Here is a 57,187-nt window from a genome sequence, read left to right as displayed (position 1 = left end):
CGAGGGAACTATGGGACACAGCACGCTAGTCACGTGTCCGACGGAGGAGGACTCGTGACCTACTCGCCGGATATCCGGGAGCGTCTGGAACGAGACGCCAAGGAGATCATCGGGCGCTACCCGAAGACGCGGTCGGCGCTGCTGCCCCTGCTGCACCTGGTGCAGTCGGAGGACGGCTACGTCTCCGACGACGGCCAGGAGTTCTGTGCCGAGCTGCTGGGCCTGAGCAAGGCCGAGGTCACGGGCGTGGCGACGTTCTACACGATGTACAAGCGCAGGCCCGCGGGCGACTACCACGTGGGCGTCTGCATCAACGCGCTCTGCGCCGTCATGGGCGGCGACGAGATCTGGGACGAGCTGTCCGAGCACGTCGGCGTCGGCCACGAGGAGACCACCTCCGACGGCAAGGTCTCGCTGGAGCGCCTGGAGTGCAACGCGGCCTGCGACTTCGCCCCGGTCATGATGGTCAACTGGGAGTTCTTCGACAACCAGACGCCCGCCTCGGCCAAGCAGCTCGTGGACGACCTGCGTGACGGCAAGGACGTGCGGCCGACGCGCGGCCCGAAGAAGCTGTGCACCTTCAAGGAGGCCTCGCGCGTGCTCTCGGGGCTGCCCGACGACCTGGCGGGCGACGGTCCGTCGGCCGCCGGCCCCTCGCTGGAGGGCCTGAAGGTCGCCAAGGCGAACGGATGGAAGGCCCCCGAGGCATGAGCACCACTTTGACACCGGTCCTGACCGCGAACTGGGACCAGGCCAACTCCTTCACGCTCGACGGCTACGGCCCCTACGACGCGGCCAAGAAGGCGCTGGGCATGGACGCCGACGCGGTCATCCAGGCCGTCAAGGACTCCGGCCTGCGCGGCCGCGGCGGCGCGGGCTTCCCGACCGGCATGAAGTGGGGATTCATCCCCCAGGGTGACGGCAAGCCGCACTATCTCGTCGTCAACGCCGACGAGTCGGAGCCGGGCACCTGCAAGGACATCCCGCTCATGATGGCCAACCCGCACGCGCTGGTCGAGGGCATCATCATCACGGCCTACGCGATCCGGGCCAACCACGCCTTCATCTACGTGCGCGGCGAGGTGCTGCACGTGATCCGGCGGCTGCACGCGGCCGTGCGGGAGGCGTACGAGAAGGGTTATCTCGGCGCCGACATCTTCGGCTCCGGCTACGACCTTGAGCTGGTCGTGCACAGCGGCGCTGGCGCGTACATCTGCGGCGAGGAGACGGCGCTGCTCGACTCGCTGGAAGGCTTCAGAGGTCAACCGCGGCTCAAGCCTCCGTTCCCGGCCGTGGCGGGCCTGTACGCCTCGCCTACTGTCGTGAACAACGTGGAGTCCATCGCCAGTGTTCCCTCGATCATCGGGAACGGCGCCGAGTGGTTCGCCGGGATGGGCACCGAGAAGTCCAAGGGCTTCGGCATCTTCTCCCTGAGCGGCCACGTCACGAGGCCCGGCCAGTACGAGGCCCCGCTCGGCATCACGCTGCGCGAGCTGCTCGACATGGCGGGCGGGATCCGCGAAGGGCACCAGATCAAGTTCTGGACCCCCGGCGGCTCCTCCACGCCGATCTTCACCGACGAGCACCTCGACGTGCCGCTCGACTTCGAGGCGGTCGGCGCGAAGGGCTCGATGCTCGGCACCCGGGCGCTGCAGATCTTCGACGAGACCACCTGCGTGGTCCGCACGGTGCTGCGCTGGACCGAGTTCTACGCCCACGAGTCGTGCGGCAAGTGCACACCGTGCCGCGAGGGCACGTACTGGCTCAAGCAGGTGCTCAAGCGCCTGGAGAAGGGCCAGGGGAGCGAGGACGACCTGTCCACGATCACCGACATCGCGGACAACATCCTGGGCCGCTCGTTCTGCGCGCTGGGCGACGGTGCGACCAGCCCGATCCACTCCTCGGTGAAGTACTTCCGCGAGGAGTACCTCAAGCACTTCGAGATCGGCGGCTGCCCGTTCGACCCGAAGAAGTCCACTCTCTGGGGTGAGCAGTGACCGTCGTAGAGACAGAAACGAACCTGGTGACCCTCACGATCGACGGGTTCCAGGTCAGTGTCCCCAAGGGCACTCTGATCATCAGGGCCGCCGAGCTCCTGGGCATCCAGATCCCCAGGTTCTGCGACCATCCGCTGCTCGACCCGGCGGCCAACTGCCGCCAGTGCCTGGTCGACATCCCCGACGCGGGCAACGGCCGCGGCTTCCCCAAGCCGCAGCCGTCGTGCGCGATCGAGGTCGGCGAGGGCATGGTCGTGCAGACCCAGCTCACCTCGCCGGTCGCCGAGAAGGCGCAGCGCGGGGCCATGGAGCTGCTGCTGATGAACCACCCGCTGGACTGCCCGGTCTGCGACAAGGGCGGCGAGTGCCCCCTGCAGAACCAGGCCATGTCCAACGGCCAGGGCGAGTCCCGGTTCCAGGAGCAGAAGCGGACCTTCCCCAAGCCGCTGCCGCTGTCCACGGCGGTGCTGCTCGACCGTGAGCGTTGCGTCCAGTGCGCGCGCTGCATCCGCTTCTCCGACCAGATCGCCGGCGACCCGCTCATCGAGTTCTTCGAGCGCGGGGCCAAGGAGCAGGTGCGCACGGCCGACGGCAAGCCGTTCAACTCCTACTTCTCCGGCAACACGGTGCAGATCTGCCCGGTCGGCGCGCTCACCGGCGCCGCCTACCGGTTCCGGGCCCGCCCGTTCGACCTGGTCTCCACGCCCAGCTCGTGCGAGCACTGCGCCGGCGGCTGCGCCCTGCGCACCGACCACCGGCGTGGCCGGGTCACCCGCCGCCTGGCGGGCAACGACCCGCAGGTGAACGAGGAGTGGAACTGCGACAAGGGCCGCTGGGCGTTCGCCTACGCCACGCAGCCCGACCGCCTCAAGACGCCGCTGGTCCGCAACGAGGAGGGCGTGCTCGTGCCCGCCTCGTGGCCCGAGGCGCTGATGGCGGCCGCTGAAGGTCTCGCCAGGGCCCGCGGCAAGGCCGGCGTGCTGGTCGGCGGCCGGGCCACGGTCGAGGACTCCTACGCCTACGCCAAGTTCGCCAGGCTCGCGCTGGGCACCAACGACATCGACTTCCGCGCCAGGCCGCACTCCGCCGAGGAGGCGCAGTTCCTGGCGCACGCGGTGGCCGGCAAGGGCATCGAGATCAGCTACGCCGATCTTGAGAACGCCTCGCACGTGCTGCTCGTCGGGTTCGAGCCCGAGGAGGAGTCGCCGATCGTCTTCCTGCGTCTGCGCAAGGCGTGGATGAAGAAGGGGCTCAAGGTCACCGCGGTCGCGCCGTTCGCCTCTCCCGGGCAGGCCAAGATGGGCGCCACGCTCATCCGCACCGCTCCCGGGGCCGAGGCCGACGCGATAGGCGACCTGGTCGGAACGCTGGCCGAGGGCACGATCGTGCTCGCCGGCGAGCGCCTGGCCACCGTGCCCGGCGCTCTGTCCGCCCTCGTACGCCTCGCCGCCGCCTCGGACGCCAGGCTGGCCTGGATTCCCCGCAGGGCGGGCGAGCGCGGCGCGGTCGAGGCCGGCGCGCTGCCCAACCTGCTGCCGATCGGCCGACCGGTCGACGACGAGAGCGCCAGGGCCGAGGTCGCCAGGGTGTGGAACGTGGCCTCGCTGCCCGCCACGCCCGGCCGCGACACGGCGGGCATCCTCGCCGCCGCCCGCGACGGCGAGCTGGAGGCGCTGGTCGTGGCGGGTGTCGACCCCTACGACCTGGCCGACCCGGCGGCGGCGCTGGAGGCGCTGGAGCACACGCCGTTCATCGTCAGCCTGGAGATCCGCGCCAGCGCCGTCACCGACCGCGCCGACGTGGTCCTGCCCGTCGCCACCGTCCAGGAGAAGAGCGGCACGTTCGTCAACTGGGAGGGCCGGGGCCGCTCGTTCGAGGCCCCGCTCAAGGTGCCCGGCCTGCTCTCCGACCTGGCCGTGATCGGCAACCTGGCCGACCGGATGGACGTCCACCTGGGCCTGCCGGACGCGAAGTCCGCCCGGCGCGAGCTGTCCAGCATCGGCGCCTGGCGCGGCAGCCGCGTCACGGCTCCGCACACCGCCACCCGCGCCCAGGTCGCCCCGGCGACCGGCGAGGCGCTGCTGGCGACCTGGCACCTGCTGCTCGACGAGGGCAGGCTGCAGGACGGCGAGCCGTACCTCGCGGGCACCGCCCGCGACTCCGAAGCGCTGGTCTCCGAGAGCACGGCCGCCGAGCTGGGCGTCGCCGACGGTGACAAGCTCCTCGTCGGCGGCAATGTCACGCTGCCGGTGCGCGTCGCGGATCTGCCGGACCGCGTGGTCTGGGTGCCGTCGAACTCCGGCGGCTGCTCGGTCACGCGCGACCTGCGTGCGGTGGCCGGCGACATCGTCACGATCGGGAGCGCCTCATGATTCACGTTCTCGCGGCCGATCCGACCCTTGCCGACTTCGGCAAGGATCCGCTGTGGATCACCATCATCAAGGCCGTGCTGCTGTTCGTCTTCCTGATGCTGGGCGTGCTGTTCGGCGTCTGGTTCGAACGGAAGCTGATCTCGCGGATGCAGAACCGCTACGGGCCCAACAGGGCCGGTAAGTTCGGCCTGCTGCAGTCCGTGGCCGACGGCCTGAAGATGGGGCTGAAGGAGGACCTGTTCCCGCGGACCGTGGACAAGGTGCTCTACCTGATGGCACCGGTGATCATGGTGGTGCCGGCGTTCCTGGCCTTCTCCATCGTGCCGATCGGGCCGATGGTGAACATGTTCGGGGTGCAGACCCCGCTGCAGCTGGTGGACCTGCCGGTGGCCGTGCTGTTCATGCTGGCCATGGGCGCGGTCTCGGTCTACGGGGTCGTGCTGGCCGGGTGGTCGTCGCGGTCCCCGTACGCGTTGCTGGGTGGTCTGCGGTCGGCGGCTCAGGTGGTCTCGTACGAGATCGCGATGGGGTTGTCGTTCGTGGCGATATTCCTGTTCGCCGGGACGCTGTCCACGTCGGAGATCGTCAAGGCGCAGGAGCAGACCTGGTACGTGGTGCTGCTGATCCCGTCGTTCCTGATCTACGTGATCTGCATGTTCGGCGAGGCCGCGCGCATCCCGTTCGACCTGCCCGAGGGCGAGGGCGAGCTGGTCGGCGGCTTCCAGACCGAATACTCCTCCTCGCTGAAGTTCGCCCTGATCATGATGGGCGAGTACCTGCACACCTTCACCGCCTCGGGCATCGCCGTGACGTTGTTCCTGGGCGGCTGGCGGGCGCCGGTCCCGATCTCGTGGTGGGACGGCGCGAACCAGGGCTATTGGCCGGTCCTGTGGTTCTTCATCAAGTTCGTGCTGACCTTCTGCTTCATCGTGTGGGTGCGCGCGTCGCTGCCGCGAGTGCGCTACGACCAGCTCATGTCGCTGGGCTGGAAGGTCCTGATCCCGGTCAACCTGGCCTGGATCATGCTGGTGGCCGCGGTGCGCAACGTGGTGGTCAACGAGGGCAACAAGACGCTCGGCATCGGACTCGGCGCGGTGATCGTGGTCGGAGCGCTGGCCATCTGGATGCGGTTCGACACCGTCAACCAGCGGCGCAAGGAGGCCAAGAAGGCGCAGGTCGAGGCCGAGTTCGAGGAACTGTCAAACGAGCCGGCGGCCGGCGGCTTCCCTGTGCCGCCACTCGATCTGCCGCACTACCACGGGGTGCAGCACAAGGAGATTCCCAGTGGGACTAACTGATTGGCTGAACCCCGTCAAGGGCTTCGGGGTCACCTTCCACACGATGTTCAAGAAGCCCGTCACGACGAACTACCCGGAGGAGAAGAGGCCGACCGCGCCTCGATTCCACGGGCGTCACCAGCTCAACCGCTGGCCTGACGGGCTGGAGAAGTGCGTCGGGTGCGAGCTGTGCGCCTGGGCGTGTCCGGCCGACGCGATCTTCGTCGAGGGTGCGGACAACTCCGAGGGAGAGCGCTTCTCCCCGGGTGAGCGCTACGGGCGCACGTACCAGATCAACTATCTGCGGTGCATCCTCTGCGGCCTGTGCATCGAGGCCTGCCCGACTCGCGCGCTCACCATGACGAACGAGTACGAGCTCGCCGACACCAGCCGCGAGAGCCTCATCTACACCAAGGAGATGCTCCTCGCGCCCCTGACCCCGGGCATGGAGCAGCCGCCGCACCCCATGCGGCTCGGTGAGACCGAAGAGGACTACTACCGGCTGGGGCGGACCAATGGGTGAGACCATCACTTTCTGGGTGCTCGCCGTCGTGTCCGTCGGCGCCGCGCTCGGCATGGTCTTCAACAGGAAGGCCGTGTACTCGGCGCTGATGCTCGGCACCGTGATGCTCTGCCTGGCCGTCCTGTACGCCGTGCAGGACGCGCCCTTCCTGGCCGCGGTGCAGATCATCGTCTACACCGGCGCCATCATGATGCTGTTCCTGTTCGTGCTCATGCTGGTCGGCGTCGACTCCTCCGACTCCTTCGTCGAGACGCTCAAGGGCCAGCGCTTCTGGGCCACGATCGCCGGGCTCGGCTTCCTGGTGCTGATCGTCCTGGCCGTCGGCAACTCGATGTTCGCCAGTGAGGCGGGGCTCGCGCAGGCCACGGCGTCGGGCGGCTACATCCGCTCGATCGCGCTGCTGTTGTTCACCAAGTACGTCTTCGCGTTCGAGATCACCTCGGCGCTGCTGATCACGGCGGCGCTGGGCGCGATGGTGCTGGCGCACCGCGAGAAGCTGACCGAGAAGGTCACGCAGAAGGACCTGTCCCGCGCCAGGTTCCTCGGCGACCAGCCCTCGCCGCTGCCCGGCCCTGGCACGTACGCCAGGAACAACGCCATCGACATGCCGGCGCTGCTGCCGGACGGGTCGGTCGCTGAGCGCTCGGTCAACCGCTACATCGCGCGTTACGACGTCGAGCACGGTCACCTGCCCCAGGACCCCAAGCTCGCCGAGGCCATCAAGCACACGGCCGAAGAGGACGCGGAAGAGTCCACTAACGAGGTGACCAAATGACGACGCACTACCTCGTACTGTCCGGCCTGCTCTTCGCCATCGGCGCAATGGGCGTGCTGATCAGGCGTAACGCGATCGTGGTGTTCATGTGCGTGGAGCTGATGCTCAACGCCTGCAACCTCGCCTTCGTCACTTTCTCCAGGCAGGTCGGCAACCTGGAAGGCCAGATCATCGCGTTCTTCGTGATGGTGGTGGCCGCTGCCGAGGTCGTGGTCGGCCTGGCCATCATCGTGACGATTTTCCGAACCCGCAGGTCTGCGTCGGTCGACGACGCCAACCTGCTGAAGTACTAGAGGTGACTGGTGGAATCTCATATCGCTGAGATCGCCCAGCACACCGGTGGAGTGATCGGCAGCGCCTGGCTGATGATCGCGTTCCCGCTCGTGGGGGCGCTCATCCTGCTGGTGTCCGGCCGTCTCACCAACCGCTGGGGCCATCTGCTGGGCGTGGCCATGTCCCTCGCCTCGTTCGTCGTGGCGGTGCTGGCGTTCTTCGAGCTGATCGGGTTCGGAGAGGAGGAGCGCCGACGTGCCGTCCATCTTTATGAGTTCATTCCTGGCATGGTCGACATGGGGCTCCTCATCGACCCGCTGTCGATCAGTTTCGCGCTGCTGATCACGGGTGTCGGATCGCTGATCCACATCTACTCCGTCGGCTACATGGCCCATGACGAGCACCGGCGCAGGTTCTTCGCGTACCTGAACCTGTTCGTGGCCGCGATGCTCCTGCTGGTGCTGGCCGACAACTACGTGGGCCTGTTCATCGGCTGGGAGGGCGTCGGCCTGGCCTCGTACCTGCTGATCGGGTTCTGGCAGTTCAAGCCGTCGGCGGCGGTCGCGGCGAAGAAGGCGTTCGTCGTCAACCGCGTCGGCGACTTCGGCCTGCTGGTCGGCATGTTCGTCATCTGGACCTCGTTCGGCACCCTGGCCTTCAAGGACCTCGGCGCCCAGCTCAACGGCGCGGAGAGCGGCACCACGCTGGCCATCGGCCTGCTCCTGCTGCTCGGCGCCTGCGGCAAGTCGGCGCAGCTCCCGCTGCAGTCCTGGCTGCTCGACGCCATGGAGGGCCCGACCCCGGTCTCGGCCCTGATCCACGCGGCGACCATGGTCACCGCCGGCGTCTACCTGGTCGTCCGCTCGGGGGCGTTCTTCTTCCCCGAGGGCTCGGGGGCCGCGCTCGCCGTGACCATCGTCGGCACGGCCACGCTGCTCGCCGGTGCGATCATCGGTTGCGCGAAGGACGACATCAAGAAGGGCCTGGCAGGCTCGACGATGTCGCAGATCGGCTACATGATGCTCGGCGCGGGCCTCGGCCCGGCGGGCTACGCCTTCGCCATCGGCCACCTGATCACGCACGGCTTCTTCAAGGCCGACATGTTCCTCGGCGCCGGTTCCGTCATGCACGGCATGAACGACGAAGTCGACATGCGCAAGTACGGCGGGCTGCGCAAGTTCATGCCGGTCACCTTCGTCACGTTCTTCATCGGCTACCTGGCGATCATCGGGTTCCCGCTGCTGTCCGGCTACTTCACCAAGGACGGCATCATCGAGACCGCGGTGCACCACCAGCCGATCCTCGGCTGGCTGGCCGTGCTGGGCGCCGGCATCACCGGCTTCTACATGTCGCGGATGGTCTTCATGACCTTCTTCGGCGAGAAGCGCTGGGCCGACGACGCGCACCCGCACGAGTCGCCGCTGGTCATGACCATCCCGCTGATGATCCTCTCGCTCGGCGCGCTGGGCCTCGGCGCCTGGCTGGTCCTGGGCGGCACGCTGTACACCTTCCTGCGCCCCGCCGTGGGCGGCGAGGCGACCGCGCCGCACTTCGAGTTCGCCAGCACGCCAGGTCTGGCGACGCTCGCGCTCGTCGCGGTCGGCGTGGTCATCGCCTGGATGAGGTACGGCAGGGCCGAGGTGCCGTCGGTGCAGCCGCGCGGCTCCTTCCTCACCACGTTCGCCCGGCGTGACCTGTACGGTGACGCGCTCAACGAGTCGCTCTTCATGCGCCCCGGCCAGTGGCTGACCCGCCTCGCGGTGTTCTTCGACAACCGCGGCGTCGACGGTCTGGTCAACGGGCTGGCGGCGGGCATCGGCGGCAGCTCCGGGCGCCTGCGGCGGATCCAGACGGGCTTCGCCAGAACGTACGCGTTGTCCATCCTGATCGGTGCCGCCCTGCTGACCGGCGCCCTGCTCCTCGTTGGGAACATCTGATGTCACCCTGGCTTCCGATACTCATGGCGGTGCCCGTGGTGGGCGCCATCGTGGTGGCCCTGCTTCCCAAGGGCAGTGACAAGCTGGCCAAGCAGGTCACGCTGCTGGTCTCGCTGCTGGTGCTGGTCCTGACGGGCGTCATGGCCTCCGGGTTCGAGGCGAACGGCGAGCGCTTCCAGTTCATCGCCAAGTACGACTGGATCCCGAGCTTCGGCGTGAAGTTCGGGGTCGGCGTGGACGGCGTCGCCCTGGTGCTGATCGCGCTGTCGGTCGTGCTGGTGCCGATCGTGGTGCTGGCCTCCTGGCACGACGCCGACGGCGTCAAGACCGCGGACGGCACGCTCATCACGCCGAAGCGATCGGTGAAGACGTACTTCTCGCTGCTGCTGGTACTGGAGACGATGATGATCGGCGTCTTCGCGGCGACCGACATCTTCCTGTTCTACGTCTTCTTCGAAGCCATGCTGATCCCGATGTACTTCATGATCGGCTCGTACGGCGGCGCCCAGCGGTCCTACGCGGCCGTCAAGTTCCTGCTGTACTCGCTCTTCGGCGGCCTGCTCATGCTGGTCGCGGTCATCGGCCTCTACTTCGTGGCCAACAAGGGCTCGTTCATGTTCACCGATCTCATCGGTGCCGTCGACGACCCGGGCATGCAGAAGTGGCTGTTCGCCGGCTTCTTCATCGCCTTCGCCATCAAGGCCCCGCTCTGGCCGGTGCACACCTGGCTGCCGGACGCGGCCGCGCAGGCTCCGGCCGGCGCCGCCGTGCTGCTGGTCGGCGTGCTCGACAAGGTCGGCACGTTCGGGATGCTGCGCTTCTGCCTGGAGCTCTTCCCCGACGCGGCCAAGGCGTTCACCACGCCGATCGTCGTGCTGGCGGTCATCAGCATCATCTACGGCGCCATCGTGGCCATCGGGCAGACCGACATGAAGCGCCTCATCGCGTACACGTCGATCTCGCACTTCGGCTTCATCGTGCTCGGCGTGTTCGCCATGTCCTCGGTCGCCCAGTCCGGCGCGGCCCTCTACATGGTCAACCACGGCTTCGCGACCGGCGCGCTGTTCCTGGCCGCCGGGTTCCTGATCGCCAGGCGCGGCTCGCCGTTCCTCGGGGACTACGGAGGCGTCCAGAAGGTCGCCCCGGTGCTGGCCGGCTTCTTCCTGGTCGCCGGTCTGGCCGGTCTCTCGCTGCCGGGCCTGTCGTCCTTCGTCAGCGAGTTCATGGTCATGATCGGCACGTACTCGAGCACGGCGCACGGCGCGGGCGCGCTCTCCTGGGCCGCGATCGTCTCCGCGGTGGCCGTGATCCTGGCGGCCGTCTACATCCTGTGGATGATCCAGCGGGTCATGAACGGGCCGACGGCCGAGCCGGTCAAGGTCTTCAAGGACCTGAACGCCCGCGAGATCTGGGTGCTTGCCCCCCTGGTCGCTCTGATCATCGGGTTCGGCTTCTTCCCCAAGCCGCTGCTCGACGTCATCAACCCGGCGGTGCACGACACGCTGACCAATGTGAAGGTGCCCACCTCCACCATCGCTGAGAAGGGGACAGGCCAGTGAACGCCATCCCAGCGCCGAGCATCGAGTACGGCACGCTGGCGCCGTTGCTCGTGGTCTTCGGCGCGGCCATCATCGGCGTGCTCATCGAAGCATTCGCGCCGCGCTACCTGCGCAAGTCCATGCACGTACCGCTCACGCTCCTGAGCCTGTTCGGCGCGTTCGCGCTGGTCCTGGTGCAGGTGCTGCGCGGCCAGGTGTCCACGGCGGCCTCCGCCATGGGCGCGGTGGCCGTGGACGGGCCCGCGCTGTTCCTCTGGGGCGTCATCCTCGTCCTGTCGTTCGTCTGCGTGCTGCTCATCAACGACGAGGGTCACTTCGTCGCCTCGGCCGCGGCCGTGCCCGGCAGCGCCGACGAGGAGGAGGCCGAGTCGGAGGGCGGCGGCGGTCACACCGAGGTGTACCCGCTGGTGCTGTTCGCGGTCGGCGGCATGCTGCTGTTCCCGGCCTCGCACGACCTGCTGACGATGTTCGTGGCCCTTGAGGTCATGTCGCTGCCGCTGTACCTGCTGTGCGGCCTGGCCCGCCGGCGCCGCCTGCTGTCGCAGGAGGCGTCCATGAAGTACTTCCTGCTGGGCGCGTTCTCCTCGGCGTTCTTCCTGTACGGCATCGCGATGATCTACGGGTACGCGGGCACCGTCTCACTGCCGGGGATCAACGCCGCCATGGCGAAGAACACGGGGCTCGACCCGCTGCTGATGATCGGCCTCGCCCTGCTCGGCGTGGGCCTGCTGTTCAAGATCGGCGCGGCGCCGTTCCACGCCTGGAAGCCGGACGTCTACCAGGGCGCCCCGACCCCCATCACCGCTCTCATGGCCTCCGGCACGCTCGTCGCGGCCGTGGGCGCCGTGCTGCGGGTGTTCTGGGTGGGCCTGGGCAACCTCGACTGGAACTGGCGGCCGATCATCTGGGGCGTCGCCGCGCTCACGATGATCGTCGGCTCGATCCTGGCGATCACGCAGACCGAGATCAAGCGGATGCTGGCGTACTCGTCCATCGCGCACGCGGGCTTCCTGCTCGTCGGTGTGATGGCCACGTTCGGCTCCGCCGAGCAGAACGTCGTCTCACTCAAGGCGATCCTGTTCTACCTCGCGGTCTACGGCATCGCCACGGTCGGCGCGTTCGCGGTGGTCACGCTCATCCGCGACCCGGGCGGCGAGGCGGGGCACCTGTCGCGCTGGGCCGGTCTGGGCAAGCGGGCGCCGATCCTGGCCGGCGTGTTCGCGTTCTTCCTGCTGGCCTTCGCCGGCATCCCGCTGACCAGCGGCTTCATGGGCAAGTACGCCGTGTTCGCGGCGGCCCTGAACAGCGGCACGCAGGCCGGCGACTCGATGGGCGGCTGGATGGCCGGCCTGGTGGTCGTGGGCGTCGTCGCCTCCGCGGTCGCCGCGTTCTTCTACGTCCGCGTGATCGTGCTGATGTTCTTCAGCGAGCCGGCGGCCGACGGACCTGCGATCGCGGCGCCGAGTATGGGGACCGTGGCCGTCATCGCCGTTTCGTTGCTGGTTACGGTAGGAGTGGGGCTCTACCCGGAGTCCGTGCTCGGTGTCGCCAACGACGCTGCTAGCAGCCTGTTCATTAGATAAGGGGATCTCGTATGTCTGCGCCTCCCGTGGTTGACCTTCCCATAGAGGACGAACGGTTGGCGCAGGACGTGGCCAACGGATTGGCCGCGGTCGAGAAGCTCCTGCGCTCGTCGGTGGAGAGCGAGGACGCCTTCGTCACGGAGGCGTCCAAGCACCTCATCGAGGCCGGCGGCAAGCGGTTCCGCACGCTGATGGTGCTGCTGGCCGCGCAGTTCGGTGACCCGTCCGCGCCGGGTGTGGTGCCCGGCGCGGTGGTCATCGAGCTGACCCACCTGGGCTCGCTCTACCACGACGACGTCATGGACGAGGCGCCCGTGCGCCGGGGCTCTCCGTCGGCCAACGCCCGGTGGGACAACACCGTGGCGATCCTCACCGGCGACTACCTCTTCGCCCAGGCCTCCGACCTCCTGGCCGACCTGGGCCCTGAGCTGATCAGGATCCAGGCGCAGACGTTCTCGCGTCTCGTACAGGGTCAGATCCGCGAGACCGTCGGGCCGCGTGACGGGGAGGACCCCGTGACCCACTACCTGAGCGTCCTCGCCGACAAGACGGGCTCGCTCATCGCCGCCTCCGGCCGGTTCGGCGCGCTGCTGTCGGGGGCGCCCGCGGACGTCGAGGAGCGGCTCAGCCGGGCGTGCGAGGCGGTCGGGGTGGCCTGGCAGCTCGGGGACGACCTCCTGGACGTGGCCTCCACCGGCGCCCAGTCGGGCAAGACGCCGGGGACCGACCTGCGCGAGGGCGTCAAGACCCTGCCTGTCCTGTACGCGCTCGCGTCCGGTGAGTCCTCGCGCCTGGCCGCGCTCCTGTCGGGCCCGGTGGCCGAGGAGGACGTGGCGGAGACGCTGACGCTGCTCCGCGCCCACGCGGGGATGGCGCAGGCGCGGGCCGAGCTGACCGCCTGGGTGGACCGGGCCCGCGACGACATCTCCGGCCTGCCCGACATCCCCGCCAAGGACGCTTTTCTCGCGCTATGTGACTACGTGGTCGAGCGTTCCGGCTGATCTCCTGATCCGGGCGGCCGCGCGTGCCGTCCGGAAACTGTCGTACGTGAAGATCGCCAGGGCCAGCCAGACGATCGAGAAGCCGATCCACCGGCTGGGCGGCATGGTCTCCTTGGCGATCAGCACACCGACCCCGAACTGCAGGATCGGCGCGATGTACTGCAGCAGCCCGATGGTGCTGAGCGGCACCCTGATGGCCGCGGCCCCGAAGCAGACGAGCGGCACGGCCGTGATGATCCCCGCGCCGACCAGCAGCACCGCGTGCCAGGCCCCCTCGTGCCCGAACGTCGCCTGCCCGGTCCCCTGCAGGAACACCAGGTAGCCGAGGGCCGGCAGCAGCAGCACCAGGGTCTCGACGGCCAGGCTCTCGGTGGCGGCCACGTTGGCCTGCTTCTTGAGCAGCCCGTACACGCCGAAGCTGACCGCCAGCGTGAGCGCGATCCACGGCAGGCGGCCGTAGTCGATCGTCAGCACGAGCACCGCCAGCGTCGCGAACCCCACCGCCACCCACTGCAGCGGCCGCAGCCGCTCGCGCAGCAGCAGCACCCCGAACACGACGCTGACGAGGGGGTTGATGAAGTAGCCCAGCGCGCTCTCGACCACGTGACCGGCGTTGACCGCGTAGATGTAGGTGCCCCAGTTGACGGTGACCACGACGGCGGCGAGCGTCAGCATGGCGATCTTCTTCGGCTGCCTGGCCAGCTCCCTGAACCAGGACCAGTGCCTGCGCACGGCCAGCGCGGCGCCGACGGCCACCAGGGACCAGACCATCCGGTGCGCGAGGATCTCGACGGCTCCGGAGGGCTTGAGGAGTGGCCAGTAGAGGGGGAACAGGCCCCACATCGTGTAGGCGGCGATCCCGAACAACACACCGCGCCGTAGGTCAGGCATGAACCACATTTTTGCGCATTACCACCTTTAAACACAAATTTCGGCTGCTGTACGGAAATGTGAAGCGATCCTTAAGCGTTGGGGGCTATGTAGGCTGAAGGAAGACCTATGGAGGTAGCGCGATGGGCTGGCTGTTCGGCGGCAACAAGACATCGATGGTCCGACCGGAGGACGCACTCCCGGGCCGCGCGGAGACCATGCCCGTGCCGGCGCGGCACGCGGTCCTGGACGCCCCGCTCGCCCCGCCGTACCCCTCGGGGCTGGAGGTCGCGGACTTCGGCCTCGGCTGCTTCTGGGGCGCCGAGCGCGTCTTCTGGCAGACGCCCGGGGTCGTCACGACCGCGGTCGGCTACCAGGGCGGCCACACGCCCAACCCGACGTACGAGGAGGTCTGCAGCGGCCTCACGGGGCACACGGAGGCCGTACGCGTCGTGTTCGACCCGGCGAAGATCTCCTACGAGGAGCTCCTGAAGGTCTTCTGGGAGGGCCACGACCCGACGCAGGGCATGCGCCAGGGCAACGACGTGGGCACCCAGTACCGCTCAGCGATCTACTACCACTCGCCGGAGCAGCAGAAGTCGGCGGAGGCGTCGCGAGAGGCGTACCAAGGGGTGCTCAAGGGCGCCGGCTACGGCGAGATCTCCACGGAGATCGCTCCCGCTGGGCCGTTCTACTACGCGGAGGAGTATCACCAGCAGTATCTGTTCAAAGTTCCGAACGGATACTGCGGCATCGGCGGGACGGGCGTGGCCTGCCCGGTCGGCCTGACCTCCGGCGAGGCGTAGACCTGCGGAGATATCTAGATCCTGGCCCATGGTCGCCCGGTACGTCCGGCGTCGATCAGGGGCCAGTGCCGTTTCGGCGACAACCTTCACTACAGGGTCAAGGGTGTGCCCGCCCGCCGCGCGTCGGGCGGTCGCTCGACGGCGCTGCGGCCTGGGGGCCGGTCGCGGCCAGCACCGCCCACGCGGCGCTTGAGGCGAAGCTTCCAGACGGGATGGGCAAGCTAGCACTGGACGGCGTAGCAGCGAAACCATCAGCTTCGATCGCCGAGTCACGGCGCTCTCAAAGAGCCTCACCGAGAATCTCGAGTCTCATAATTTCGAGCTGGTTCCACTGGTTTTCTGAAAGACCGTAGATCGGAGTAAGTTTTTTAAGATCGCTGTTGTTCGGAATGATCTGTGCCCGCTCGAAGCCGTCGATGGTAGATTCGGCGATTCCCGTCTGCGTACTTACCTGATTTTCGGAAAGACCGCTATTCAGTCGTGCGGTGCGAAGGGCCTCAGCGAGGCGCCCTTTAGGGCCAGGTGGAAGCGTAGCTGGAGCGGAGGCTCCCCGACCTGGCGCAGCCTCGACATCAGAGGTACTCGCCGAGGAATTCGCGCCAGCGGTGATGCCTCCAGAGAGAGCTGCGATGACGAGTATTGCGACTGCCAGAAGCCAGATCAGGCTAGGCGAGTCGGAGTCGGAGTCGGACTTCGAGCGGGAGCCAGGGGCACTTCGTACGTACGCCTTAACTCGAACCAGCTTGCCATTCACTCGTTTCACATACGAGCTGACAGGAACCATGGAGCGAGGGTAGGTCGTGGCTCCGACATGCTTCGACAAAATCGTGAGAAGTAACAGAATTGGAGCGCTAGGGGGATATACGGCTTACTTTACAGAGAGCATGCTCGGTGTTATGGGTGTCCTCTACTGCTATTAGGACGAGCCGCAAGGTTACGGGTTGTGTAGATAAGGGATCCTCAGGCCTTCTCGGGCGACTGAAGGAGGCACGGGAGGCCGTTCGTACCCGTCGCTGCACGCCGACTGGCCCACGATGAGGTGTGTCCAAGAGACTGCCGCCCCGCTTCCGCTGCTCGGGCCTGGAGGCCCTGCGCTCCGGGTCGGGTTGCCATCGAATTACCTGCCTACCGCAGGCTGCCGTGACTTCTGGTGCCTGATCTCGGCGTATAGATTCTCGGCCAGTTCCTCCAAGGTCCCTCCGCAACGCACGTTGGAGAGGCCGCTGTTCTTGGGCACGAAGTTGACTCGCATGGCCACCCAGCCTCCAGGCATGTCGGTGATCTGCCAGCCGGGGAATCTGTTGATCACTTGCTGCACGGTCAGAGACACGGCTGCGCTCCGGCGATCAGCGACGAGAGCGGAAGTGTCATGCGCAGTTCTGTGTAGCGAAGGGCGACTCGGTGGGCGACGCGGGCTGGCTGGGTCAAGGGATGCCATGCGTAGATTGCTCGGTGTCTGTGTGGGTTCCAGCCAGTGCGCCACCAGTACATCCCGTCCTCGCACCACACGATCAGGCCGACCCAGACCGACACCATGGGCGTGCCGTAGTCGTGATGGACGTCGGTAGTGATCCCCTTCTCTGCAAGAGCAGTGGCCAGCCGTTGTGCGGCGGCCAGGGGGTGAGGCGGTAGTGCGTTCATGTACTGAGCGTCGCTGTCATATAACCGCAGGTGAACGGCCTAGTGCTGCTGGTGGTACGGCTATTCCCGTCACGAATATCGGTACGGCCGAGGTCAGCGGCTTAACCTAGCGTTGTGACCCAGATACCGCCGCAGTTCTGGTCCGGGCCAGTCGTGGCCGCCGCTCTCGCCGAGTGCGATCTACCGACCATCCTCGAAGAGGTGCGGCGGGCACACGGTTGGACGCAGGGTCAGCTTGCTGAGGCGGTCGGCTACTCCCAGAGTTGGGTGTCCAAGGTGTTGCGGGGCCGTCAGCCGCTCACCTTGGACCAGGTTCGGGAGATATCCATCCAGATCGGGGTGCCGCTTCACTTGCTCCGATTCGGAGCCCGAGGGGATGACGATCCGACGAAGCGCAGAGATTTCGGCAAGGCCGTGGCGTTGACCGCGCTGGCGGGGGTCGCCCTGCCCAAGCGTCCGGATGTGGATGAGACGACGGCCGCCACGCTGACCAGCATCACCGGCGCCCAGCGTCGGTTGGAGGCAGTCACGCCTGCGCGTGAACTCGCTCCTCCGGCGGTGGCGCAGGTCGATCTCGCGAGCCGCGTTCTCGGCCGCGCGTCGCGGTCTCCGCATGCTGACGAGATCCGGGCCGGTCTGAGCGAGGCGGCAGGCTTCGCGGCCTGGGTGCATGCCGACATGCAGGACACCGGCTCGGCGCGCTTCTACTACCGTCGCGCAATCGACATCGCGCGGCAGGCCGACAACGTGCTGCTGGCGGCGTACATGATCGGCAGTCTGGCCGCGTTCGAGATCGAGGCCGAGGATCCGCTGATCGGACTGAATCTCTTGGCGAGGGCGCGGCGGGAGATCGGCGACCGGCCACCGGCCATCGCCCGTGCTTGGCTGTCGAGCCTCGAAGCGCTTGGTCACGCGACCGCGCGAGACGAGGCGGCAGCGCTTCAGGCGTTGAAGGCGGCCGAGTCAGCGGTGCGGGCTGGTGAGCGGGCCGTCGCGCCGCCCTGGCCCTGGGCGTTCCCGTTCGATCACGCGAAGCTGGCGGGCTATCGCGCCCTGGTGATGGTAGGGCTCAAGCGGCCGGCCGAAGCCGTTGCCGCCTTCAACGAGTCGCTCTCGTCGGCCCAGCCCGGCGCGAAGCAGCGGGGCGTTCTCGTGACTGAGGTGCGACCGCTGAGGCTATGTCGGGACACTACGAGGAGGCGCTGTATCTGGCGTCCAACGCGCTCACTGTGGGGACGACGTATGGGTCCGAGCGCGTCCTGCACCGGGTCAAGAATTTCCGCCGAGCGTATGCCGGGCCGTCGTCCGGCGCCCTGCGCTCGTTCGACGAACGTCTTCACGCCACACTGCTGTAGGGGGATCATGGTCCGCATCGCTGTCTCCGGCCACCGGGGTCTTCCGGAGGAGACTGCCGTACTGATCGATCGGGCGATACGTGAGGCGCTCTCGGACTACCTACCTGACGTCTGCGGGTTGTCCTGCCTGGCGGACGGGGCCGATCAGATCTTCGCCCGTGGAGTGCTGGATGTCGGTGGGGTGCTGGAGGCAGTCATACCGGCCAAGGAGTACCGAGACGGGTTGCCGAGTGAGTGCCATGCTGCGTATGACGAGTTGCTGGGGCGGGCGGCCCGGACTCACCGGCTGGCGTTTGTGGAGTCCACCTCGAAGTCGCACATGACGGCAAGTGCACGGATGTTGGACGACGCTGATGTGTTGTTCGCCGTGTGGGACGGGCAGCCCGCCCGAGGCTATGGCGGTACTGCCGATGTGGTGGCCGAGGCCCGACGGCGGGAGGTCCCCGTCCGGGTGCTCTGGCCCGAAGGAGCCCGGCGAGACTAGGGGCCTCTAGGCGCTAGATGCCTGGTCAGGCAGCTGAAGGGGTGGCGTCTCCGGTGGGTGCCTGACGTCCGGCGAAGCCTGAGCTTGTGCTCGGCCAGGGATCGCGATTCTGTACAGAAAGATATACAGTTGATGTATGACTGACCTGCGCGACGCCACTGAGCTGAGCGTCACGGAAGCGGCCCAGCGGGGGGTTGCCCGCCTGGTGGCTGATGCGGAGCAGGGGACCGATCTGGTGGTCACCCGCCGGCATCAGCCGGTGGCGGCCGTGGTGAGCATCCGCCGACTCAATGAGTTGGAGGAGGCTGCGGCCGATCTGCGTGATCTGGCGCTTGCGCTTGCCCGGTCGGTCACGGACACGGGAGAGCGAGTCTCGCTCGACGAGGTGCTCGCCGCTTTCGGGCATACTTGCGAGTCGCTGGCCGCCATCCCGGACGACGAGTGATACGTGTCCGACGTAGTCTTCACGGCGCCAGCGGTTGATGACCTCCGACGCATCGGCCCAGACGCGGTGCCGAAGGTACTCAAGAAGATTCTTCTCCTGCTGGAGAATCCCGAGGCGGGCTATGCGCTCGGCGGGGAACTGACTGGTTTCCGGAAGCTTGTGGTGGGTCGCAACACCTGGCGCGTCGTCTACCGCATCGCCGAGGACAAGTCGGTGGAGATCTGTGAAGTGCGGACCGTGGGTGAGCGAGCCGACGCTGAAGTTTATGCTGAGGCGACGGCCAGGGTGCGCGAGGCGGGTGTCGACCGTCCGGAGATTGTCCAACTCGGTCAAGTGATTGAGCGTCTTGGCGCGCTCGCCGATCACATCCGGGTGGAGACAACGCCCCCTAGGGAACCGGTTCCAGATTGGCTCGCGGACCGGTTGATCCACACGGTGGGGATGCCTCGCGAGGACGTTGCCGCTCTTGATCTCCAAGAGGCAGTCGACGTGTGGGCTGAGTACCGGTCGAAGCCCCGTTAGGTTGTCGCATCTATTGCCTGAAGCGAAGTGCTGCCAGTAGAAAGTGCCCAATGGCTACTGCGGCATCGGCGGCACAGGGTCTCCTGTCCCGTCGGGCTGACGTCCGGCGACGCGGAGGCACACGTAGTGGCCGGTCCTCGTGCAAGACGAGGACCGGCATTTTGCTACTTCAAGTAGTGAACTGAGCCTATGAGTACGCCTGAACGAGACTTCGCTCCGGGAGGCGGGCCGGCCGCCAAGGTCAGTGTCTCTCTGAGAACGGGCAACATTCGCGCCGTCCGAGAGCGAGTCGGAGCCCGCGGGTTCTCCGCCTACGTTGATGCCGCTGTGGAGCGCCAGATTGAGCGGGATCTCTTGGAGGAAGCCCTGCAGGCGAACGAGGCCGCTTCTGGGCCGATCCCACAGTCTTTGCGGGATGAGGCGGCGGAGTTGTTCCGTCGCGTCAAGTCGGCGCCTGAGCTCCAGGGGGAGGACGGATGGCCCGCGCACGAAGCAGGTTGAGCGCGGGCACCGTCGTTCTCGATTGCGAAGGGCTCGTGAGGTGGTGCGAGGCCGACCAACGGGTGACAGCGTTCGTACGGGAGGCACAGGAGAACGACTTCCGGGTTGTGGTCAGCGCGATGACACCGATCGAGGCACAAGACGTCCGCGTCAAAAGCGAGCGTCTCAGGTGGCACCTGTCCCGGCTGAAGATCGAGCCGGTGACCGAGGACATCTCGTCGCGAGCGGTCGAGCTTCTTCGGGCTGCTCGCTTGCACGGTCACAAGTGCGCCATCGATGCTGTGGTCGCAGCCACCGCACCGAGGTGTGTCAGAGAAAATGACTCTGACGCGGAAGGCGCACTGCGTTCGGTGCGCCCTGCCATCGTTCTGACGTCTGACGAGGACGACATGAGCAACTGTGCGGAAAGCAGTGCAGGTGGTCGCTGTTTGAGACTGCTTGAGAGCCGAGCGGGAGCCTCCGGATCTCTTGCAGGAGGCGGACCGCTACCACCAGCAGCATCTGTACAAAGTGCCCAATGGGACCCGCGGCACCGGTGGGACGGCCGTGGCCTGTCCGGTCGGCCTGGCATCCGGCGAGGCAGGAGCGGCCTAGAGAAGCCCGCGGTCTCTGGCCCAGCCCGGAAGCTCAGGTCCGGTGCAGGGAAGGCGCATTCCGGAGGCTCGTAGCGCGTCCACGTGGTTGCAAATCTCGACCAGAGTCATCTTGCCGAGCCCCTTCAGCCGGGTCAGCAGCCAGATAGTGCCGTGGATCTTGAGTCCGTTCGCCCGGCCGACCTTCGTCGCGTCTCGGTCATCTGTGAGTGCGACCAGGCCATGTACCTGGGCCGCGGCGAAAATACTGGCCTCTCCCTTGTCGTAATCGTCGCTGGTGCCGAGTAGCTGGCTCCATGTGTCGAAGGCGATGAGCTCTTCGACCGAATCCTGAGGTTGGATATGCAGCCACTCAAGTTCGGTAAGGCGCCGTAGCAAGGGGCACTCGTCGGAGTACTTGCCCAGCTCGTCGACAACGACAAGAGTCGTGGACATCTCCGTGACACTCGCTCCTAGAACATCGAGCCGGTCGGCCTTGGCAAAGTGAAGGAGCACCATGGTGTCGGTCACGAGCCGAGGCAAAGGGCCGACAGGCTTCGATTCGGTCACGGGCGCTCGTCCGTCTCAGCTACCGGAGGCAGGTCCGTCTCGCTTTCGAGCTGCCCGTGCATGAGCTCCAAGGCTCGGTGACTGGTGATCCGACCGTTCTTGTACGCCGTCATCACCGCATGGGCGAATATCGGAGATACGCGGATCTCGTCCAAATCCGGCTGAGGTGTCCAGCCCAGGGAATCCCTGAACTCCGCGAAGGTAGGTGGGCAGGTCCGCAGGTCCTTCTCTTCGTTCTGGTCGATTGCATTGGCCGCTCTTGCCTGCCGCAGCGCGAGACTCCAGGACGTCCGGTACTCCGCCGCGAGACGAACCAACTCCGCTCTGGTGAGGGCGGTCGATGCCGCAGCACGCTGGATCGCCTCAACTGGCAGGAGAAGCTCAGCGGCGAAGGCGTCTACCGCGGCTTCACGAGCTTCGCGGGAAGTGCCTACTCCCAGGTCGGTGGAGTATTCATCGCCCAGGATCAGGTGTCCGAGCTCGTGAGCGGCGGTGGTTCGCCGCCGTCCAGGATCGCCGCGGATGCAGACGACGGCGGCAGCCACGTCACCATCGATCGCTGAAGCACCTTCCCCGGAAAGATCGGTCACCAGGACGAACTGGCCACACCGTTCACACAGGCCGGCGAGCGATTCGATGGGGGCGAGCCCCAAATCCAGCTCAGCCCTCAGCCATCGGGCCGCATCTGCAGCCGCCGCCGGCCCATCGACCTTGCCGTTGTATCGCTTGATGGGAATGAGTTCTAGCGCCCCGAGAGAAACCAGGAGTCGGATCTCCCGAATCCAGGCCGCGAGAGCCACATCCATGCGATAGGAAACCTGCGCGGCAGGCGTCGCCGTGTCCTCCGCCAGAGGCGGGCGGTGGGACATTACGGCTGGAGGCGCGTTGAGGAAATGACTCATTGGAAGATCGAGTGCTCGGGCGACTCGTACGAGTTCCAGGGCGTCGAGACGCCTTGTGCCGGCCTCGATCTTACTGACCATGGTTCTGTCGAGACCGGTCAGCTCGGCCAGCTGCTCCTGGGAGAGTCGCATGGCCAGTCGGGACTCGCGGACTCGCGCGCCGATGTCGGTCCAATCGAGCGTGCTCATGGTGCGATAATCGCACACTCGTCGTGAGGTGACCACCGGCTCGCTTCCCGAGTGCGACTTCTTTGCCGAAGGCCGCCGCCAAAGCGGGTAATAGCCACTGATGTCACGTCTTGCCGATTGGTGCGCGAGATCAACTACTGCCATCAGCAATATCTGTACAAATGGGTACGGCGACATCGACGGGACCGGCGTGACCTGTCCGGTCGGCCTGACAACCAGAGACGGGGAGTAATGCTTCGCCGTACACGGCGTGGGAGTGAGACCGAGGCTCTGGCCGGAAGTCTCACTTTGACGAACGTCAGGTGATCAGCCTCCTCGATCTGCAGCGTCTCACCTGGAGAAGGAGGGCATGCTGCCCGAACATGTGGCGCAGGTCGAGAAACCGATCTATGGCGTTCTCTCCTGTTTCAGAAGGGGGGAGACCTTGATCCACGACATGGAGGGTGGCCTGGCGAGGACTACTACATGGTTTACGAGTACCTCAACTCGAAGGCCGAACGATCTACCCCCGGGTTGGTAGTCGTCCACAAGCCGAATACGTAGAGGGCGGGGGCGATGTCCTTCGGGGGCGGGTGGAGCTTGCCTGCGACGTGGCCGCCGCGTACGTCAAGGACGCAGAATGGGATCGTGGACCGCAGGCAGATTGCTGATTTACGTGCTCAGCGAGCGGTGAAGCGTGCTCTGCGGCACAAACGCGCGGTGGGCCGAGCCATGGTACGAGCTCGGCATGTTGCGGCTGTCGTCGCGCTTGTGATGATGCTGGCCGTTCTCGTGATGGCGTTGGCAGGCGTGGTGTAGGCCGAAGGAAAGCGAAAGCGCCGGCCCTCCGTGCTGCCGTCACTTCACGGCCGTCCGAAGTGAGTGTGGCGCGGGTCACATCGATCCCGTGTCACGGATCGGCGGCCAGCTTGCATCCCGAGGTTGTCACCACCGAGGGAAAGGCGCACCGATGACCACACAGCGCAAGGCGGGCCCGCATCGCGTTCTGATCCTGGGGGCGGGGTACGCGGGCATGGCCGCGGCGATTCAGCTCGCGGCTCGGACCAAGGGGCGCGACGACGTGCAGGTGACCCTGGTGAATCCGCAGGAGCGGTTCACCGAGCGGTTGCGGCTGCACATCGCGGCGACCGGGCAGCAGGTCGCCGAGATGAACATCCCGGAGCTGCTGGAGGGCACGGGCGCGCGGTTCGTGCGCGGCTGGGTGACGGCGATGGAGGCGAACGCGAAGATCGTGCGGATCGACGACAGCCGGGTGCTGCACTACGACACGCTGGTGTACGGGCTGGGCAGCGTGGCCGACACGGTGACGGTGCCGGGCGTGGAGGAGCACGCGTACACGCTCAACAGCCCCCAAGACGCCGAGGCGCTGGCCGAGCGGCTGGCCCGGCTCAGCGGCGGGACGAGTGGCGGGACGGTCGTGGTCGGTGGCAGCGGGCTGACCGGCGTCGAGTCGGCCGCGGAGATCGCGGAGCGGTACCCCCACCTGAACGTCGTGCTGCTGGGCCGGCAGGAACCCGGCGCGGCCATGAGCCCCAGGCCGAGGGCGTATCTGCAGGCCGCGCTCACGCGCCTGGGTGTCCACACGCGCAGCGGGGCCGAGGTGGTGAAGGTGCTGCCCGGCTCGGTCGAGCTGGCGGGCGGGGAGAGCGTCGCCGCCGACGTCGTCCTGTGGACGAGCGGTACGCGGGTGTCGCCGCTGGCGGCCGCCGCCGGTCTGACCGTCGACGAGCGCGGCCGCATCGTCACCGACGCGACGCTGCGGTCGGTGTCGCACCCGGAGGTGTACGCCGTGGGCGACGCGGCCGCGATCCTCCAGGGCTATGGCGTGATGCACGGCACCTGCCAGGGCGGCATGCCGACCGGTGTGCACGCCGCCGTGGCGATCCTCCGCGCGCTGGGCGGCAAGCGGCCCAAGCCGTTCCGCTTCGGCTACTACCACACGCCGGTGAGCCTGGGACGGCACGACGCGGTCGTCCAGTTCACCCACCCCGACGACAGCCCGCGACGGGTGCATCTGACCGGTCGCATGGCGGCACGATATAAGGAGACGGTGACCGCTTCCCCCTGGCCGACCTACGGCCGGATGAAGAAGATGCCGGCATCGGGCGCGTTCTGGCCTCGTGGCGGCCGCTTCACCCGCGTCCGGGGTGTGCGGTGACCCACCCGTCCACGGACCACGACCAGCAGGTGTTCAACCGGTATCGGAACCTGCTGTTCTCGGTGGCCTATCGCGTCCTCGGCACCGTGGCCGACGCCGAGGACGCCGTGCAGGACGCCTGGATCAAGTGGTCGGCCGACGACCGTTCGCAGGTGGCCGACCCCAAGGCCTATCTGGCGCGGATCGTGTCGAACCTGGCTCTGCAACGGCTGCGCTCGACCCGGTACCAGCGCGAGACCTATGTGGGGCCGTGGCTGCCGGAGCCCATCCTCACCAGCGGCGACACCGCCGACGACATCACGAACGCCGATTCGGTGTCGACGGCGATGCTGGTCGTCCTGGAGACCCTGAGCCCGCTGGAGCGCGCGGTGTTCGTACTGAAAGAGGTCTTCGACTTCAGTCATGCCGAGATCGCGCAGGCGGTGGAGCGTTCCGAGACGGCGGTGCGCCAGGCCGCGCACCGTGCGCGCGCGCACGTTCAGGCCCGGCGGCCGCGTTTCACGGCCGACCGGTCGCGGCAGCGCGACGTCACGGAGCGGTTCCTCGCCGCCGCGACCGGCGGTGACATCAACACCCTCATGGAGCTGCTGGCCCCGGACGTCACCCTGTGGACCGACGGGGGAGGCAAGGTTCGTCAGGCCCTGCGCCCGGTGGTGGGCGCCGAGACGGTGGCCGCCTGGTTCGCCGCGATCGGCAAGGTCACCTACCAGGGCGTCGAGCCCGCCGACATGAACGCCGAGCTGGTCGGGATCAACGGCGGCCCGGGCATGGTGTTCAGCGGTCTGGGGCGGGTCATCTCCACCGTCACTTTTGATTTCGACGCCGACGGCCGCATCACCACCATCCATAACGTGGCCAACCCGGACAAACTTCAGGCCATCGCTGAGGGGACCACTCGCGACGTCGGCACGCTCTGAAACCAAGCGCGTGATCGTGGAGCCCGCAGATGGGGACAAAAGGGGGCGCTAGTGTGTGCGGGTGATTTCCTACCGCGCCATCGTCCCCGCTGAGCTCGACCGCGTGGCCTCGTGGATCGTGACCGAGCCGGTCGGGTGGATCGACGCCGACCGCTATCTCGCGGAGCTGGCCGAGAACATGTACCGGCCCGAATGGACGTGGATCGCCGAGATGGGCGGCCGGGTCGTGGGGCGGGCGCTGTGGTGGGGGCCGAGGGACAGCGCGCATCCGGTCGCGCTCGACTGCCTCGACGTGGACGCCGCTGTGGATGCCGCTGTGGGTGATCGCGCCGCCGTCGGGGCCGAGCTGATCAGGGCCGCGCTGGCCGGGTTCCCGGAGCCGGTCCAGTACGCGATCAAGACGGCCGGCGGGTGGCGCGACGATCCGGCCAGGTCGGCGGCCGTGGGCTGGCGGCGGGCGGCGGCGCACGCGGCGGGGCTCACCCGGGAGGTGGAGCGGCTGCAGTTCGAGTGGGCGCCCGCCGACGGGGTGCCTGCGGCGACCGGCGCGCTGCGCTTCGCGGGGGCGTCCGACGAGGAGTTCCTGGCCGTGTTCAGGAGGATCGCCGAGGGTAGCCTGGACGCCCATACCCGGACGAGCCTGGCGGCCAAGGGCGTGGAGGCGACCGCTCGCGGAGAGATGGACTTCTATCTCGGGGCGCCGGGCAAGCGGGAGTGGTGGCGGATCGCTTATACGCCTGAGGGCGAGGTGGCGGGCATGGCGATCCCGTCGGCGACGCCGTACAACGTGAATGTCGGCTATCTGGGCGTGGTCCCGGAGTTCCGGGGGCGCGGCTACGTGGACGAGGTGCTCGCCGAGATCACCCGCATCCACGCGGCCAACGGGGAGCAGCGCATCACCGCCACCACTGATATGGGCAACGCGCCGATGGCGGCCGCGTTCGGGCGGGCCGGATACCGCAACACGGAGATCCGGCTCAACCTCTCCAACGATCTGCTCGACGCCGAACCCGGGTAAGGGTCAGTCCTCCACGAGGTACGACAGCTCCCAGGGGTCGATCGGGTGGAACGTCCGCAGGATGGCGATCAGATCGGCCTCCGGCATCGACAGCCGGCTCTCGACCTGCAGCAACGCGTCGCCGTGCGTCGTGATCGCCGTTCTGCTGGTTTCGCCGGTACGGACCCACACGCCCGGCGCCGCCTGCTTGCAGGTCCCTGAGGGGCGGAACTCCGGAACAGGCTCGCCGCAGGCGGCCTTGGGAGTGGCGATGCTCTTCGGCCCGACGGCGACGTCGATGTCCGCTTCGATGTCGTCGCTCTCGTACTCGAGCGTGAGCCAGGGCTCCGAGTCGTCCATGTGCGTGAGCCGGTAGCCCGGCAGCACCGGCACCATGGCCACCATCTCGGCCTCGGTCATCCGCTGTGCGCGCACCGCGTCGGCGATCAGGCCCTGCGCCGACCCGACGCCCACGTACGTGACGGCGACCAGGCCGACCGTCAGGAAGCGCAGACGCGTGTGCATCGGTATGGCGAGGCCGCCCGCCGCCAGGTAGCTGGTCGCGCCCAGCGCCATGAAGGCGAGGCCCGCCTGCCAGTCGCCCAGGTCCAGGTTCGGTGGGAACCGCAGGGACGGCACAAGGGCGAGGAGGAACAACGCGGTGATGGCCGGTCCCAGCGTGGCCACCGCCCCCCAGTTCGGCAGCCGGCCGAACCGGGACAGGAAGAACCCCAACGCGTACGGCACGACGATGAGCCCCATCATGTCGAGGATCCCGATGTCCTCGCCTCGCCAGCAGAGGATGAGGAACTGGGTCAGCCCGACCACCGCACCCACCAACGCCGCCCGCATCGATGCGTTCATCCTCTGATCATGCCTCACCAAATACCCCTATATCGGGAATCGCGAGATTCCAGAATGGGGTGATTTGTCCCCGGGGGGCAGCCTGGGAGGTCGCGCCGCGACCGGGTGTGCGAGGCTGCCGGTGGACAGCGACATTCGGGCAACAGATATTGGACGAGAATGGAGGATCACATGGACGCACGGCTGGACCATCTCGTCTGCTGGGTCTCCGACCAGTTAAGCTCCCTGCGTTTCTATGAACAGGTGGTCGGTCTGCCAGGGGTGCGGGCCGAGGAGTTTCGCGAGGGAAAGGCGGGGTTCCCGAGCGTTCGGATCTCTTCCGACACGATCCTCGATCTGATGGCGTACGAGGCGTCGAGGGGCGTGGAGGAGGCCACAGGGGTGCAGGGCACCGCCGGGCATCCGATCAACCATTTCTGCCTGGCCGTGAGCAAAGAGGATTTCGACGCCCTGCAGGTGCGGCTGAAACAGCACGAGATGAAGATCACCGGCACCGGCATCTACTCCTTCGGGGCGCAGGGCATCGCGCCCGAGGCGATGTTCTTCGCCGACCCCGACGGCAACGTGATGGAGGTCCGCTACTACGAGTGATCCTGCGTACGGCGGAGCCGGGCGCGTACGGCGCGTCTGACCAGCGGGCCCATGTCCTCCAGAGCGCTGACCAGCACGGCCAGGTCCTCAAGCGCGTCCAGCGCCTGGCCGGCGCCTTCCGCGTCCACGCCTTCGTACAGCTCCAGGCCCACGAACGCGGCGGCCGTCGCCTTGGCGAGCCCGCCCACGTCCACGAACTCCACGAGCGGCGAGGCCGCCAGGACCCTGCTGAGCGCCTGCTCCACCTCCGCGATCCACAGGTTGAGCCCGACGGTGGTGGCCGGCGCCAGCTTCGGGTCGGTCTGGCCGCCCGCCAGCACCTGGGCCAGCGCCGCCACACTGCCGGCCGCTCGCTCCTCCGTGTGCAGCGAGCGGCCCAGGTCGAGCAGCTCGCGCAGCGTGCCGACGGCGGCGAAGCGCTCGCGGTAGAGGGCGATGCGCTGCTGGGAGCCGTGCTCGATCGCCGCGCCGAGCAACTGGTCGACGCTGCCGAAGTGGTAGAAGACCAGAGCCTGGTTGACGCCCGCCTCGGCGGCGATCGTCCGCGCGGAGACCCCGGCTATGCCCTGCTTCCTGAGCGTCTCCAGCGCGGCTTCGAGCAGCTTGGTACGTGTGTCGGCCACCTGTGTCCCCTCGGCGTCTGGCAGCGGGCGGGTCTCACGCTAGCGGGATCGCGGGCTCGGAAGTGTCGGCCGGGTCTGGTACACAGGCGGCATGGGTGTGACCGTTGATGAGTTCCTCGAGTTGCTGGATGAGCTGCCGGAGGTCCGGATGGGCCATGGCGGCGACTGGGTCGCGCTCAAGGTGCGCGACAGGGGGTTCGGCTACCTGTGGGAGGCGACGGAGACCGTCGGGCTCAAGGCCACCATCGAGGAGCAGATCGCGCTGGTCGCGGAGCGGCCGGAGGTGTTCGAGGTGCAGTTCACGGCCGGGCGGTTCGGGTGGGTCGTGGTGCATCTCGATGGGATCGACCGCGATGAGCTGTTCGAGCTGGTGGCGGAGGCCTGGTGCCTGACCGCGCCCAAGGAGCTCGTGACCGACTTCGAGGCGGCTCACCAAATAGGGCAACAGGCGCTATAAGTGCTTTCCGGGTAATCTCGGGCAGCGTGGTTGCTGTGCCGAACATCCGGTTGCGGGAGTGGCGCGAGGACGACGCGCCGGCCGTGCTCCGGGCCTTTCAGGCGGCCGATCTGCGCAGGCAGGCGCCGTGGCCCGTGGTGACGCTCAAGGACGCCGTGGGCTGGATCGCCTCGTGGCCGGGGGCCGGGCACGCCTTCGCCGTGACGGTCGTGGAGCCGGCCGGTGAGCGGGTGGTCGGCAACGTCGCAGTGGCCCGCATCGACGCGCACGACACCGGCTGGGTGTCCTACTGGGTCGTGCCCGAGGCGCGCGGGCGCGGGATCGCGGCGGCGGCGACCGATCGGCTGGCGCGGTGGGCCTTTCGCGAACGCGGCCTCTACCGGCTGGAGCTGGGGCACCGGACGAACAATCCGGCCTCGTGCCGGGTCGCGGTCAAGGCCGGGTTCCTGCCGGAGGGCATCGAGCGGGGCAGGCTCTGCCACGAGGGCGTCCGCTATGACGTCGAGCGGCATGCCCGGCTCGCCACCGACCCCACGTGACCGGCTCTGCCGACCGCGTGCCTGGCCACCCACCCGCGCGCTGATCTAGTCTTTCGTAGGTGGACAGCGAGAGTCTGGCCGCGGCCGGGCTGCTGGCAGCCCTGAGCCGGGCATCGGAGATCCTCGCGGAATTACATCATCCCTTCGTGAGACGCGAGTCGTTCTCCTATTTCGTTCCGCCCGCAGGCGTGCGCGTCGGCACCACGTTCACACTGCCCGACGGCCGCGAGGTCCGCTTCGAGGTGTCGCTCACCGCCGCCGCCGGCGCCTTCCACGTCGAAGGCGGGATCACCGCCGATGCCGACCCCCTGCTGGAGCTGCCGCGCAAGAGCCTCCCGAGCGTCCACGACGCCCTCGCCGTGCTCGACGACTACGCGGGCGACCTGGCGGCTCCGGCGGCACGCACGCTCGACGGCCTACTGGACGATATTGTCTAACTGTCAGACAATGTCCGTATGAAGAACGGACCCCTCGCCGTCGTCGGCGCCTCCGTGCTGTGGGGCACGGCGGGCACCGCAGGCCTGCTCGTCTCCGCGGACTCCGTCGCGCTGGCCGCCGCGCGGCTGGTCATCGGCGGCGCCGCGCTCGCGCTCCTCGCGGGGGCGGGTGTACGGCGGGCCGTCACGCCGGGGCTGCTGCTGGCCGCCGTCGCGGTGGCCGCCTATCAGCTGTGCTTCTTCGCCGCGGTCGGCCGCACGGGAGTGGCCATCGGGACCGTGGTCGCGATCGGCAGCGGGCCCGTCTTCACCGGGTTGCTCTCCTGGGCGCTGCACGGGCGCCGGCCGAGCGGGCGGTGGGCGCTGGCGACCACGGCGGCGGTCTGCGGCTGTGCGGCGCTGATCGCCGGCGGGGCGCCGGCGGCCGGGCAGGGCGGGCAGGTGGTGTCGGGCGTGCTGTTCGCGCTGCTCGGCGGGCTGCTCTACGCCTTCTACGCGGTCTCGGCGGCCAGGGCCATCGAGTCGGGGGCGCCGTCCAACGCCGTGATGGGCGTCATGTTCGGGGGCGCGGCCGTGCTCATGCTGCCGGTGCTGCTCATCAACGGGGTGGGGTGGCTGTCGGAGCCGCGCGGGCTGCTCGCCGTCCTCTATCTGGGGCTCGGCACCACCGCCCTGTCCTATTTCCTGTACGGGCGCGGCCTGCGGACCACTCCCGTCGCAACGGCCGCCACGCTGGCCCTGGCCGAGCCGGCCGTCGCCGCCCTGCTGGGCCTGCTGGTGCTGGGGGAGAGGCTGGCCCCGGTCTCGATCGCCGGGCTGGTGATGCTGGTGCTCAGCCTGGTGGTGGTGGCCGTACCGGAGAGAATGCGGGAAACGGCGTTAGCATCACAGCCGTGACGTTGCCGCTCAGACCCCTCTCCACCGTCGGCGCGCTCGCCGACGCCCTGCGCAGCAGGGTGCTCTCCGGCGAGATCGAGCCGGGGACGCCGCTGCCCGAGCAGGAGATCGCCGCGTCGTACGGCGTGGCCAGGCCGACCGTGCGGGAGGCGCTGGCGAGCCTGGTGCACGAAGGGCTGCTCAGACGCGAGCGCAACCGCAGCGCCTATGTCCCCGAGGTGACGATCTCGGACCTCCAGGACCTCATGTACGTGCGCAGGCCCCTGGAGGACCTCATGGTCAGGGCCGTGGCCGGGCGCCGGGTCCCCGAGGCGGACGCGGCGCTGCGCAGGTGGGACGCGTTGCCGGCGGACGCGCCGTGGTCGGAGACCGTCGCCGAGCACATGGCGCTGCACCAGGCGCTGATCGAGGCGGCCGGCAGCCCGCGGCTCGAACGGCTCTACGCCGCGCTCGCCGCCGAGACCCGGCTCGGCATGGTGCGCCTGCGTGCGGTCTACCGCGACAGGGACGTCCTGATCCGCGAGCATCGCGAGCTGCTCGACGCGCTCGCGGACGGACCGGTTGAGCACGCGCGGGCGGCGATGACGGCTCACCTCAGCCACACCTGGGGCAGCGACGCGCCTCCCTGAGAGCTGCTTGTTTGCGCGCTGTGCGCACCATTAAGTGCGAACCCTTGCGGGACAGCCCCTGAACTCGCAAGAATCGCGCCCATGCACGGCAACCCAATGCCGGACTCCTACGTATATGTCACGGAAGAGGGCGTCACCCGTCACTACGCGGACGGCAGCGTCGAGGCTCTCGCGTGGGAGGACGTCGTGGAGGTCCGTGTCGTCACAGAGTCCGGGTCAGACGTCCTCTATATTCTGCTCGACCGTGACGGGGAGGGCTGCGTGGTCCCGCGCTCGGCCACCGATGCCACGTTTCTGGCACGTTTGCGCTACCTGCCGGATTTCGACCTTGATCGACTGACCTTGGCCGCCGATTCCGTGCACGATGGGGTTGTGGTCGTATGGCGCAGCCCGGATCCTCCGTCCGCATTGCCGGATCTTGAGTACGACTAGGGCGTTGACCTCACGGCCACCTGCTGAAATATCGCCGTAAACCTCACATTTTTCCTACGGGACGCTGCACTCTTGGATCGTTCCGTCAACCCCTAAACCCCCGCGATCATCGTCCGCTTCTGGACATTAGGTGATATTCCCCAGCTTGGAATGGATCTTTACTCTTTAGTGGGGGCCGCCGCCCTTGATAGTGCGTGGGACCTGTCAACCCATGTGGTTCAAGGAACGTCAAGTTATCGGCGTGCACGAAGTTGTCACAGGGTGGTGCTATGAGGGTGGGGACTGAGGAGTCCGTTGTCGCACTCCTCGGGGCCGTGCCGCGTCTTGGGTCCAGTATCTGGACGCGGGCGTATCTACGGCTCCTGTTATACGGGGACACGACGTGCGCGCTCATCGCGTGCGCATGTGTGCTCGGCGTCCGGCTGACTGCCGGCGTGTTCATACCGATCGCCGAATTCGTTCTCGGATTCGGCCTGCTCGTCACCTGGCCCATCACGTTGATGCTGGCCGGCGCGTACCGCCGGCGCGCCCATGGTGAGGGCACCGAGGAGTTCAAGGCCGTGTTCAACGGCGGGGTCGGCCTGATGGCCGCCACCGCGATCATGGCTTACGCGACGCAGACCGCCGTCGCCCGGAGCTTCGTCATGGCGATGCTCCCGCTGGCGCTGGTCACGACGCTGTACTACCGCTTCAGGATGCGCAAACGCCTGCATCGCAAACGGGCCGTCGGCGACTACATGCGCCAGGTCATCGCGGTCGGGCACCGGGAGTCGATCCTCGATCTGGTGGTGCAGTTCCGCCGCCAGCCGCATCACGGCATGCAAGTGGTGGGAGCTTGCCTGCCGCCTGATCACTCGATGAACGTCGACCTGGACGGCATTCCCGTGATGGGCTCCTTCGGCGACGTGGCCGAGGTGGTGGCGAATTCGCGAGCGGATGCCGTCGCCGTGCTGGCCTGTCCTGAGCTGGACGGCGCCGCGTTGCGCCGGCTGGCCTGGAGCCTGGAGACCGCGCGCACGGATCTGTTCGTCGCGCCGGCCCTCATGGACGTGGCGGGGCCGCGCATCAGCATCAGGCCGGTGGCCGGGATGCCACTGCTGCACGTGGAGCATCCGGAGTTCGGCGGCACCAGGCAGTTCGTGAAGAGCGTCTTCGACCGGTTCGTCGCGGGGCTGGCGCTGTTGCTGCTGGCGCTGCCGCTGCTGCTGATCGTCGTGGTGATCAGGCTCACCAGCCAGGGGCCCGCGCTGTTCTACCAGACAAGAGTGGGTAGAGGCGGCAAAGAGTTCCGGGTAGTGAAATTTCGTACGATGGTGGTCGATGCGGAGCAGCTCAAGAAGCAGCTCCTTGAAGCGAACGAGTTCGACGGCGTGCTGTTCAAGATTAGGAACGATCCAAGAATTACTCGGGTAGGCGCTTTCCTGCGCAAATACTCGCTGGACGAGCTGCCCCAGCTGCTCAATGTGATCCGCGGGGAGATGTCCCTCGTCGGTCCCCGGCCGCCGCTGCCCGACGAGGTGGCCAAGTATCGGACCGACGTCCGCCGCCGCCTGGTGGTCAAGCCGGGCATGACCGGGCTCTGGCAGGTCAGCGGCCGTTCCGACCTGTCGTGGGAGGAGTCCGTACGCCTCGATCTGCGCTATGTGGAGAACTGGTCGCTCATCCTCGACCTGCAGATCCTGTGGAAGACCTGGTCCGTCGTCACCCGTGGAGAAGGGGCTTACTAGCGGTGAAAGCACTCGTGCTCGCCGGGGGGTCGGGCACCCGGCTCCGCCCGATCACCCATACCTCGGCCAAGCAACTCGTACCCGTCGCCAACAAGCCGGTGCTCTTCTACGGCCTGGAGGCGATCGCCGAGGCGGGCATCAGGGAGATCGGGCTCGTGGTGGGCGACACCCAGGCCGAGATAGAGGCGGCCGTCGGCGACGGGTCGGCGTTCGGGCTGCAGGTGACGTATCTGCGTCAGGAGGCGCCGCTCGGCCTGGCGCACGCGGTGCTGATCTCGCGCGACTATCTCGGCGACGACGACTTCGTCATGTACCTGGGCGACAACTTCATCGTGGGTGGCATCAGCGACCTGGTCGAGCGGTTCGCGGTCAGCCGCCCCGCCGCCCGGATCATGCTCACGAAGGTCGGCGACCCCCGGCAGTTCGGGGTCGCCGAGCTGGACGCCCAGGGGAACGTGATCGGGCTGGAGGAGAAGCCGGCGCGGCCGAAGAGCGATCTCGGGCTGGTCGGCGTCTATCTCTTCAGCCCGGCGGTCCACGCCGCGGTGGCCGAGCTCAAGCCGTCGTGGCGGGGCGAGCTGGAGATCACCGACGCGATCCAATGGCTCATCGAGGCGGGCCTGCGGGTCGACTCCTCGGTGATCTCCGGCTACTGGAAGGACACCGGCAACGTCACCGACATGCTGGAGGTCAACCGGCTCGTCCTGGAGTCGCTGGAGGCTCGCGTCAGCGGTGATGTCGACGAGGCCAGCGAGCTGATCGGCCGGGTCGTCGTCGAGCCCGGCGCGGTGGTCGAGCGCTCGCGCCTGGTCGGCCCGGTGATCATCGGGCCGGGCGCGCGGGTCTGCGACAGCTACGTCGGCCCGTTCACCTCGATCGGCGCCGGCTGCACGGTCTCCGGGAGCGAGATCGAATATTCGATCGTGCTGCCCAGGGCCTCCATCGAGGGCGTACGCAGGATCGAGGCGTCACTCATCGGCCACGACGTCGAGGTCACCCCGGCGCCCAACACGCCCAGAGCCCATCGACTCGTCCTGGGCGATCACAGCAAGGTACAGATCAGCTCATGAGGAAGATCCTGGTTACGGGCGGTGCGGGCTTCATCGGCTCGCACTTCGTCCGCTCGCTGCCCGCCGAGGCGGACGTGACCGTGCTCGACAAGCTCACCTACGCCGGCAACCGCGCCAATCTCGACGGCGTGCGGCACGCGTTCGTGCGGGGTGACATCTGCGACGCGGACCTGCTCGCCGAGCTCGTGCCCGGACACGACCTGGTGGTCAACTTCGCGGCCGAGTCGCACGTCGACCGGTCGATCGACGGGGCGGCCGAGTTCGTCCGCACCAACGTGCTCGGCACCCAGACCCTGCTGCAGGCCTGCCTGGACGCGGGCGTCGGAAAGGTGGTGCAGGTCTCGACCGACGAGGTGTACGGCTCGATCGAGTCCGGCTCGTGGACCGAGGACACGCCGCTCAACCCCCGCTCGCCGTACGCGGCCTCGAAGGCGGGCGGGGACCTGATCGCGCGCGCCTACGCGATCACCCACGGGCTCGACGTGTCGATCACCCGTTGCGGCAACAACTACGGGCCGCGCCAATACCCGGAGAAGGTCATCCCGCTGTTCGTCACCAACCTGCTGCGCGGCAGGAAGGTGCCGCTCTACGGCGACGGCGGTAACGTACGCGAGTGGATCCACGCGGAGGACCACTGCGCGGCCATCCGGCTCGTCGCCGAGCGGGGCAAGCCGGGGGAGATCTACCACATCGCCGGCACGGCCGAGCTGTCGAACCTGGAGCTGACCCGGCGCCTGCTCGACGCGTGCGGCGCGGACTGGGACATGGTCCAGCACGTCGAGGACCGCAAGGGCCACGACCGCCGCTACTCGCTCGACGACGCCAAGCTGCGGGCGCTCGGCTACCGGCCGGAGATCCCGTTCGACCAAGGGCTGAAGGACACCGTGCGCTGGTATCAGGTCAATCGCGACTGGTGGTCCGCGTGCGGTGGCTGATCACGGGCGGCCGGGGCATGCTCGCCACCGACCTGCACGACCGCATCGCGCTCACCGGCGACCCCGTCCTCGCGCCGGCCCGCTCCGAGCTGGACTTATGCGACCGGCGTGCCGTACGCGACTTCGTGGGCGCCTACCGTCCCCGGGTGGTGGTCAATTGTGCGGCCTGGACGGCGGTGGACGAGGCCGAGGCGTGCGAGGACGAGGCCATGCGGATCAACGGGCATGCCGTCGCCAACCTGGCCGAGGCCTGCAGTCGCGCCGGGTCGAAGCTGCTGCACCTCTCCACCGACTACGTCTTCGACGGATCGGGGCACGAGCCGTACCTGGAGGACGACCCCACCAAGCCGCTGAACGCCTACGGCCGCACCAAGCTGGCCGGCGAGCAGGCGGCGCTCGACCACGGTCAGCACGTGGTGCGCACCGCCTGGCTGTACGGCACCGCGGGCCAGAACTTCGTCAAGACCATGATCAGGCTGGCCGCGGAGCGTGAGACCGTGGACGTGGTCGACGACCAGCGCGGCCAGCCGACCTGGGCCGCCGACCTGGCCGACTACCTGGTCAGGCTGGCGCAGTCGGACCTCCCGCCCGGCGTCTACCACGGCACCAGCGCGGGCGAGACCACGTGGCACGGCCTGGCCAGGGAGATCTTCACGCTGCTCGGCCACGACCCGGCCCGGGTGCGCCCGGTCACCTCCGCGGCCTTCCCGCGCCCGGCCAGGCGCCCGGCCAACAGCGTGCTCGCGCACACCCGATGGGAGCCGATCAGGCACTGGCAGCCGGCCCTGCACGCCGCCTGGCCGGTGCTGATGCGAGGGTGCCGGTGCGGGGTCGTCTAGTGGTCCCGCTGCTGTGGCTGATGCTCGTGCCTTTCGCCGGGTGGGCTGGACTGCGGCTGGCCGGATGGGAGCCGAAGTTCGTCTGGTCGCAACTGGTGTCCTTCACCCCCTATGCGGCCGCCGCGTCGGTGCTGCCGCTGGTCGTCGCGCTCCTCATCCGCAACGGGCCGCTGGTCGTGGCCGCGCTGCTGGTGACGGGGTCCTTCGCGGTGGCCGTGCTGCCGCGCGCGGTCCCCGGGGGGAACGCCGAGGCCGGTGGGCCGGTGCTGCGGGTGCTGGCCGTCAACCTGCTGCACTCCTCCGTGCCGCCTGAGGACCTGGTGGCGGTGGTCGAGCGCGATCGGCCGGACGTGCTGCACCTGCTGGAGTTCACCTCCCTGATGCGCAAGCGGGTCGGGGAGCTCGGGCTGGGGCGGCTCCTGCCGTACGAGGTGGTGCTGCCGGGGGAGGACTCCGAGGGCGCGGCGATCTACGCGCGGTACCCGCTGCGGCCGTCGGACACGCGGATCGCGGCGCCGTCCTTCGCCAAGAGCCCGCGTCACCTGCCCGCCCTGCTCACCCTGCCGGGCGGCCGGGAGGTGGAGCTGGTGGCCGTGCACGCGTGCGCGCCGTCGGAGGGCTGGCGGACGGCATGCTGGGCGTCGAGCATCAGGGCGCTGCCACCGGCCGGCGGGCGGCTGCGCGTACTGGCGGGCGACTTCAACGCCACGCTCGACCACGCGGTGCTGCGCGACCTGATCGCCACCGGCTACCGGGACGCCGCCGACGTCACCGGAAAGGGGCTGTCCATGACGTGGCCGTACTACCAGCAGCCCCGGCTGTTCCCCAAGGTGGCCATCGATCACGTGCTGGCCGACGGCCGCATCGCCGTACGCGGCTTCCAGACCCTGCGCATGCCCAGGACCGACCACCGCGCGACCCTCACCGAGCTGGCGCTGCCTTGATGTCACATTTCTCGGCCTTGGCCCGATATGTCATCGACACCCAGGGGGACGGATGGCATCCAGGAGAACCGTGTTGGGCTCCCCGCTCGACGCGCTCACCATGCGTGAGGTGCTCGACCGGTGCGTGGCGGCGGTCGCGGAGCACACGCAGCTCACCATCGGCGTGGTCAACGCCGCCAAGGTCGTCAACATGCGCGGGGACGCCGCGTTACGGCAGTCGGTCGCCGAGAGCGATCTGGTGCTGGCCGACGGGCAGGCCGTCGTCTGGGCCGCGCGGGCACTCGGCCACCGGATCCCCGAGCGGGTGGCGGGCATCGACCTGTTCACCGGGCTGATGGCCGAGGGGGCGCCGCGGGGCTACCGCGCGTACTTCCTCGGCGCGACCGGGGACGTGCTCGCGCGGGTGCTGGACCAGGTACGGCTGCGCTACCCGGGGCTGGAGATCGCCGGCGCGCGGGACGGCTATTTCGCGGCGGAGGAGTCGGCCGAGGTCGCCGCCGAGATCGCCGCCTCCCAGGCGGACCTGCTGTTCCTGGGCATCACCTCGCCGAAGAAGGAGATCTTCATCCGCGACTGGGGAGCGCGGACGAAGGCCGGGATCATCCACGGCGTCGGCGGCTCGTTCGACGTGCTGGCCGGGCACACGCGCAGGGCGCCGCTCGGCTGGCAGCGGCTGGGCCTGGAATGGCTGTACCGCCTGCTCCAGGAGCCGCTGCGGCTCGGGCCACGCTACATACGGACCAACGGCAGATTTCTCTTCCTGGTGCTCAGGGAGCGCGCCGGTGTCAAAAGCAGGATCGAGGAGACGACGTGACGCATCACCGGATCGCTCTGCTGGGCTCCGGACACCAGGACTTCATCACCGGCATGGTGGATCTGTCCGTACGGGGACTGCCGCCCGGCTACGTGGACGGCGAGTTCGTGTTCACCCGCCGTGGCCGTCAGGAGCCCGGTGGGGAGTGGACGGCGGTGCCGGAGGGGCGCAGCATCCGCTATTCGGCGATCGTCGCGCTCGGCGTGGCCACGCTCGACGCCGGGCGGCAGCGCGCGGCGCTGGCCGATGACACGCTGCACGACCTGGTCGGCCGCCTGGTCAAACGGCTGCCGGAGGTGACGGGCGTCGGCGACGCCGCGCTGATCTGCTGGGCGGCGGCCGAGTCGGGGCACTCCGGGCTCGACGTGGCGCTGCGGCGGCTGGCCGAGCTCGACACCGCGCCGCAGATCTACACGGTCGAGGCGTCCTGGGCGCTGGCCGCCCTGGTGGCGGCCGGGGCCGACACGGAACGCGCCCGTGAGCGGCTGCTCGGCGGGCTGACCGGCGACCGGCTCTACCGGCACACGCTGGGGGAGGGGCCGCTCGTCCCCTGGTACCGCGCGCACGTGGGGTGCTTCGCCGACCAGGTCTACCCGCTGCAGGCGCTGGCCAGGCTGCACGCCGCCACCGGCGACCCCGAGGCGCTGCGGGCGGCCGAGCAGGTGGCCGACGGCATCTGCCGGGCGCAGGGCGACCAGGGCGAATGGTGGTGGCACTACGACGCCAGGAACGGGTCGGTGGTCGAGGGCTACCCCGTCTACAGCGTCCATCAGCTCGCGATGGCGCCGATGGCGCTGCTCGACCTGGCCGACGCGGGCGGCACCGCCCATGTGGCGGAGATCTCCAAGGGGCTGGACTGGATGATCGAGCGGCCCTCGTTCGTGCTGGACGAGCTCGCTCTGACGTGGCGCAAGGAGGCCAGGGCCGATCCGCGCAAACTGGTGCGCGGTCTGCGGGCCGCCGCCACCCGGGTGCACGCGGGCTCGGGGCTCGGGGTGCTCGACCGGGTCTATCCGCCGGTCGCCGTCGATCGGGAGTGCCGGCCGTACGAGCTGGGGTGGCTGCTGTACGCGTGGTTGACCAGAATCGGACAGTAGTCGTGACTTCTGCCTAATTTAATGCGATAGATCACCTTAGAGCTCGGGGGGAAATATCGGCTCTTTAGGGGGTTCATCGTGTTGAGGCGGGTTCGTCATGCGCTCTTATCCATCCTGCTGATCACCACCGGCCTGGTGGTCCTCACGACACCGGCCGCGCAGGCTCTGCCCGGCAACTTCCAGCGTCAGGTCGTCTTCAGCGGCCTGACCAACCCGAGCAACGTGGAGTTCGCCTCCGACGGCCGGGTGTTCGTCGCCGAGAAGAGCGGCCTGATCAAGGTCTTCGACTCCATCACCGACACCACGCCCGCCGTCTACGCCGACCTCCGCACCCAGGTGCACAACTTCTGGGACCGGGGCCTGCTCGGCATGGCCCTGCACCCGAACTTCCCCGCCGACCCGCGCATCTACGTCCTGTACGCCCGCGACGCCGTACCGGGCGGCACCGCCCCGCGCTGGGGCACGGCGGGCCAGACCGGCGACCCGTGCCCGACCCCGCCCGGCGCGACCAACGACGGCTGCCTCATCACCGGCCGCCTGTCGGTGCTCTCCGCCACCGGGGTCGAGACCCCCCTGATCACCGACTGGTGCCAGCAGCACCCCAGCCACTCCGTCGGCGACCTCAAGTTCGGCCCCGACGGCATGCTGTACGCCAGCGGCGGCGACGGCGCCAGCTTCAACTTCGCCGACTACGGCCAGGACAACCTGACCAGCTCCGACGTCACCCCCGACAACCCGTGCGGCGACCCGCCCTCAGCCGTGGGCACCGCGCTCGCCCCGCCGTCCGCCGAGGGCGGCGCGCTGCGCTCGCAGGACCTGCGCACGAGCGCGGACCCGGCGGCGCTCAACGGCACGATCATCAGGATAAATCCGGACACGGGCGCGGCGGCTCCCGGCAACCCGAACGCCGGCAGCAGCGACCCCAACGTCGCCAGGATCGTCGCCTACGGCCAGCGCAACCCGTTCCGCATCACCATCCGGCCGGGCACCAACGAGGTCTGGGCGGGCGAGGTCGGCTGGAACACGTGGGAGGAGATCAACCGGATCGCCGACCCCACCGGCCCGGTGGCCAACTTCGGCTGGCCCTGCTACGAGGGCGCGAACCGGCAGGGCGGCTACGACGACCTCAACCTGACGATCTGCGAGAGCCTCTACGCGGCGGGCGCGAGCGCCCACAGCCAGCCGTACTTCGCCTGGAACCACGGCAGCAGGCCCGCGCCGAGCGACCCGTGCCCGTCGGGCGGCTCCTCCTCCAGCGGCGTGGCCTTCTACACCGGCGGCCCGTACCCGAACGCCTACGACGACGCCATGTTCTTCTCCGACTTCAGCCGCTCGTGCGTCTGGGTCATGACCAAGGGCGCCAACGGCCTGCCCGACCCGGCCACGATCACCACGTTCGACTCGGGCATCCCCGCGGTGGAGCTGCAGACCGGGCCGGGCGGCGACCTGTTCGCGGTCGACTACACCAACGGGCAGATCATCCGTTACATCTACAACAACAACCCACCGGCCGCCGTCATCGGCGCGAGCGCCACCTCGGGCACCGCGCCCCTCACGGTGAGCTTCACGTCCGCGGGCTCCAGCGACGCCGACGGCGACCCGCTCACGTTCCAGTGGGACCTGGACGGCGACGGCGACCTCGACGACTCCACCGCGGCCACGCCGTCCTTCACCTACACCCAGCCAGGCTCGTACGTGGTGCGCCTGCGGGCCAATGACGGACGCGGCGGCCAGGGAGACGCCACCGTCACGATCAACGTGAACAACACCGCGCCCACCGCGACCATCAACACCCCGGCGTCCTCGCTCACCTGGGCGGTCGGTGACACGATCGCGTACTCGGGCGGCGGCGCCGACGCCCAGGACGGCGCCATCCCCGGCTCCCGGATGCTGTGGACGCTGATCCAGCACCACTGCCCCGGCACCTGCCACGAGCACCAGATCACCACGTTCAGCGGCACGGGCGGCACCTTCGTCCCGCCTGACCACGAATATCCCTCGCACCTGGAGCTCCGGCTGACCGTGACGGACGCGCACGGCCTCACCGACACCAAGAGCGTGCTGCTGCAGCCGAAGACGGTGAACCTGACCTTCCAGACCGTGCCGGCCGGGCTCCAGCTCGGCTTCAACAGCGAGCAGACCATCGCCCCCTTCACCAGGACGGTGATCGCGGGCTCCGCCAACTCGATCTCCGCGCCCTCGCCGCAGAGCGCGAACGGCTTCAGCCACGCCTTCACCGCCTGGTCCGACGGCGGCGCGGGCAACCACAACGTGACCGCGCCCGCCACCGCCGCCACCTACACGGCCACCTACCAGCAGGCCCCGGCGCCCGACGGCCTGGTGGCCGCGTACGGGATGGACGCGGGCACCGGCACGGCGGTCGCCGACGCCTCGGGGAAGGGCAACAACGGCACGGCGGCCAGCACCACGTGGAGCCTGACCGGCAAGTACGGCCAGGCGTTGTCGTTCAACGGCACGTCCGCTTGGGTGACGGTGCCGGATGCGAGCACGCTGGATCTGACGAATGGGATGACGGTGGAGGCGTGGGTTCGTCCGTCGAGTGTGTCCGGTTGGCGGACGGTGCTGATGAAGGAGTTCGGGGCGGATCTGTCGTACGCGGTCATGGGGAGTGGCGGGAGTGGTCCTGCGGCGTTCATCCACACGTCGTCGGGGGCGAACGCGCCTGCGGCGGCGAATCTGCCGCTGAATACGTGGAGTCATGTGGCGGCGACGTATGACGGTTCGACGTTGCGGATGTACGTCAACGGCGTGCAGGTGGCGACGAACCCGACGGTGGGCAACCTGCGGGTCGGCACGGGTCCGTTGCGGATCGGTGGCAACAGCGGGTCGGGTGAGTATTTCAGCGGTCTCATCGACGAGGTCCGCGTCTACAGCAAGGCGCTGACCGCGGCCCAGGTCACGACCGACATGAACACCCCGATCGGCCAGCAGGGACCGCCCGACACCCAGGCCCCGACCGCGCCGGGCGCGCTCGCGGCCACGGGCGGCCAGGGCGGCGCGCAGCTCACCTGGACGGCCTCGACCGACAACGTGGGCGTGGCCGGCTACACCGTGCACCGTTCCACCACCGCCGGGTTCACCCCGTCAGGGGCCAACCAGGTGGGCTCGACGGCGAGCACGTCGTTCGCCGACTCGGGCGTCGCGGCCGGCACGTACCACTACCGCGTCGTCGCCTTCGACGCCTCCAGCAACACCAGTGCGTCCTCCAGCGAGGTGTCCGCGGTGGTGACCGTGCCGCCGGTGGATCCGGGGCTGGTGGCCGCGTACGGCATGAACGCGGGCACCGGCACGGCGGTCGCCGACGCCTCAGGGAAGGGCAACACCGGCACCGCCACCGCGGCGACCTGGGCGGCGGGCAAGTACGGCCAGGCGCTGTCGTTCAACGGCACGTCGGCCTGGGTGACGGTGCCGGATGCGAGCACGCTGGATCTGACGAATGGGATGACGGTGGAGGCGTGGGTCCGTCCGTCGAGTGTGTCCGGTTGGCGGACGGTGCTGATGAAGGAGTTCGGGGCGGATCTGTCGTACGCGGTCATGGGCAGCGGCGGGAGTGGTCCTGCGGCGTTCATCCACACGTCGTCGGGGGCGAACGCGCCGGCGGCGGCGAACTTGCCGCTGAATACGTGGAGTCATGTGGCGGCGACGTATGACGGTTCGACGTTGCGGATGTACGTCAACGGCGTGCAGGTGGCGACGAATCCGACGGTGGGCAACCTTCGGGTGGGCACGGGGCCGTTGCGGATCGGTGGCAACAGCGGGTCGGGTGAGTACTTCAGCGGTCTCATCGACGAGGTCCGCGTCTACGCCAAGGCGCTCACCGCGGCCCAGGTCACGACCGACATGAACACGCCGGTCGGCTAAGCCCTGCTGCTGTCGTCGCGCAGCCAGGTGGTGAAGTCGCCCGCGCGGATCGCGCGGGCGGCCCTCCGCCTGGCGAGCACGGCGATCAGGGCGAAGACGACGGCGGCGGCGAGCAGGCGAGGCTCCCCGGCGACGATGGCCGCCAGGTCCCGCACGCCGGTGCGCTCACCGGCCGTGGTCGCCGACTCCAGCTCGCTCACGCTCGTCATCGCCCGCACCCGGCGGCGCAGGAGATCGGCCAGCGTGCGCGGGGGCTGGATCACGGATCGGGCGGTCGGCACGATCACCCGTTCGTCCGCCGCGAAGGCGAGCGAGGCGGCCAGGTCGTCGGCCATCACCGGCGGCAGCGCCCTGATCCGCTCGTTGCCCGCGGCGCTCACCGCGATGACCCCCCGGCCGAACAACCCGGTCTGCACGTGGGGCAGACGCGTCCAGATCGCGTAGTACGCGCGTACCGTCCAGGGCCGGTCGGCCAGCGCCAGCTCCCGCTCGGGAGCGGCGGCCAGCGGCCCGTCCTGCGCGGCCAGCACGGCCGCGAGCGCGCGTGCGCCGGCGGTGCCCAGCTCGATGTCGGCGTCCACGTAGAGCCGCGGATACCCGCGAGCGGCCTCGTCGCCCAGCCGCAGCGCGTCGCGCTTGGACGGGACCGGCGTCGTCAGCACGCGGACGTCGTACTCCCCGGCCACCTCCGCTGTGCCGTCGGTGCAGCCGTTGGCCACCACCACCACGTCGAACTCGTCCGGCTCCGCCTCGCGCAGCAGACCGGCCAGCAGCCGGCCGATCACCTTGGCCTCGTTGTGGGCCGGAATCACGACACTCAGCACGAGGGCAGCATCCCCAGGTCGAGGGCCTGCTTGAGGGTGGGCGCCGCGGCGTCCTTGGCGGACAGGATCGGCTCGTCCGTCAGGGGCCAGTCGATGGCGAGGCCGGGGTCGAGCGGGTGGATGCCGTGCTCGCGGGCCGGGTCGTAGCCCGTGGAGCACGCGTAGAGGACGGTGGCCGACTCGCTGAGCGTCAGGAAGCCGTGGCCGAGCCCTTCGGCGAGATAGAGCCCGCAGCGCGAGACCTCGTCGAGGCGCACCGTCTCCCACTGACCGAACGTGGGCGAGCCCGTACGCACGTCCACGACGACGTCCAGCACCTCACCCGCCACGCACATGACGTATTTGGCCTGGCCGGGCGGCACGTCGGCGAAATGGATGCCGCGCAGCACACCGCGCCTGGAGACCGAGCAGTTGATCTGCGCCAGCTCCAGAGAGCTCCCGGTCGCCTCGCGCAAGTCCGCGGCGCGGAAACTTTCCAGGAAATCTCCGCGTGGATCGCGATGGATGCGGGGGGTGTAGAGCAATGCTCCATCGATGCTCAGGCGTTTCATGAAGACACTTGTAACACTTATTGGCCCTCTCCCGAAGTACGGCTGTGTGTCGTGGATGGGGGGAAATCTTGTCTTTTTCTGGTGGCAACCGTTGCTGATGACATCGTGCCGGCTGTGCGGCTCGGCAGACCTGGTCAGCGTGGTGGACCTGGGCTCCACACCACCTTGTGAGCTCTTCCTCACGGCGGGTCAACTGGACGAGCCGGAAGTCACATACCCGCTTCACCTGCGGGTCTGCACCAATTGCTGGTTAGCGCAGATTCCGTCGCTGATCACGCCGGAAGAGACGTTCACCGAATACGCCTACTTCGCGAGTTTCTCCGCGTCCTGGGTGGAGCACGCGAGGGCGTTCGTCGCCGACGCTGTGGAACGTTTGAAACCTTCATTCGTGGTCGAGGTCGCCAGCAACGACGGCTACCTGTTACAGCACGTGGTCGAGCGCGGCGTCAGATGCCTGGGCATCGAGCCGTCGGCCAACGTGGGACAGGCGGCCAAGGACAAGGGCGTGCCGACGGTCACGGAGTTCCTGACCCCGGAGACCGGCGCGGCGGTGCGGGCCGAGCACGGTCCCGCCGACCTGGTCGTGGCCAACAACGTCTACGCGCACATCCCCGACCTCATCGGGTTCACCGAGGGGCTGCGCGCCCTGGTGGCCGACGACGGCTGGGTGTCGATCGAGGTGCAGCACCTGCTGACGCTCATGGAGCTGAACCAGTACGACACGATCTACCACGAGCACTTCCAGTACTACACGGTCGCCTCCGCCCAGCGGGCGCTGGCGAGCGGCGGGCTGAGCCTGGTGGACGTCGAGCTGCTGCCCACGCACGGCGGCTCCATCCGCCTGTGGGCGCGCCCCGAGGGGGTCGCGGGTGAGGTCTCGGACAACGTCGCCCGCGTGCTTACAAGAGAGAAGACCGCCGGGCTGCACGACCTGTCCGGGTACGCCGACTTCGCCGCCCGGGTCGCCCGCGTCCGGCGCGACCTGCTCCGCTTCCTGATCGCGGTGGCGGACGAGGGCGGGACCGTCGTCGGCTACGGCGCGCCCGGCAAGGGCAACACGCTGCTCAACCACTGCGGCATCCGCCAGGACCTGCTGGCCTACACGGTGGACCGCAATCCCTACAAGCACGGCAGGTACACCCCGGGGACGAGGATCCCCATCGTGGCGCCTGAGCGCATCGCCCAGGACCGCCCGGACTACGTTCTGGTCCTGCCCTGGAACCTCCGCGAAGAGCTGTCCGCACAGCTGTCCTACATCCACGAATGGGGAGGCCGGCTGGTCTTCCCGATCCCCCATCTGGAGGTCGTGTGAAGGTCGTCCTGTTCTGCGGAGGCTACGGGACGCGCATGCGGACCGGTGTGCCCGGCGAGGTCCCCAAGCCGATGGCCCTCGTGGGCCCGCGGCCGCTGCTCTGGCACGTCATGCGCTACTACGCGCATTTCGGGCACAAGGAATTCATCCTGTGCCTGGGCTACGGCGCCCACCACATCAAGGACTTCTTCCTGACCTATCAGGAGGCCGCGTCCAACGACTTCGTGCTGCGCGGCGGCAAGGTCGAGCTGCTGTCGGCCGACATCTCCGACTGGTCCGTCTCGTTCGTGCAGACCGGGGTCAACGCACCGATCGGCGAACGGCTCCGCCGCGTCCGTCCCCACCTGGACGGCGACGAGGTGTTCCTGGCGAACTACGCCGACGTTCTCACCGACGCACCGCTCCCCGAGATCATCGGCCGCTTCCAGGAGTCCGGCGCGGCGGCCTCGATGATGGTCGTGCCGCCGTCGCAGACCTTCCACTGCGTGGAGGTCGGCGACAGCGGTCTGGTGGGCGGCATCTCGCCGGTCAGCGAGATGCCGGTGTGGGTCAACGGCGGCTACTTCGTGCTGACCCAGGAGGTCTTCGAGCACATCCCGGAGAACGGTGACCTGGTCGCCGACGGCTGCGCCGAGCTGGCCAAGCGGGGTCGGCTGCTGGCCTACCCGCACCGCGGCTACTGGCGGCCGACCGACACCGTGAACCAGCGCATGGAGCTGGACGAGGCCTACTCCCGGGGTGAGCGGCCCTGGGCGCTGTGGGAACGGTCTCTGTGATCGGCCTGCGTCCATCGAACCTGACCGGCATCGCGGCGCTCGCCGCCCACTGCGACGATCTGGCGATCGGCGCGGGCGGCAGCCTGCTGACGCTCTGCGCCGCCCGCCCGGGCATCCGGGTGGACGCCCTGGTGCTGTCGGGCGGCGGCAGCGAGCGCGAGGACGAGGAACGTGCCGCGCTCGCCGCCTTCTGCCCCGGCGCCGACCTGCGGGTCACCGTGCTGAAGCTGCCTGATGGCCGCCTGCCCGCCCACTGGGAGGAGGCCAAGGCCGCGGTGGAGGAGCTGCGCGCGCGTACGGACCCCGGTCTGATCTTCGCGCCCTGGCGAGGGGATGCGCACCAGGATCACCGGGGCCTGGCCAAGCTGGTGCCCACCGCGTTCCGCGACCACCTGGCGCTCGGTTACGAGATCGTCAAGTGGGACGGCGACCTGGGCGCGCCCTCGGTCTACCAGCCGCTCCCGCCGGAGGTGGCCGAGCAGAAGGTCGATCTGCTGCAGCGCCACTACGCCTCTCAGCGACACCGGCCCTGGTACGACCGCGAGGCGTTCCTCGGCCTGGCCCGGATCCGCGGCATCGAGTGCCACGCGCGCTACGCCGAAGCCTTCCACGTGTCCAAACTGATCGTCGATCTGGAGAACTGATGCGGGTACTTCTCACCGGCCACCAGGGCTATCTGGGCAGCGTGCTGGCCCCGCTGCTGGCGGCGGCGGGGCACGAGGTGACCGGCCTGGACTCGGGCCTCTTCGCCGACTGCGTGCTCGGCCCCGAGCCGGTCGCGATCGACACGCATGCCGTCGACCTGCGCGACGTGGAGCCGCGGCACGTCGCCGGGTTCGACGCCGTGATCCATTTGGCCGCGCTGTCCAACGATCCGCTCGGCGCGCTCGCGCCCGAGCTGACCTACGACATCAACCACCACGCCTCCACCCGGCTGGCCAGGCTGGCCAAGGAGATGGGCGTGCGCCGCTTCCTGTACGCCTCCACCTGCTCGGTCTACGGGGCCTCCGGCGGCGACGACCTGCTGGGCGAGGACGCGCCGCTGCGCCCGGTGACGCCGTACGCGGAGTCCAAGGTACGGGTCGAGGACGACCTGATCGGGCTGGCCGACGACGGCTTCACGCCGGTGTTCCTGCGCAACGCGACGGCCTTCGGGTTCTCGCCGCGGCTGCGCGCCGACATCGTGCTGAACAACCTGGTGGGCCACGCGTTCCTGACCGGCGAGGTCCGGGTGCTGTCCGACGGCACGCCGTGGCGGCCGCTGGTCCACGCCAAGGACATCGCGGGCGCCTTCATCGCCGCCCTGGAAGCGCCGCGCGAAGCCGTACACGGGCGGGCCTTCAACGTGGGCACCGAGGTCAACAACGTGACCGTGGCCGAGATCGCGGCGGAGGTCGTCGCGGCGGTGCCCGGATCGACGCTGGTCATCACCGGCGAGAACGGGGCCGACCCGCGCTCCTACCGGGTCGACTTCTCCAGGATCAGGGCCGCGCTGCCCGGCTACGAGGCGCGCTGGACGGTCAAGGAGGGGGCGGTGGAGCTGATCGACGCCTACCGGGCGCACGGTCTGACGCGGGCGGGCTTCGAACGCCGCTTCACCAGGCTCGCCCGGCTCGCGGACCGGCGGGCCGCCGGCGCGGTCGACGACACTCTGCGCCCATGACCCGGTCATTCGACGGGACGCAGATGCATGACCTGGTACGGCGGCTCTACCCGCTGTGCAGGAGCATCACCGGCGACGGCCTGCGGCGCACCCTGGAGATCATCGGTGCGTCGATCCCGCTGGAGATCACCGAGGTGCCGACCGGGACCGAGGTGCTCGACTGGACGATCCCCCGCGAGTGGAACATCCGCGACGCCTACATCAAGGACGCCACGGGCCGCCGGGTGGTCGACTTCCAGGACTCCAACCTGCACGTGGTGGGCTACAGCGGGCCCGTCGAGGCCACCATGTCCCTGGCGGAGCTGCGCCCGCACCTGCACACGCTGCCGGACCAGCCCGGCCTGGTCCCGTACCGGACCAGCTACTACGCGGAGACGTGGGGCTTCTGCCTGAGTCAGCGCACGCTCGACGGGCTCGGCGAGGGCCCGTACGAGGTCAGGATCGACTCGACCCTGGCCGACGGGCACCTGACCTACGGCGAGCACGTGATCCCCGGCCGGAGCTCGGCGGAAGTGCTGATCTCCTGCCACGTCTGCCACCCCTCGCTGGCCAACGACAACCTGGCCGGCGTCGCCGTGGCCGTCGCGCTGGCCCAGCGGCTGACCGATCCCTGGTACACCTACCGGTTCGTGTTCGCGCCCGGCACCATCGGCGCGATCGCCTGGCTCGGGCTGAACCGGGGCCGCGCCGACCGGATCAAGCACGGCGTGACCATGGCCTGCGCGGGGGACGACGGCACGATCCACTACAAGCGCAGCAGGCGCGGCGACGCCGAGATCGACCAGGTGTTCGCGCACGTGCTGAAGGACCGGCCGCACACCCTGCTCGACTTCTCGCCCTACGGCTACGACGAGCGGCAGTACTGCTCGCCCGGCTTCAACCTGCCCGTCGGCTCCCTGACGAGGACGCCCTACGGCAGTTATCCGGAATATCACACCTCGGCCGACAACCCCGATTTTGTACGGCCCGAAGCCATGGAGGACACCCTGGAAGTGCTGTGGGCGGCCGTACAAGTCCTGGAGGGTAACCGGCGATTCCAGAACCTCAGCCCGTACGGCGAGCCCCAGCTGGGCAGACGCGGCCTGTACGGCTCCCTGGGCGGCCGAAGCGATACGAAACAGGCACAGATGGCGATGTTGTGGGTGCTGAATCTCTCTGACGGCACGCACAGTCTCCTGCAGATAGCGGAACGATCCAGCCTGCCGTTCGAGGCTTTGGCCGAGGCGGCACATGTCCTACAGAGTGCGGGTCTCGTGAAGGAGTGGATCGGATGAAAGCGGAGCTCAAGGTAGGCGACGTCGTGGAGGTCCTCAGCGCTGAGGAGATCCTCGCCACGCTCGATGAACGGGGAGAGCTGGACAACCTCCCTTTCATGCCGGAAATGCTGCGTTACTGCGGTCAGCGGCTGACTGTGCACAAGATCGCGAACAAGCTCTGCGACACGATGACGAGCACGGGGATGCGGCGGATGAACGACGCCGTCCACCTGACGGCCGCCCGCTGCGACGGCGCGGCGCACGGCGGCTGCCAGACCGCGTGCCTGCTCTACTTCAAGACCGCCTGGGTCAAACGCGCGGAAGGACCGCCCAGCCGGCGCGAGGTCACTCCCGAGCGCCCGCTGCTGCCGCTCCTTGAGCTCAACACCAGGCGGGAGCCGGGGCCCGAGGGGGAGGAGCTGTTCCGGTGCCAGGCGACGGAGCTGCTGCGCGCCGCACCCGAGCGGCTGCCCTTCCGCGACCTGGGCCAGTACGCCACCGACATCAGGGTCGGCAACGCGGGAGTCGCCGCCACCCTGCGCACGATCTTGCTGGGGCTGTTCAACCGCTACCAGAAGCTGTCCAGGAAGTTCCCGAAGGCGCTGCGCATCAAGGGCGGTCTGGCCTGGGGCTTCGTGGGGCCGGGGCCGCACACCGGGGCGTCCCCGACGGGCACCACCGACCTGCAGCCGGGCGAGCTGGTCAGGATCAAGTCCAAGGAAGAGATCGTCGCCACGCTGAACACCAAGAGGTTCAACCGCGGTCTCGGCTTCGAAGAGGACATGGCGCGTTCGTGCGGCCGCACCGCCCGGGTGGTCGCCCGGGTCGAGCGCTGCATCGACGAGAAGTCGGGCCGGATGCTGGAGATGAAGAACCCCTGCATCGCTCTCGACGGCATCATCTGCGATGGCGTATACAAGTCCAACTGCCCTCGCGCATTCATCCCGTTCTGGCGGGAGATCTGGCTGGAACGGATCAGCGAACCAAGCTAGGAAGGGCGGGTATGGAAGATCAACCGGGCCCGGATATCAGCGACATCGGGCGTCAGGCGGGCCGAGGGGTCGTATGGAGCTTCCTCGGCACGCTGGTGACCCGCGCGGGCTCGTTCATCCTGGGCCTGGTCCTGGCCAGGCTCCTCGCCCCGGCGGACTTCGGCACGTACGCGGTCGCGCTCGCCGCGACCCAGTTCGTCATGGTGGTGAAGGACGTCGGCGTCCAGTCGGCGATCGTGCAGTGGCGCGGGCGGCTCGAGGACATCGTGCCGACCGCGACCACGGTCACGATGGTCTCCGCGGTGGGCCTGTACGCACTCTTCTGGGTGGGCGCGCCGTACTTCGCCCTGCTGGCGGGCAGCGCCGAGGCCGCGCCCGTGGTGCGGATCCTCACCGCGGTCATCCTCGTCGAGGCGGTCACGGCGGTGCGGAGCGCGGCCCTGCTGCGCTGGTTCCGCACCGGCGCGAACGCCAAGGCGATCCTGGCGGGCTTCCTGGTCAACGCGCCCGTCGCCATCGCGCTCGCGATGACCGGCCAGGGGCCCTACAGCTTCGCGTGGGGGCAGCTCGCCGGGGCCGTGGTCACGGGCGTGTTCATGCTGCACTACGCGCGGCTGCCGTTCCGGTTCGCGTTCGACCGGGCGATCGCGGCCAAGCTGCTGCGCTTCGGCATCCCGTCGGCGGCCGGGATCGCGCTGGAGATCACGCTGCTCAACGTGGGCTACATCATCGTCGGCCACATCATGGGCAACACCTGGCTGGGCTTCTACCTGATGGCCTTCAACGTGTCGAGCTGGGTGCCCGGCATGATCGGCAGCGCCATCCGGATGGTCTCCATCGCGGGGTTCTCCCGGCTGGCCGAGCGGGACGAGGAGTCGCTGTCGCTCGGCGTGCAGAAGAGCGTCCCGCTGCTCGTCAGCATGGTGCTGCCGCTGGCCGTCTTCATGGGGGTGCTCGCGCACCCGTTGATCATCTTCATCTACGGGCAGGAATGGGAGCAGGCCGCGGGCGTGCTGCGGTTCCTGGCCGTCCTGATGGTGGTGCGGATGCTCACCTCGTTCGCGCTGGACATCCTGAACGGGCAGGGCGCCACCCGCTCGACGGTGTGGATGAACCTCGGGCACGCGGCGGCGATGGTCCCCGCGGTGATCGTGGGCACGAACCTCGACGGCATCCGCGGCGCCGCGATCGGGCAGGCGGCCGCCGCCGTGCTGGTCGCCCTGCCGCTCGCCATGCTCGCCGTGCACCGGGCCGGGGTGCGCCTCGCGCCGGTCCTGCCCGCGCTGGGCCGCCCCGCCGTGGGCGCCGTGGTGTCCGCGGCCGTCGCCCTGGGCCTGTCCACGCTGACCCACAGCATCCCGTTCGTCCAGCTCGTCGTGGCGGGCGGCGGCGGGCTGCTGGCCTACGCGCTGGTCGTGGTGACCCGCGACCAGTTCATTTTCGTCAGTGATCGCCTGGGGCGGCTGCTTCCCGCCCGCGCGCGATAGCCGAGGAGCAGCATGCTGGTGTCGATTGGAATCCCGGTACGCAACGGCGCGGACCGCCTGGAAACGGCCGTGCGATCGGTCCTGGCCCAGGACCACGCCGACATCGAGGTGGTGATCTCGGACAACGCCTCCACCGACGGCACGCAGGAGCTCTGCCGCGAGCTGGTCAGGCAGGACGGCCGGATCTCCTACTACCGGCAGCACCGCGACCTGCGGGTGATCGGGAACTTCGTCGAGGTGCTCAACCGGTCGCGGGGCGAGCTGTTCCGCTGGCTGGGCGACGACGACCTGCTCGAACCGGACTACGTCTCCCGCACGATGCAGCCGTTCCTGGCCGACGAACGGCTCATCCTGGTCACCTCCGACACGACCTACACCACCGCGGACGGATCGGTCCATCAGCCGCGTTACCGCGGCACCGGGATGCTCTCCGACGACCCGGTCGACCGCCTGGACGAGCTGTGGGACGTGGTCACCACCGAGCACCACGGGCTCGACCCCCTCTACGGCCTGATGCGGCGCGAGCGGGTGGCCGCCGTGCCGCGACCGCTGATGATCCGCGAGGACGAGGTCTACGCCACCATGCTCGCGCTCGCCGCGCCCTGGGGGCATGTGCCCGAGATGCTGGCGCACAGGAACCTGCGCGAGCGGCGGCTCACCGGGATCGCCGCGGCGCTCGGCGTGCCCGCGTGGACCGCGCGGTTCGCCACCACCCTGCAGTTCAGGGCGATGTATCGGGCCCTGGGCGACATGGAGCTCTCCGCCGGGCAGCGCAGCAGGGCCCGGGGCGTGCTCCTGCGTACGTATTGGCGCAGGCAGCAGCAGATGCTGGCGCACCGCAGCCGCAAACTCGCCGGGTTGGCCGCCCGAGCCGTCTCCTCGAAAGGGTGATCTCCCGTTGTTGATTCGCATCGTACGGCTGCTCATGCAGCCTGGCCGGATCCTGCTGGCCATCATGCGCCGCCTGCCGTTCGGTTCGTACGAGCTGCGCTGCTCGCTCGACCTCTACCCCAGGCCGCACTACGCCTACGGCGTGCAGCAGGCGGCCGAGCTGGCCAGGCGCCTGGGCGTCGGCCGCATCAGCGTGGTCGAGTTCGGGGTCGCGGGCGGCGCCGGCATCGTCGAGCTCAACCGCATGGCCGCGCTGGCCACGGCCGCATCGGGCGTGCAGATCGACGTCTACGGCTTCGACACCGGCGCGGGGCTGCCCAAGCCCACCGACCACCGCGACCTGCCCTACATCTGGCGCGAAGGCGACTTCGTCATGGACGTGGACGCCCTGCGGGCCAGGCTCGGCTCGGCGCACCTCGTCCTGGGCAACATCGACGACACGGTGGAGGAGTTTCTCGACACCGAGCAGCCCGCGCCGATCGGGTTCGTCTCCATCGACGTGGACTTCTACTCCTCGACCGCGGCGGCGCTGAAGCTGTTCAAGGGCGACCACAAGTATTTCCTGCCCCGGGTGTTCTGCTACCTGGACGACACCGTCGGCGATGACGACCAGATCATCCACAACGACTACGTCGGTGAGCTCAGCGCGATCAGGGAATTCAACCAGGACAACGAGACGCTCAAGCTGGCGCCGATCAACGGGCTGCGGCACAAGCGCCCGGTCGCGGCGCCCTGGAACGATAACATTCAGGCATTGCACCGCTTTGAGCACCCTGAATACGGACAATACGTCGGTAAGTCGGACACAGAGACGCAGCTGCCACTGTAACGAAATTACGGCCCCACGCGAGAGGTGGTTAAAAGCACCAAGTGTGGGGAGAAAAATCCCGCTATGTCCGTTGTCTTGTCCAATAGCCGAGTCAGCGATGACGATCGGCGACGGATGCTCTTCCAAGGAAACGTCTTCTTATACGCCGCGACGCCTTCCTCGACCAAGCTGATCGAGTTCGCTCGCGAGCTGATCGAGGAGGCGTTCGGAGGCCGTAATCCGGAGACCGCACAGTTCGACATGCCGGTAGAGGAGTTCGCCGCACTGCTGGCGGAGCTCAAGCCGCGCTTCATCCACCACCCCACCTGCAAAAAGCTCCTCCCGCTGCTGATGGAGGAGATGGGCATGTCGATCGACGAGACCTATTTCGACGTGCCGAGGCTGCGCACCTCAACCTCCGACCACTACCTCGACTCGGGCATCTCCTACGCCTACCACGCACATCGCGACTGCTGGTACGCGGCGCCCTTCTGCCAGGTCAACTGGTGGATCCCGATTTACGAGGTGGTGCCGGAGAACGTCTTCGCGCTGCACCCGCAGTACTTCGACCAGCCCGTACGCAATGGGAGCGGCCGGTACGACTACGCCGACTGGACGGCCGTCAGCCGCCCCACGGCGGCCCAGCACGTCTACACCGACACCCGCGAGCAGCCCAAGCCGGAAGAGGACCTCGACCTGTCGAGCGACCTGCGGCTGGTGCCGGAGCCCGGAGGCGTCCTGCTGTTCTCAGGCGCGCAACTGCACTCCACCGTGGCCAACACCTCCGGCAGGACCCGCTTCAGCATCGATTTCCGCACCGTGCACATCGACGACGTCAAGTCCCGTACGGCGGCGCCCAACGTGGACGCCACCTGCAGGGGCACCACCTTGCGTGACTTCTACCGCGCCTCCGGCCTGGACCGCATCCCGGAGGAGCTCGCCGCCGCCTACGAGGCGGAGGCGGAAGCGCCGGCCAAGGTCACCTGAACCGGCCCCGTACGGCTTCGCGCAGGCCCTTCCAGCTTCTGTGCCGCTGGAAGGGCAGCTCGAACACCGAGGCGAACAACCACGCCGCCCCCACGCACACCGGCACCGCCAGGACCAGCGTGAGCAGGAACATGGACATCCCCGGCGGCACGAGCGGAGCGACGACCAGCCGGTTCAGCATGACGACGAGCGGCGCGTGGATCAGATAGAGGCTGTAGGAGAACGAGCCGAGCCGCCGCAGCGGACGCGTGTCGAGCAGCCGCACCAGCGGCACCGGCCGGCCGGTCGCCACCGCCGTCAGCAGCAGCCCCGCCGCCGGGCCGATCGCCAGATCCACCCAGAAGAAGTTGGCGACCACCCACTCGGAGCCCGCCAGCACGATGAGCAGCAGCACGGGGACGGCCGCCGCCGCGGCGAACCAGTGCCACGGCAGGCGGACCTGCCGCTCCTCGGCCCGTACGATGCCCGCGCACACCGCGCCCACGGCGAACAGCACCGCGAACTGCGGGGTCAGCCGCATCAGCACGTCCACCGCCGGCACGACGGGCGCCAGCGCCCCCACCGCGACCACGAGCACGCTCACCGCGGCGAGCAGCGCCGCCGCGCCCCTCTTGCGCAGGATCAGCAGCATCAGCGGGAAGACGAAGTAGAGCTGCGCCTCCACGGCGATCGACCACATGGCCCCGTTGGGGCTCGGGGAGCCGAAGACGTCCTGCAGCAGCAGGCCGTAGAACAGGACCGATTGCCCGGTGGGCACGCCCTGGCCGGGCTGGGGGATGACCGTCCAGGCGATCACCAGGCTGAACAGCAACGCCGCCCAGTACGGCGGCAGGATGCGCCAGGCCCGGCGGACGGCGAACGTGCGCGTGCTGCCCAGCCGCCAGCCGTTCCTGGCCGGCGAGACCGCCAGCGAGAAGCCCGACAGGACGATGAACACCACCACGGCGAAATGGCCGTAGAGCAGCCAGCCCGTCCACGCGGGCGCGCCGTTGACGGGGAAGCCGGGGAAGGACAGCAGCCAGCAGTGGTGCAGGACGACGAACAACGCGGCCAGCCCACGTAAGCCGTCCAGCCCGGCAAGTCTTCCCCGCGTCGACACCTGGTCCGCTGTCAGCCCCACCCGAAGACCCCCGTCACCGTAGTCGTAGGGTCTATCGCGCCGACACCTCGCGATGTAACGGGATTTGGGAAAGATGTAACGATCGATCCGGTGCGACCGATGATTTCTCATAGGGCAAGCGCGCTCGGATGGCCCAGAGACATGCGGGCTTAGGCGGGGGAACGTTACAAAATGGAGTTCTGGACGACGATCCTGGGTCTACTCCGACGAATTCTCATAGGGCCGCCGCTGATCCTCCTCTCGGTTTTGGTGGGCATAGGGGTGTATTTCGCGGTCCCCGCCCACTACACGGCGGACGTCTCGATCGTCCTGGCCAGCCCGGTCAACGGCGGCACGATCAACTCCGACAAGTCCAAGCAGGGGCTCACCAACCCCTTCCTGTCCTTCAACGACGCCCTGAAGACCGGGGCCAGCATCGTCATCCTCTCCATGAACACGCAGGACGTCTGGACGCAGCTCGGCGCGCCCAAGGACGGGCCGACGGAGATCACGATCGACGACGGGCGGACCAACCCGAACGTGCTGGACATCAGCGGCCCCTACATCTACATCAGCGTCGACAGCCAGTCGCCGGCCAAGGCGACGTCCGTGCTCGCGGCGGCGCGCAAGCGCGTGGCGAGCGAGCTGTTCAAGTGGCAGAAGGCGCTCGGCGCGCCGGCGAACACCTTCATCACCTCGACCGACATCGTGCCGCCCGCCAAGCCGGAGGCCGACTACAGCTCCAACTGGCAGAACGGCATCGGCGCCGGCGTGCTCTGCCTGCTCGGCGGCCTGGCCGTCGCGTACGGCGTGACGCGCAGGGGCGCCCGCCTGCGGCCGGCCGGCCGGCCAGAGGTTCAGCCGGCTCAGCACCCGGGCCAGCAGGAGTTATCGCTGTACGGTCAGCGGGCCCACGAGGAGCCGCCGGCGCCCGCCGTGCCCCCGATGCTCGCCGCACCCGTGGCGGAGGCTCAGGAAGAGCCGGCGGCCTCGGTGACCTCGGCGGCCTCGGTGGACGTGCCCGGCGAGTCGCTGCCCGAGCCCGACGAGGACAGCTCCGTCACCATGGAGTTCCCCATCTACCGGCCCGACGCCCTCACCCCCGTGCCCGTACCGTGGCAGCCGCGCCAGGACAACGGCGGGAAGTGAGACCCGCATGGACTTCTGGGCAACCGTGGCAGTGCTGTTCCGACGGTGGTACGTGACCCTCCCGGCCTTCGTGCTCACCGCCGTGGGCGCGCTCGGCGTCTTCTCCATGGCGCCCAAGACGTTCGTCTCCACCTCGGCGATGGTCCTCACCCTCCCGGTCAGCGGCGCGAGCGTGCCGAGCGACCCGGACTTCCCCAACCCCCGCTCCAACCCCCTGGTCTCCTTCGACCAGGGGCTGAGCATGACCACGTCGATCCTCATCCAGGCGCTGACCACCCCCGAGCTGGCTGCCAAGGTCGGCGCGCCGCTCGGCGGGGATACCACGCTCAAGGTCACCAGCGGCGGCACGAACCCCGAGCTGATGCCCTCCACGCCCTTCATCATCATCA

54 protein-coding genes (1 of these 54 cut by a window edge) are annotated in these 57,187 nt (G+C 68.6%); 45 read left to right on the top strand and 9 right to left on the bottom strand.

What is annotated here, in order from left to right; genetic code table 11:
• Window positions 1-54 precede the first annotated feature (54 nt).
• From nuoE to ABEA43_RS32755, 11 genes are all read left to right on the top strand, one after another.
• Window positions 55-711, top strand: coding sequence for an NADH-quinone oxidoreductase subunit NuoE (nuoE, locus tag ABEA43_RS32805; protein ID WP_345567908.1), 657 nt, complete (start codon window positions 55-57; stop codon window positions 709-711).
• Entirely contained in the window at window positions 708-1,997 is a 1,290-nt protein-coding gene (gene nuoF / locus ABEA43_RS32800) for an NADH-quinone oxidoreductase subunit NuoF (protein ID WP_345567907.1), read from the top strand. The genes nuoE and nuoF overlap by 4 nt, the downstream gene beginning before the upstream one ends.
• The gene (locus tag ABEA43_RS32795) at window positions 1,994-4,369 is read left to right on the top strand and encodes an NADH-quinone oxidoreductase subunit G (protein WP_345567906.1); all 2,376 of its coding nucleotides are present in this window, start codon (window positions 1,994-1,996) and stop codon (window positions 4,367-4,369) included. Before nuoF ends, ABEA43_RS32795 begins: the two co-directional genes overlap by 4 nt.
• Window positions 4,366-5,667 carry an NADH-quinone oxidoreductase subunit NuoH gene (nuoH, locus tag ABEA43_RS32790; RefSeq protein WP_345567904.1) on the top strand — a complete coding sequence of 434 codons (1,302 nt, stop codon included), beginning with the start codon at window positions 4,366-4,368 and terminating at the stop codon, window positions 5,665-5,667. Before ABEA43_RS32795 ends, nuoH begins: the two co-directional genes overlap by 4 nt.
• Window positions 5,654-6,169 carry an NADH-quinone oxidoreductase subunit NuoI gene (nuoI, locus tag ABEA43_RS32785; RefSeq protein WP_345567902.1) on the top strand — a complete coding sequence of 172 codons (516 nt, stop codon included), beginning with the start codon at window positions 5,654-5,656 and terminating at the stop codon, window positions 6,167-6,169. Before nuoH ends, nuoI begins: the two co-directional genes overlap by 14 nt.
• On the top strand, window positions 6,162-6,944 hold the full coding sequence (locus ABEA43_RS32780; RefSeq protein WP_345567900.1) for an NADH-quinone oxidoreductase subunit J: 783 nt from the start codon (window positions 6,162-6,164) through the stop codon (window positions 6,942-6,944). The genes nuoI and ABEA43_RS32780 overlap by 8 nt, the downstream gene beginning before the upstream one ends.
• Window positions 6,941-7,237, top strand: coding sequence for an NADH-quinone oxidoreductase subunit NuoK (gene nuoK, locus ABEA43_RS32775; protein ID WP_020542667.1), 297 nt, complete (start codon window positions 6,941-6,943; stop codon window positions 7,235-7,237). Before ABEA43_RS32780 ends, nuoK begins: the two co-directional genes overlap by 4 nt.
• Before the next feature lie 72 nt (window positions 7,238-7,309).
• A complete protein-coding gene (nuoL, locus tag ABEA43_RS32770) occupies window positions 7,310-9,154 on the top strand; it encodes an NADH-quinone oxidoreductase subunit L (RefSeq protein ID WP_345568077.1) in 1,845 nt (614 codons plus the stop codon).
• On the top strand, window positions 9,154-10,713 hold the full coding sequence (locus ABEA43_RS32765; protein ID WP_345567899.1) for an NADH-quinone oxidoreductase subunit M: 1,560 nt from the start codon (window positions 9,154-9,156) through the stop codon (window positions 10,711-10,713). Before nuoL ends, ABEA43_RS32765 begins: the two co-directional genes overlap by 1 nt.
• Window positions 10,710-12,296, top strand: a complete 1,587-nt coding sequence (gene nuoN, locus ABEA43_RS32760; protein WP_345567898.1) for an NADH-quinone oxidoreductase subunit NuoN — start codon at window positions 10,710-10,712, stop codon at window positions 12,294-12,296. Before ABEA43_RS32765 ends, nuoN begins: the two co-directional genes overlap by 4 nt.
• Before the next feature lie 11 nt (window positions 12,297-12,307).
• Entirely contained in the window at window positions 12,308-13,297 is a 990-nt protein-coding gene (locus ABEA43_RS32755; protein WP_345567897.1) for a polyprenyl synthetase family protein, read from the top strand.
• Here the strand turns inward: ABEA43_RS32755 and rarD are convergent.
• Window positions 13,265-14,188, bottom strand: coding sequence for an EamA family transporter RarD (rarD, locus tag ABEA43_RS32750; protein WP_345567896.1), 924 nt, complete (start codon window positions 14,186-14,188; stop codon window positions 13,265-13,267). The two genes, ABEA43_RS32755 and rarD, sit on opposite strands and share 33 nt — an antisense overlap.
• 122 nt (window positions 14,189-14,310) lie before the next feature.
• On the opposite strand from rarD, the gene msrA reads away from it, so the two are divergent.
• Entirely contained in the window at window positions 14,311-14,973 is a 663-nt protein-coding gene (msrA, locus tag ABEA43_RS32745; protein ID WP_345567895.1) for a peptide-methionine (S)-S-oxide reductase MsrA, read from the top strand.
• Window positions 14,974-15,253: 280 nt separating this feature from the next.
• Here msrA and ABEA43_RS32740 read toward each other — a convergent pair whose 3' ends face one another.
• Entirely contained in the window at window positions 15,254-15,757 is a 504-nt protein-coding gene (locus ABEA43_RS32740; protein WP_345567894.1) for a helix-turn-helix domain-containing protein, read from the bottom strand.
• Window positions 15,758-16,728: 971 nt separating this feature from the next.
• Here ABEA43_RS32740 and ABEA43_RS32735 point away from each other — a divergent pair.
• From ABEA43_RS32735 to ABEA43_RS32725, 3 genes are all read left to right on the top strand, one after another.
• Window positions 16,729-18,453 (top strand): helix-turn-helix domain-containing protein, encoded by a 1,725-nt coding sequence (locus ABEA43_RS32735; RefSeq protein ID WP_345567893.1) that lies wholly within the window; start codon window positions 16,729-16,731, stop codon window positions 18,451-18,453.
• A 136-nt stretch (window positions 18,454-18,589) separates the two neighbouring features.
• Window positions 18,590-18,898, top strand: a complete 309-nt coding sequence (locus ABEA43_RS32730) for a type II toxin-antitoxin system prevent-host-death family antitoxin (RefSeq protein WP_345567891.1) — start codon at window positions 18,590-18,592, stop codon at window positions 18,896-18,898.
• Window positions 18,899-18,901: 3 nt separating this feature from the next.
• Window positions 18,902-19,420 carry a type II toxin-antitoxin system RelE family toxin gene (locus ABEA43_RS32725; protein WP_345567890.1) on the top strand — a complete coding sequence of 173 codons (519 nt, stop codon included), beginning with the start codon at window positions 18,902-18,904 and terminating at the stop codon, window positions 19,418-19,420.
• Window positions 19,421-20,511: 1,091 nt separating this feature from the next.
• Here ABEA43_RS32725 and ABEA43_RS32720 read toward each other — a convergent pair.
• Both ABEA43_RS32720 and ABEA43_RS32715 read right to left on the bottom strand, forming a co-directional pair.
• Window positions 20,512-21,024 carry a PIN domain-containing protein gene (locus tag ABEA43_RS32720; RefSeq protein WP_345567889.1) on the bottom strand — a complete coding sequence of 171 codons (513 nt, stop codon included), beginning with the start codon at window positions 21,022-21,024 and terminating at the stop codon, window positions 20,512-20,514.
• Window positions 21,025-21,059: 35 nt separating this feature from the next.
• Window positions 21,060-22,154 carry a helix-turn-helix domain-containing protein gene (locus ABEA43_RS32715; RefSeq protein WP_345567888.1) on the bottom strand — a complete coding sequence of 365 codons (1,095 nt, stop codon included), beginning with the start codon at window positions 22,152-22,154 and terminating at the stop codon, window positions 21,060-21,062.
• Window positions 22,155-23,103: 949 nt separating this feature from the next.
• Between ABEA43_RS32715 and ABEA43_RS32710 the strand changes: the two genes are divergently transcribed.
• The 3 genes from ABEA43_RS32710 to ABEA43_RS32700 all read left to right on the top strand — a co-directional run bounded on the left by ABEA43_RS32710 (window position 23,104) and on the right by ABEA43_RS32700 (window position 26,247).
• A complete protein-coding gene (locus ABEA43_RS32710) occupies window positions 23,104-24,312 on the top strand; it encodes an NAD(P)/FAD-dependent oxidoreductase (protein ID WP_345567887.1) in 1,209 nt (402 codons plus the stop codon).
• Window positions 24,309-25,229: an RNA polymerase sigma-70 factor gene (locus ABEA43_RS32705; RefSeq protein WP_345567886.1), complete on the top strand. Its 921-nt coding sequence runs from the start codon at window positions 24,309-24,311 to the stop codon at window positions 25,227-25,229. Before ABEA43_RS32710 ends, ABEA43_RS32705 begins: the two co-directional genes overlap by 4 nt.
• 61 nt (window positions 25,230-25,290) lie before the next feature.
• Complete coding sequence (locus ABEA43_RS32700; protein WP_345567885.1) at window positions 25,291-26,247, top strand: GNAT family N-acetyltransferase; 957 nt, start codon at window positions 25,291-25,293, stop codon at window positions 26,245-26,247.
• A gap of 3 nt (window positions 26,248-26,250) precedes the next feature.
• Here ABEA43_RS32700 and ABEA43_RS32695 read toward each other — a convergent pair whose 3' ends face one another.
• Window positions 26,251-27,090, bottom strand: coding sequence for a hypothetical protein (locus ABEA43_RS32695; protein WP_345567883.1), 840 nt, complete (start codon window positions 27,088-27,090; stop codon window positions 26,251-26,253).
• 171 nt (window positions 27,091-27,261) lie between these two features.
• Here ABEA43_RS32695 and ABEA43_RS32690 point away from each other — a divergent pair, with 171 nt between their 5' ends.
• Entirely contained in the window at window positions 27,262-27,681 is a 420-nt protein-coding gene (locus ABEA43_RS32690; RefSeq protein ID WP_345567882.1) for a VOC family protein, read from the top strand.
• Here ABEA43_RS32690 and ABEA43_RS32685 read toward each other — a convergent pair.
• Window positions 27,672-28,304, bottom strand: a complete 633-nt coding sequence (locus tag ABEA43_RS32685; RefSeq protein ID WP_345567880.1) for a TetR/AcrR family transcriptional regulator — start codon at window positions 28,302-28,304, stop codon at window positions 27,672-27,674. The genes ABEA43_RS32690 and ABEA43_RS32685 overlap by 10 nt on opposite strands.
• 91 nt (window positions 28,305-28,395) lie before the next feature.
• On the opposite strand from ABEA43_RS32685, the gene ABEA43_RS32680 reads away from it, so the two are divergent.
• From ABEA43_RS32680 to ABEA43_RS32615, 14 genes are all read left to right on the top strand, one after another.
• Window positions 28,396-28,761, top strand: a complete 366-nt coding sequence (locus ABEA43_RS32680) for an MmcQ/YjbR family DNA-binding protein (protein ID WP_345567879.1) — start codon at window positions 28,396-28,398, stop codon at window positions 28,759-28,761.
• 26 nt (window positions 28,762-28,787) lie between these two features.
• Complete coding sequence (locus ABEA43_RS32675; protein ID WP_345567878.1) at window positions 28,788-29,300, top strand: GNAT family N-acetyltransferase; 513 nt, start codon at window positions 28,788-28,790, stop codon at window positions 29,298-29,300.
• A 59-nt stretch (window positions 29,301-29,359) separates the two neighbouring features.
• A complete protein-coding gene (locus ABEA43_RS32670; protein ID WP_345567876.1) occupies window positions 29,360-29,737 on the top strand; it encodes a hypothetical protein in 378 nt (125 codons plus the stop codon).
• 18 nt (window positions 29,738-29,755) lie between these two features.
• Complete coding sequence (locus tag ABEA43_RS32665) at window positions 29,756-30,634, top strand: DMT family transporter (protein ID WP_345567875.1); 879 nt, start codon at window positions 29,756-29,758, stop codon at window positions 30,632-30,634.
• The gene (locus tag ABEA43_RS32660) at window positions 30,631-31,263 is read left to right on the top strand and encodes a GntR family transcriptional regulator (RefSeq protein ID WP_345567873.1); all 633 of its coding nucleotides are present in this window, start codon (window positions 30,631-30,633) and stop codon (window positions 31,261-31,263) included. Before ABEA43_RS32665 ends, ABEA43_RS32660 begins: the two co-directional genes overlap by 4 nt.
• Window positions 31,264-31,344: 81 nt before the next feature.
• Window positions 31,345-31,695 carry a hypothetical protein gene (locus ABEA43_RS32655; RefSeq protein WP_345567871.1) on the top strand — a complete coding sequence of 117 codons (351 nt, stop codon included), beginning with the start codon at window positions 31,345-31,347 and terminating at the stop codon, window positions 31,693-31,695.
• Window positions 31,696-31,964: 269 nt separating this feature from the next.
• Window positions 31,965-33,422, top strand: coding sequence for a sugar transferase (locus ABEA43_RS32650; RefSeq protein WP_345567870.1), 1,458 nt, complete (start codon window positions 31,965-31,967; stop codon window positions 33,420-33,422).
• A 2-nt stretch (window positions 33,423-33,424) separates the two neighbouring features.
• Window positions 33,425-34,492 carry a glucose-1-phosphate thymidylyltransferase gene (locus ABEA43_RS32645; protein WP_345567868.1) on the top strand — a complete coding sequence of 356 codons (1,068 nt, stop codon included), beginning with the start codon at window positions 33,425-33,427 and terminating at the stop codon, window positions 34,490-34,492.
• On the top strand, window positions 34,489-35,427 hold the full coding sequence (gene rfbB / locus ABEA43_RS32640) for a dTDP-glucose 4,6-dehydratase (protein ID WP_345567866.1): 939 nt from the start codon (window positions 34,489-34,491) through the stop codon (window positions 35,425-35,427). Before ABEA43_RS32645 ends, rfbB begins: the two co-directional genes overlap by 4 nt.
• A complete protein-coding gene (rfbD, locus tag ABEA43_RS32635; protein ID WP_345567865.1) occupies window positions 35,415-36,266 on the top strand; it encodes a dTDP-4-dehydrorhamnose reductase in 852 nt (283 codons plus the stop codon). Before rfbB ends, rfbD begins: the two co-directional genes overlap by 13 nt.
• The gene (locus tag ABEA43_RS32630) at window positions 36,251-37,210 is read left to right on the top strand and encodes an endonuclease/exonuclease/phosphatase family protein (RefSeq protein WP_345567863.1); all 960 of its coding nucleotides are present in this window, start codon (window positions 36,251-36,253) and stop codon (window positions 37,208-37,210) included. The genes rfbD and ABEA43_RS32630 overlap by 16 nt, the downstream gene beginning before the upstream one ends.
• A 70-nt stretch (window positions 37,211-37,280) precedes the next feature.
• Window positions 37,281-38,024: a WecB/TagA/CpsF family glycosyltransferase gene (locus tag ABEA43_RS32625; protein WP_345567861.1), complete on the top strand. Its 744-nt coding sequence runs from the start codon at window positions 37,281-37,283 to the stop codon at window positions 38,022-38,024.
• Window positions 38,021-39,121: a hypothetical protein gene (locus tag ABEA43_RS32620; protein ID WP_345567859.1), complete on the top strand. Its 1,101-nt coding sequence runs from the start codon at window positions 38,021-38,023 to the stop codon at window positions 39,119-39,121. The genes ABEA43_RS32625 and ABEA43_RS32620 overlap by 4 nt, the downstream gene beginning before the upstream one ends.
• A 78-nt stretch (window positions 39,122-39,199) precedes the next feature.
• Window positions 39,200-43,003, top strand: coding sequence for a LamG-like jellyroll fold domain-containing protein (locus tag ABEA43_RS32615; RefSeq protein WP_345567857.1), 3,804 nt, complete (start codon window positions 39,200-39,202; stop codon window positions 43,001-43,003).
• Here the strand turns inward: ABEA43_RS32615 and ABEA43_RS32610 are convergent.
• Window positions 43,000-43,827, bottom strand: coding sequence for a glycosyltransferase family 2 protein (locus tag ABEA43_RS32610; RefSeq protein ID WP_345567855.1), 828 nt, complete (start codon window positions 43,825-43,827; stop codon window positions 43,000-43,002). The two genes, ABEA43_RS32615 and ABEA43_RS32610, sit on opposite strands and share 4 nt — an antisense overlap.
• Window positions 43,821-44,378 (bottom strand): dTDP-4-dehydrorhamnose 3,5-epimerase, encoded by a 558-nt coding sequence (rfbC, locus tag ABEA43_RS32605; protein WP_345567854.1) that lies wholly within the window; start codon window positions 44,376-44,378, stop codon window positions 43,821-43,823. The genes ABEA43_RS32610 and rfbC overlap by 7 nt, the downstream gene beginning before the upstream one ends.
• A 97-nt stretch (window positions 44,379-44,475) precedes the next feature.
• Between rfbC and ABEA43_RS32600 the strand changes: the two genes are divergently transcribed.
• From ABEA43_RS32600 to ABEA43_RS32555, 10 genes are all read left to right on the top strand, one after another.
• The gene (locus ABEA43_RS32600) at window positions 44,476-45,690 is read left to right on the top strand and encodes a class I SAM-dependent methyltransferase (RefSeq protein ID WP_345568075.1); all 1,215 of its coding nucleotides are present in this window, start codon (window positions 44,476-44,478) and stop codon (window positions 45,688-45,690) included.
• Complete coding sequence (locus ABEA43_RS32595) at window positions 45,687-46,466, top strand: sugar phosphate nucleotidyltransferase (protein ID WP_345567852.1); 780 nt, start codon at window positions 45,687-45,689, stop codon at window positions 46,464-46,466. Before ABEA43_RS32600 ends, ABEA43_RS32595 begins: the two co-directional genes overlap by 4 nt.
• Window positions 46,448-47,110, top strand: coding sequence for a PIG-L deacetylase family protein (locus tag ABEA43_RS32590; protein ID WP_345567851.1), 663 nt, complete (start codon window positions 46,448-46,450; stop codon window positions 47,108-47,110). Before ABEA43_RS32595 ends, ABEA43_RS32590 begins: the two co-directional genes overlap by 19 nt.
• The gene (locus ABEA43_RS32585) at window positions 47,110-48,129 is read left to right on the top strand and encodes an NAD-dependent epimerase/dehydratase family protein (RefSeq protein WP_345567850.1); all 1,020 of its coding nucleotides are present in this window, start codon (window positions 47,110-47,112) and stop codon (window positions 48,127-48,129) included. The genes ABEA43_RS32590 and ABEA43_RS32585 overlap by 1 nt, the downstream gene beginning before the upstream one ends.
• Window positions 48,126-49,403: a DUF4910 domain-containing protein gene (locus tag ABEA43_RS32580; RefSeq protein WP_345567848.1), complete on the top strand. Its 1,278-nt coding sequence runs from the start codon at window positions 48,126-48,128 to the stop codon at window positions 49,401-49,403. The genes ABEA43_RS32585 and ABEA43_RS32580 overlap by 4 nt, the downstream gene beginning before the upstream one ends.
• Window positions 49,400-50,377 (top strand): hypothetical protein, encoded by a 978-nt coding sequence (locus ABEA43_RS32575; protein ID WP_345567846.1) that lies wholly within the window; start codon window positions 49,400-49,402, stop codon window positions 50,375-50,377. Before ABEA43_RS32580 ends, ABEA43_RS32575 begins: the two co-directional genes overlap by 4 nt.
• A gap of 11 nt (window positions 50,378-50,388) precedes the next feature.
• Window positions 50,389-51,864 (top strand): oligosaccharide flippase family protein, encoded by a 1,476-nt coding sequence (locus ABEA43_RS32570; protein ID WP_345567844.1) that lies wholly within the window; start codon window positions 50,389-50,391, stop codon window positions 51,862-51,864.
• Window positions 51,865-51,876: 12 nt separating this feature from the next.
• The gene (locus tag ABEA43_RS32565) at window positions 51,877-52,755 is read left to right on the top strand and encodes a glycosyltransferase family 2 protein (protein WP_345567842.1); all 879 of its coding nucleotides are present in this window, start codon (window positions 51,877-51,879) and stop codon (window positions 52,753-52,755) included.
• A gap of 7 nt (window positions 52,756-52,762) precedes the next feature.
• On the top strand, window positions 52,763-53,584 hold the full coding sequence (locus ABEA43_RS32560) for a class I SAM-dependent methyltransferase (protein WP_345567840.1): 822 nt from the start codon (window positions 52,763-52,765) through the stop codon (window positions 53,582-53,584).
• 114 nt (window positions 53,585-53,698) lie between these two features.
• Window positions 53,699-54,550 (top strand): phytanoyl-CoA dioxygenase family protein, encoded by an 852-nt coding sequence (locus ABEA43_RS32555; RefSeq protein ID WP_345567838.1) that lies wholly within the window; start codon window positions 53,699-53,701, stop codon window positions 54,548-54,550.
• On the opposite strand, the gene ABEA43_RS32550 is transcribed toward ABEA43_RS32555, so the two are convergent.
• A complete protein-coding gene (locus ABEA43_RS32550; protein ID WP_345567837.1) occupies window positions 54,543-55,670 on the bottom strand; it encodes an acyltransferase family protein in 1,128 nt (375 codons plus the stop codon). The two genes, ABEA43_RS32555 and ABEA43_RS32550, sit on opposite strands and share 8 nt — an antisense overlap.
• A gap of 249 nt (window positions 55,671-55,919) precedes the next feature.
• Between ABEA43_RS32550 and ABEA43_RS32545 the strand changes: the two genes are divergently transcribed.
• Window positions 55,920-56,798, top strand: a complete 879-nt coding sequence (locus ABEA43_RS32545) for a hypothetical protein (RefSeq protein WP_345567836.1) — start codon at window positions 55,920-55,922, stop codon at window positions 56,796-56,798.
• A gap of 7 nt (window positions 56,799-56,805) precedes the next feature.
• A protein-coding gene (locus ABEA43_RS32540) for a YveK family protein (protein ID WP_345567834.1) crosses the window boundary here: on the top strand, window positions 56,806-57,187 show its 5' portion. It continues 350 nt past the right edge of the window; the window shows 382 of its 732 coding nt (coding positions 1-382); it begins with the start codon at window positions 56,806-56,808; its stop codon lies off the right edge, out of view.

This window comes from Nonomuraea rosea (assembly GCF_039539705.1).
Lineage (GTDB): Bacteria > Actinomycetota > Actinomycetes > Streptosporangiales > Streptosporangiaceae > Nonomuraea > Nonomuraea rosea.
The sequence above is the reverse complement of the archived record's forward strand: the minus strand, read 5'-3'. Positions and strand labels throughout refer to the sequence as shown.

Bases quoted from the DNA above. Each gene is read 5' to 3' on its own strand.
- nuoF (WP_345567907.1), top strand. From the start codon at position 708: ATGAGCACCACTTTGACACCGGTCCTGACCGCGAACTGGGACCAGGCC.
- nuoH (WP_345567904.1), top strand. From the start codon at position 4,366: ATGATTCACGTTCTCGCGGCCGATCCGACCCTTGCCGACTTCGGCAAG.
- ABEA43_RS32780 (WP_345567900.1), top strand. From the start codon at position 6,162: ATGGGTGAGACCATCACTTTCTGGGTGCTCGCCGTCGTGTCCGTCGGC.
- nuoK (WP_020542667.1), top strand. From the start codon at position 6,941: ATGACGACGCACTACCTCGTACTGTCCGGCCTGCTCTTCGCCATCGGC.
- nuoL (WP_345568077.1), top strand. From the start codon at position 7,310: ATGATCGCGTTCCCGCTCGTGGGGGCGCTCATCCTGCTGGTGTCCGGC.
- ABEA43_RS32765 (WP_345567899.1), top strand. From the start codon at position 9,154: ATGTCACCCTGGCTTCCGATACTCATGGCGGTGCCCGTGGTGGGCGCC.
- ABEA43_RS32755 (WP_345567897.1), top strand. From the start codon at position 12,308: ATGTCTGCGCCTCCCGTGGTTGACCTTCCCATAGAGGACGAACGGTTG.
- rarD (WP_345567896.1), bottom strand. From the start codon at position 14,188: ATGCCTGACCTACGGCGCGGTGTGTTGTTCGGGATCGCCGCCTACACG.
- msrA (WP_345567895.1), top strand. From the start codon at position 14,311: ATGGGCTGGCTGTTCGGCGGCAACAAGACATCGATGGTCCGACCGGAG.
- ABEA43_RS32740 (WP_345567894.1), bottom strand. From the start codon at position 15,757: ATGGTTCCTGTCAGCTCGTATGTGAAACGAGTGAATGGCAAGCTGGTT.
- ABEA43_RS32730 (WP_345567891.1), top strand. From the start codon at position 18,590: ATGACTGACCTGCGCGACGCCACTGAGCTGAGCGTCACGGAAGCGGCC.
- ABEA43_RS32715 (WP_345567888.1), bottom strand. From the start codon at position 22,154: ATGAGCACGCTCGATTGGACCGACATCGGCGCGCGAGTCCGCGAGTCC.
- ABEA43_RS32710 (WP_345567887.1), top strand. From the start codon at position 23,104: ATGACCACACAGCGCAAGGCGGGCCCGCATCGCGTTCTGATCCTGGGG.
- ABEA43_RS32695 (WP_345567883.1), bottom strand. From the start codon at position 27,090: ATGAACGCATCGATGCGGGCGGCGTTGGTGGGTGCGGTGGTCGGGCTG.
- ABEA43_RS32690 (WP_345567882.1), top strand. From the start codon at position 27,262: ATGGACGCACGGCTGGACCATCTCGTCTGCTGGGTCTCCGACCAGTTA.
- ABEA43_RS32680 (WP_345567879.1), top strand. From the start codon at position 28,396: ATGGGTGTGACCGTTGATGAGTTCCTCGAGTTGCTGGATGAGCTGCCG.
- ABEA43_RS32665 (WP_345567875.1), top strand. From the start codon at position 29,756: ATGAAGAACGGACCCCTCGCCGTCGTCGGCGCCTCCGTGCTGTGGGGC.
- ABEA43_RS32655 (WP_345567871.1), top strand. From the start codon at position 31,345: ATGCACGGCAACCCAATGCCGGACTCCTACGTATATGTCACGGAAGAG.
- ABEA43_RS32650 (WP_345567870.1), top strand. From the start codon at position 31,965: ATGAGGGTGGGGACTGAGGAGTCCGTTGTCGCACTCCTCGGGGCCGTG.
- rfbB (WP_345567866.1), top strand. From the start codon at position 34,489: ATGAGGAAGATCCTGGTTACGGGCGGTGCGGGCTTCATCGGCTCGCAC.
- rfbC (WP_345567854.1), bottom strand. From the start codon at position 44,378: ATGAAACGCCTGAGCATCGATGGAGCATTGCTCTACACCCCCCGCATC.
- ABEA43_RS32600 (WP_345568075.1), top strand. From the start codon at position 44,476: ATGACATCGTGCCGGCTGTGCGGCTCGGCAGACCTGGTCAGCGTGGTG.
- ABEA43_RS32585 (WP_345567850.1), top strand. From the start codon at position 47,110: ATGCGGGTACTTCTCACCGGCCACCAGGGCTATCTGGGCAGCGTGCTG.
- ABEA43_RS32580 (WP_345567848.1), top strand. From the start codon at position 48,126: ATGACCCGGTCATTCGACGGGACGCAGATGCATGACCTGGTACGGCGG.
- ABEA43_RS32575 (WP_345567846.1), top strand. From the start codon at position 49,400: ATGAAAGCGGAGCTCAAGGTAGGCGACGTCGTGGAGGTCCTCAGCGCT.
- ABEA43_RS32570 (WP_345567844.1), top strand. From the start codon at position 50,389: ATGGAAGATCAACCGGGCCCGGATATCAGCGACATCGGGCGTCAGGCG.
- ABEA43_RS32565 (WP_345567842.1), top strand. From the start codon at position 51,877: ATGCTGGTGTCGATTGGAATCCCGGTACGCAACGGCGCGGACCGCCTG.
- ABEA43_RS32555 (WP_345567838.1), top strand. From the start codon at position 53,699: ATGCTCTTCCAAGGAAACGTCTTCTTATACGCCGCGACGCCTTCCTCG.